Annotated in this window: 46 protein-coding genes and 1 tRNA gene (1 of these 47 cut by a window edge); 40 read left to right on the top strand and 7 right to left on the bottom strand. The window is 46.1% G+C overall.

What is annotated here, in order from left to right:
• Together HMPREF2909_RS05280 and HMPREF2909_RS05275 are read left to right on the top strand one after the other, a co-directional pair.
• On the top strand, positions 1 to 125 hold the end of the coding sequence (locus HMPREF2909_RS05280) for a metal-sulfur cluster assembly factor (RefSeq protein WP_021618319.1). The gene continues 439 nt to the left of window position 1, outside the view; 125 of the gene's 564 nt are visible here — the last part of the coding sequence; the start codon falls outside the window, past its left edge; the stop codon is at positions 123 to 125.
• 125 nt (positions 126 to 250) lie between these two features.
• Positions 251 to 1576, top strand: a complete 1326-nt coding sequence (locus tag HMPREF2909_RS05275; protein ID WP_071415481.1) for a uracil-xanthine permease family protein — start codon at positions 251 to 253, stop codon at positions 1574 to 1576.
• A 42-nt stretch (positions 1577 to 1618) separates the two neighbouring features.
• On the opposite strand, the gene HMPREF2909_RS05270 is transcribed toward HMPREF2909_RS05275, so the two are convergent.
• Both HMPREF2909_RS05270 and HMPREF2909_RS05265 read right to left on the bottom strand, forming a co-directional pair.
• The gene (locus HMPREF2909_RS05270) at positions 1619 to 2479 is read right to left on the bottom strand and encodes a TrmH family RNA methyltransferase (RefSeq protein WP_022856245.1); all 861 of its coding nucleotides are present in this window, start codon (positions 2477 to 2479) and stop codon (positions 1619 to 1621) included.
• A gap of 636 nt (positions 2480 to 3115) precedes the next feature.
• Positions 3116 to 3203: transfer RNA gene (locus HMPREF2909_RS05265), tRNA-Leu, on the bottom strand.
• Between the two features lie 233 nt (positions 3204 to 3436).
• Between HMPREF2909_RS05265 and HMPREF2909_RS05260 the strand changes: the two genes are divergently transcribed.
• The 8 genes from HMPREF2909_RS05260 to HMPREF2909_RS05225 all read left to right on the top strand — a co-directional run bounded on the left by HMPREF2909_RS05260 (position 3437) and on the right by HMPREF2909_RS05225 (position 10868).
• Complete coding sequence (locus HMPREF2909_RS05260) at positions 3437 to 4363, top strand: DMT family transporter (protein WP_071415480.1); 927 nt, start codon at positions 3437 to 3439, stop codon at positions 4361 to 4363.
• 1 nt (position 4364) lies between these two features.
• Positions 4365 to 5144: a 16S rRNA (uracil(1498)-N(3))-methyltransferase gene (locus tag HMPREF2909_RS05255; RefSeq protein WP_022857366.1), complete on the top strand. Its 780-nt coding sequence runs from the start codon at positions 4365 to 4367 to the stop codon at positions 5142 to 5144.
• 59 nt (positions 5145 to 5203) lie between these two features.
• Positions 5204 to 5545 (top strand): histidine triad nucleotide-binding protein, encoded by a 342-nt coding sequence (locus HMPREF2909_RS05250; protein WP_071415479.1) that lies wholly within the window; start codon positions 5204 to 5206, stop codon positions 5543 to 5545.
• Between the two features lie 3 nt (positions 5546 to 5548).
• Entirely contained in the window at positions 5549 to 6676 is a 1128-nt protein-coding gene (locus HMPREF2909_RS05245) for a PhoH family protein (RefSeq protein ID WP_022857365.1), read from the top strand.
• A gap of 19 nt (positions 6677 to 6695) precedes the next feature.
• Positions 6696 to 7199, top strand: coding sequence for an rRNA maturation RNase YbeY (ybeY, locus tag HMPREF2909_RS05240; protein WP_071415478.1), 504 nt, complete (start codon positions 6696 to 6698; stop codon positions 7197 to 7199).
• Positions 7199 to 8593 (top strand): hemolysin family protein, encoded by a 1395-nt coding sequence (locus HMPREF2909_RS05235; RefSeq protein WP_071415477.1) that lies wholly within the window; start codon positions 7199 to 7201, stop codon positions 8591 to 8593. Before ybeY ends, HMPREF2909_RS05235 begins: the two co-directional genes overlap by 1 nt.
• A 221-nt stretch (positions 8594 to 8814) precedes the next feature.
• Positions 8815 to 9768, top strand: a complete 954-nt coding sequence (gene era / locus HMPREF2909_RS05230; RefSeq protein ID WP_071415476.1) for a GTPase Era — start codon at positions 8815 to 8817, stop codon at positions 9766 to 9768.
• Positions 9769 to 9860: 92 nt separating this feature from the next.
• On the top strand, positions 9861 to 10868 hold the full coding sequence (locus HMPREF2909_RS05225; RefSeq protein WP_071415475.1) for a Gfo/Idh/MocA family protein: 1008 nt from the start codon (positions 9861 to 9863) through the stop codon (positions 10866 to 10868).
• Between the two features lie 933 nt (positions 10869 to 11801).
• Here the strand turns inward: HMPREF2909_RS05225 and HMPREF2909_RS05220 are convergent.
• Positions 11802 to 13832 carry an AMP-dependent synthetase/ligase gene (locus HMPREF2909_RS05220; protein ID WP_071415474.1) on the bottom strand — a complete coding sequence of 677 codons (2031 nt, stop codon included), beginning with the start codon at positions 13830 to 13832 and terminating at the stop codon, positions 11802 to 11804.
• Positions 13833 to 14406: 574 nt separating this feature from the next.
• Here HMPREF2909_RS05220 and HMPREF2909_RS05215 point away from each other — a divergent pair.
• From HMPREF2909_RS05215 to HMPREF2909_RS05195, 5 genes are all read left to right on the top strand, one after another.
• Positions 14407 to 15552 (top strand): NAD(P) transhydrogenase subunit alpha, encoded by a 1146-nt coding sequence (locus HMPREF2909_RS05215; protein WP_071415473.1) that lies wholly within the window; start codon positions 14407 to 14409, stop codon positions 15550 to 15552.
• The gene (locus HMPREF2909_RS05210; RefSeq protein WP_071415472.1) at positions 15553 to 15870 is read left to right on the top strand and encodes an NAD(P) transhydrogenase subunit alpha part 2; all 318 of its coding nucleotides are present in this window, start codon (positions 15553 to 15555) and stop codon (positions 15868 to 15870) included. It begins immediately after the preceding gene.
• 3 nt (positions 15871 to 15873) lie between these two features.
• Entirely contained in the window at positions 15874 to 17295 is a 1422-nt protein-coding gene (locus tag HMPREF2909_RS05205) for an NAD(P)(+) transhydrogenase (Re/Si-specific) subunit beta (protein ID WP_071415471.1), read from the top strand.
• A gap of 169 nt (positions 17296 to 17464) precedes the next feature.
• Positions 17465 to 18076, top strand: a complete 612-nt coding sequence (locus HMPREF2909_RS05200; RefSeq protein ID WP_210387909.1) for a 50S ribosomal protein L25/general stress protein Ctc — start codon at positions 17465 to 17467, stop codon at positions 18074 to 18076.
• Positions 18077 to 18246: 170 nt separating this feature from the next.
• Positions 18247 to 19374, top strand: coding sequence for a branched-chain amino acid aminotransferase (locus HMPREF2909_RS05195; RefSeq protein ID WP_071415469.1), 1128 nt, complete (start codon positions 18247 to 18249; stop codon positions 19372 to 19374).
• A gap of 529 nt (positions 19375 to 19903) precedes the next feature.
• On the opposite strand, the gene rpsT is transcribed toward HMPREF2909_RS05195, so the two are convergent.
• On the bottom strand, positions 19904 to 20164 hold the full coding sequence (rpsT, locus tag HMPREF2909_RS05190; RefSeq protein ID WP_021618345.1) for a 30S ribosomal protein S20: 261 nt from the start codon (positions 20162 to 20164) through the stop codon (positions 19904 to 19906).
• Between the two features lie 115 nt (positions 20165 to 20279).
• Here rpsT and lepA point away from each other — a divergent pair, with 115 nt between their 5' ends.
• From lepA to HMPREF2909_RS05140, 10 genes are all read left to right on the top strand, one after another.
• Complete coding sequence (gene lepA, locus HMPREF2909_RS05185) at positions 20280 to 22151, top strand: translation elongation factor 4 (protein WP_034298031.1); 1872 nt, start codon at positions 20280 to 20282, stop codon at positions 22149 to 22151.
• 1 nt (position 22152) lies between these two features.
• Positions 22153 to 23331, top strand: coding sequence for a radical SAM family heme chaperone HemW (gene hemW / locus HMPREF2909_RS05180; protein ID WP_071415468.1), 1179 nt, complete (start codon positions 22153 to 22155; stop codon positions 23329 to 23331).
• 122 nt (positions 23332 to 23453) lie between these two features.
• Positions 23454 to 24284, top strand: a complete 831-nt coding sequence (locus tag HMPREF2909_RS05175; RefSeq protein ID WP_148130801.1) for a hypothetical protein — start codon at positions 23454 to 23456, stop codon at positions 24282 to 24284.
• Between the two features lie 22 nt (positions 24285 to 24306).
• Positions 24307 to 25182, top strand: a complete 876-nt coding sequence (locus HMPREF2909_RS05170) for an ABC transporter ATP-binding protein (RefSeq protein ID WP_071415466.1) — start codon at positions 24307 to 24309, stop codon at positions 25180 to 25182.
• 113 nt (positions 25183 to 25295) lie between these two features.
• Positions 25296 to 25907, top strand: coding sequence for a MarR family winged helix-turn-helix transcriptional regulator (locus HMPREF2909_RS05165; protein WP_071415465.1), 612 nt, complete (start codon positions 25296 to 25298; stop codon positions 25905 to 25907).
• Positions 25908 to 25932: 25 nt separating this feature from the next.
• Positions 25933 to 27690, top strand: a complete 1758-nt coding sequence (locus HMPREF2909_RS05160; protein WP_071415464.1) for an ABC transporter ATP-binding protein — start codon at positions 25933 to 25935, stop codon at positions 27688 to 27690.
• 1 nt (position 27691) lies between these two features.
• Complete coding sequence (locus tag HMPREF2909_RS05155) at positions 27692 to 29644, top strand: ABC transporter ATP-binding protein (RefSeq protein WP_071415463.1); 1953 nt, start codon at positions 27692 to 27694, stop codon at positions 29642 to 29644.
• 91 nt (positions 29645 to 29735) lie between these two features.
• Positions 29736 to 30770, top strand: coding sequence for a tRNA (adenine-N1)-methyltransferase (locus HMPREF2909_RS05150; protein WP_071415462.1), 1035 nt, complete (start codon positions 29736 to 29738; stop codon positions 30768 to 30770).
• Positions 30771 to 30789: 19 nt separating this feature from the next.
• Entirely contained in the window at positions 30790 to 31347 is a 558-nt protein-coding gene (locus HMPREF2909_RS05145; protein WP_071415461.1) for a SixA phosphatase family protein, read from the top strand.
• Position 31348: 1 nt separating this feature from the next.
• Complete coding sequence (locus HMPREF2909_RS05140) at positions 31349 to 34402, top strand: bifunctional [glutamine synthetase] adenylyltransferase/[glutamine synthetase]-adenylyl-L-tyrosine phosphorylase (protein ID WP_071415460.1); 3054 nt, start codon at positions 31349 to 31351, stop codon at positions 34400 to 34402.
• Positions 34403 to 34604: 202 nt separating this feature from the next.
• On the opposite strand, the gene HMPREF2909_RS05135 is transcribed toward HMPREF2909_RS05140, so the two are convergent.
• Positions 34605 to 36665: a cation:proton antiporter gene (locus HMPREF2909_RS05135; protein WP_071415459.1), complete on the bottom strand. Its 2061-nt coding sequence runs from the start codon at positions 36663 to 36665 to the stop codon at positions 34605 to 34607.
• Between the two features lie 451 nt (positions 36666 to 37116).
• Between HMPREF2909_RS05135 and pyrB the strand changes: the two genes are divergently transcribed.
• Genes pyrB through pyrE form a run of 7 tightly spaced genes read left to right on the top strand, consistent with a single transcriptional unit; the run spans position 37117 to position 43447 of the window.
• A complete protein-coding gene (pyrB, locus tag HMPREF2909_RS05130) occupies positions 37117 to 38106 on the top strand; it encodes an aspartate carbamoyltransferase (RefSeq protein ID WP_034297892.1) in 990 nt (329 codons plus the stop codon).
• Entirely contained in the window at positions 38106 to 38537 is a 432-nt protein-coding gene (locus tag HMPREF2909_RS05125) for an aspartate carbamoyltransferase regulatory subunit (protein ID WP_049187245.1), read from the top strand. The genes pyrB and HMPREF2909_RS05125 overlap by 1 nt, the downstream gene beginning before the upstream one ends.
• Positions 38538 to 38580: 43 nt before the next feature.
• Positions 38581 to 39981 (top strand): dihydroorotase, encoded by a 1401-nt coding sequence (locus HMPREF2909_RS05120; RefSeq protein ID WP_071415458.1) that lies wholly within the window; start codon positions 38581 to 38583, stop codon positions 39979 to 39981.
• Entirely contained in the window at positions 39978 to 40913 is a 936-nt protein-coding gene (gene pyrF, locus HMPREF2909_RS05115; RefSeq protein WP_049187240.1) for an orotidine-5'-phosphate decarboxylase, read from the top strand. The genes HMPREF2909_RS05120 and pyrF overlap by 4 nt, the downstream gene beginning before the upstream one ends.
• A gap of 16 nt (positions 40914 to 40929) precedes the next feature.
• The gene (locus HMPREF2909_RS05110; RefSeq protein ID WP_071415457.1) at positions 40930 to 41754 is read left to right on the top strand and encodes a dihydroorotate dehydrogenase electron transfer subunit; all 825 of its coding nucleotides are present in this window, start codon (positions 40930 to 40932) and stop codon (positions 41752 to 41754) included.
• A 51-nt stretch (positions 41755 to 41805) separates the two neighbouring features.
• Positions 41806 to 42777, top strand: a complete 972-nt coding sequence (locus HMPREF2909_RS05105; RefSeq protein WP_084797267.1) for a dihydroorotate dehydrogenase — start codon at positions 41806 to 41808, stop codon at positions 42775 to 42777.
• Positions 42761 to 43447 (top strand): orotate phosphoribosyltransferase, encoded by a 687-nt coding sequence (gene pyrE / locus HMPREF2909_RS05100; RefSeq protein ID WP_071415455.1) that lies wholly within the window; start codon positions 42761 to 42763, stop codon positions 43445 to 43447. The genes HMPREF2909_RS05105 and pyrE overlap by 17 nt, the downstream gene beginning before the upstream one ends.
• A 524-nt stretch (positions 43448 to 43971) precedes the next feature.
• Here the strand turns inward: pyrE and HMPREF2909_RS05095 are convergent.
• Entirely contained in the window at positions 43972 to 44898 is a 927-nt protein-coding gene (locus HMPREF2909_RS05095; protein ID WP_021618366.1) for a LysR family transcriptional regulator, read from the bottom strand.
• Between the two features lie 32 nt (positions 44899 to 44930).
• Positions 44931 to 46532 (bottom strand): ABC-F family ATP-binding cassette domain-containing protein, encoded by a 1602-nt coding sequence (locus tag HMPREF2909_RS05090; protein ID WP_071415454.1) that lies wholly within the window; start codon positions 46530 to 46532, stop codon positions 44931 to 44933.
• A gap of 319 nt (positions 46533 to 46851) precedes the next feature.
• On the opposite strand from HMPREF2909_RS05090, the gene uvrA reads away from it, so the two are divergent.
• From uvrA to secG, 8 genes are all read left to right on the top strand, one after another.
• On the top strand, positions 46852 to 49752 hold the full coding sequence (gene uvrA / locus HMPREF2909_RS05085; protein ID WP_306722536.1) for an excinuclease ABC subunit UvrA: 2901 nt from the start codon (positions 46852 to 46854) through the stop codon (positions 49750 to 49752).
• A gap of 9 nt (positions 49753 to 49761) precedes the next feature.
• Positions 49762 to 52050: an excinuclease ABC subunit UvrC gene (gene uvrC, locus HMPREF2909_RS05080; protein WP_084797266.1), complete on the top strand. Its 2289-nt coding sequence runs from the start codon at positions 49762 to 49764 to the stop codon at positions 52048 to 52050.
• Positions 52051 to 52088: 38 nt separating this feature from the next.
• The gene (locus tag HMPREF2909_RS05075) at positions 52089 to 53012 is read left to right on the top strand and encodes a shikimate dehydrogenase family protein (protein ID WP_071415452.1); all 924 of its coding nucleotides are present in this window, start codon (positions 52089 to 52091) and stop codon (positions 53010 to 53012) included.
• A 26-nt stretch (positions 53013 to 53038) separates the two neighbouring features.
• A complete protein-coding gene (rapZ, locus tag HMPREF2909_RS05070) occupies positions 53039 to 53971 on the top strand; it encodes an RNase adapter RapZ (RefSeq protein ID WP_084797265.1) in 933 nt (310 codons plus the stop codon).
• Between the two features lie 96 nt (positions 53972 to 54067).
• Positions 54068 to 55027, top strand: coding sequence for a DNA-binding protein WhiA (gene whiA, locus HMPREF2909_RS05065; RefSeq protein ID WP_071415451.1), 960 nt, complete (start codon positions 54068 to 54070; stop codon positions 55025 to 55027).
• A 33-nt stretch (positions 55028 to 55060) separates the two neighbouring features.
• Positions 55061 to 56260, top strand: coding sequence for a phosphoglycerate kinase (locus tag HMPREF2909_RS05060; protein ID WP_021618373.1), 1200 nt, complete (start codon positions 55061 to 55063; stop codon positions 56258 to 56260).
• A 124-nt stretch (positions 56261 to 56384) separates the two neighbouring features.
• Positions 56385 to 57191, top strand: a complete 807-nt coding sequence (gene tpiA, locus HMPREF2909_RS05055) for a triose-phosphate isomerase (protein WP_071415990.1) — start codon at positions 56385 to 56387, stop codon at positions 57189 to 57191.
• A 55-nt stretch (positions 57192 to 57246) separates the two neighbouring features.
• Entirely contained in the window at positions 57247 to 57507 is a 261-nt protein-coding gene (gene secG / locus HMPREF2909_RS05050; protein ID WP_071415450.1) for a preprotein translocase subunit SecG, read from the top strand.
• The last annotated feature ends 164 nt before the right edge of the window (positions 57508 to 57671 follow it).

Here is a 57671-nt window from a genome sequence, read left to right as displayed (position 1 = left end):
AGGAATTCCGTGTTGATTGGACGTGGACACCTGCATGGAATGTGGACATGATTACAGAAGAAGGTGCAGCGCAACTCGCCGCTCTGGGCTTTAATCTCAATAATTTACCGCGTGCATACGCATAAATTCTCATGCTCGCGCTACAATAAAATCTCAACGATGTAGTAAAGACGCTCCTAGTGAGCTTAGGCTAATAACATAATGCTTGAGCTGATTGGGAGCGCTTTTTTGAGAGAAAGATTGAGAGATTATGTCGTTGAATTTCACATGGCAACTCCATGGAGATGGAAAACATATTGCTCCAGGCGAAGTAATTGAGCCTGAAGAACGTTTAACTATTATTCGTACAATGAGCGTAGGCGCTCAGCATGTGATTGCAATGTTTGGTGCAACATTCCTCGTTCCAATTTTGACGGGTTTTGATCCATCGACAACATTGTTCTTCACCGCATTGTCGACTGCACTATTTCTTCTTATTAATAACAACAAGCTACCTAGTTATTTAGGTAGCTCGTTTGGTTTTATAGCACCTATTGCTGCGGTAACTACTGCTCATAAAGGTTTGGGCGTAGCTAGCTTTGGTATTTTATGCACAGGTTTAGCTTTAGCCCTTGTTGGTGCTATCGTGCACTTCGCAGGCTCTGCATGGATTGATAAAGTCATGCCTCCTGTGGTCAATGGTGCTATTGTAGCGATTATTGGCTTTAATTTAGCTCCTTCAGCATGGAATAACTTTAAGAGCGCTCCAGATACTGCTCTCGTAACTCTGCTTGCTGTTATGCTGTGCGCAGTTTTGTTTAAGGGTATGCTTGGTCGCTTGAATATTTTGCTCGGCGTTTTGATTGGTTATATTTATGCTGTTGTACGTCAGCAAGTTGACTTCCAACCGGTAAAAGAAGCAGCGTGGATTGGTCTACCTAAATTCCATACTCCTGAAGTTGATTTCTCCATTTTGCTTATGTTCCTGCCAGTAGTACTAGTGCTTATTGCTGAGAATATTGGTCACGTAAAGTCTGTGTCTTTGATGACTGGTCGAGACTATGATCCACAGATTGGTCGCTCATTGTTTGCTGATGGTTTGGGTACTGTGCTCGCCGGTTTGGGTGGCGGTTCCGGTACCACAACATACGCAGAAAATATTGGTGTTATGGCAGCAACGAAGGTATATTCCACATTGGCATACTGGTTTGCTGCAGGATTCGCTCTTATCTTGAGCTTGTGCCCTAAGTTTGGCGCTATTATTAACACAATTCCAACCGGCGTTCTTGGCGGCGTAACCACATTGCTTTACGGCATGATTGGTATGCTCGGTGTGCGCATTTGGGTAGAAAACAAGGTTGACTTTGGTAAGACCGTAAACATGATGGTGGCAGCAGTAGTCATGATTGTGGGTATTGCAAACTTTACCTTCACAGTTCAAGGCGTGAGCTTCAATGGTATCGCTATCGGCTCTTTTGCAGCTTTGATTGTTTACCACGGTTTGAAGAATCTCGGTAAGCTCACCGGAGCTGTTGTGGACCAAGATGATTATATTGGAGAAAATCCAGATACTCCTTACTCCGTCCACGAAAACTAAAGACATGAATAAAGCCGAGGCACAGGTCTCGGCTTTATTTTTTTACATGGTTGCGTAAAATGCTACCGCACTTGAAGCTGCTACATTCAAACTATCTACACCGTGACTCATAGGAATTTTTACTGTAAGATCTGTGGCAGCTAAAGTATATCGGCTCAATCCGTCACCTTCAGTACCAAAAATCAAAGCAACTTTTTCAATATGTTGCGGATCTTCAGGCGCGCTATGTATACGTGCAGATAATTCTTGCATGCTTATAGAATCATCGGTCAAAGCCATAGCAACAGTAGTAAAATCTAAATCTTTAAGCTCCTCAATAGAGGGATTTGGCCAATTCTTACGATTATCTCCGCCAATGCGCGTCCAAGGAACTTGAAAAACAGTTCCCATAGATACCCGGATAGCACGCCTATATAACGGATCTAAACATGATGGGGTAGCGAGCACAGCATCAACACCTAAAGCAGCTGCTGAACGCATGAGAGCACCAACATTTGTAAAGTCAACAATATTTTCCATAACAGCTACTCGCCGAGCATGCGCACAAATATCAGAAACACTTGGCAACTCCCAGCGACGCATCGCACACATAGCGCCACGGTGTAAACGGTAGCCAGTCAATTGTTTAAGTAAAGCTTCAGAAGCCACAAAAACGGGAATATTCATGCCCCAGCGAGCATCGACTAGCTCAAAAGTTGAACGCATGCCTTCGAGCCATGCCTCCTCGACAAGGAAGGAAAGCGGCTCGCGGTCGGCTGCTAAAGCTCGATCAATAACTTTAGGACTTTCTGCAATAAAAATACCCTCATCTGGCTCTAAACGATTACGCAGCTGAACTTCGGTTAAATTGATGTAGGCGTGTAAACGCTTATCTTCTAGGCTGTCAACATGGATTATCTGCATGGTTTTGATGGTAGCGTGAGGAGGGGAGGATGCTGGAAAAGGTACAACCCGTGATACTCATCAAAGATTAATTTCTTTTTGAACGAATATTTTTGATACGCTTTTGCATGTGATGAAGTCGGACATTGTTCGATTCACAAAGGGCTACACATTATGTTGTAGCCCTTTGTGAATAAGGGGAGATGATGCGTCAGTTGCATAAACTGTTCATGTCAATTCCTGAGCAAATAAATATTCTTAGAAGACGTGGTTTAATCTGTCTTTTGGGGTTTTCGTGGGGTTTTGGTTTGGCTTATTTGGTTATTATTGCGGTGTGTAGGAGTCTTTGGGTGGTTCATGAAGCGTGACTTGGTAGAGCGTTCCATGAACCACGAGTATTCTAATCATGCTAACAGGGGTAAAACGTAGCGTGAAACATGACTTGCTCTAGAGCAGTCCATGATTCACGCATAGCACGAAGACCGAAAACACTCTCAACGATGACCGCGAGCATTGTTAGTGTTGTGCGCTCACAACTTCCACGCACCTGCAACCTACACAACCCCCGCTAAAAACTGAAGAACCAAATCAGGCTTATCAACCAGACTAACTAGGGAAAAAAGAAAAGGACACACCGTGAATGTATCCTTGAAATTGTGTCCGGAGCGGGACTTGAACCCGCACGCCCGTATAAAATGGGCACTAGCACCTCAAGCTAGCGCGTCTACCATTCCGCCACCCGGACAGTACTTTACGCAAGTGCATTAAGCAACAGTTAGAAAGAATACCACAGAGTTTCAGACTATGCATATTGGCGTGTCGAATATACATTCTGAGAGTCTACCAGCAGGGCAAATGCATTGAAAAATCAGGCGAAACGCCGCATTTAAGAAATAGCTCGAACATATAGATACACCCTCATATACTTGAGGCTGGTTCGCGAAGGATGAGCGAAAATACAAAAATCGGAGGATACCAATGTTGCCAAAAATCGTCGGTAGCGCAATGGTTCTTACAGCTAGCATCGCGTGGGGCATTTCTGGAGTCAGTGGTCAATATTTACTACAACGCGGTATTTCAGTAAACGCGGTAACCTCCCTGCGCCTCGTTATTGCAGGCGCAGTACTTGTTGCTATCGTTGCTTTGTGTAACCCGAAAAGTATTGTTCAAGCAATGCGAACACCTGCATTCCTCAAAGACATGCTGCTGTTCGCGATTTTCGGTATCGTTGCCAATCAATTCGCCTATTTGCAGGCCATCCACTACACGAACGCTGGAACAGCAACAGTTCTGCAGTATCTCACACCCGTTACCGTTTTGGCATACACCTGCTTTAAAAACCGCATTCCGCCAGCACTCCTCGAAATCTTGGCTGTAATTCTGGCTATGAGTGGCACGTATTTACTCGCCACGCACGGTGAGCTTAACTCTTTGGCTATTAACCCAAAGGGTTTGTTCTGGGGAATTTTCTCCTCTTTCACCTACACAGCTTATATTATTCTTCCCGTCAAAATTGTGCAGCAGTGGGGTAGTCTTCTCAGCATTGGCATGTCTATGCTTGTAGGTGGTGGTCTATTTTCCCTTGGCTCACACGTGTGGACAGAAAAGTTTATCTGGGATGGTCCAATTATTCTTGGTTATCTGGGCATCATCGGCATTGGTACTATTATTGCGTACACGCTTTTCCTCACAGGCGCTGCCTACACAGGGCCTGTGCAAAGTAGTTTGCTTGCTTCATTAGAGCCAGTAGCTTCTGTTGTTTTTACGGTAGCAATGTTTCATGCTAGCTTCTATCCAGCCGATTTTGTTGGCATGATTACTATTGTTATAGCAGCTCTTATGATCTCGCTGAAACACTATATTGCCCGCTTGTTCACACATCCGCTACGCCACAGAAAGGCTTAACATGACTTTACCAATGTTCGTTGTGCGTCAAGATACCGATAAGCCTGCTGATTTTCCCACTCACAGTGGCGAGCAGTACATCTTACCGTCCGCGATTTCCATGCACGCATTAAAATCGATGCGCTTGGGTGAAGGCGAGCAGTTATGCTTAACCGATGGCTTAGGTCGTGTAGCTACAGCAAGGGTATCTGACACAGCTGCAGGAACTGTGATGATTGAGGCAATAGACCAGATAGAAGTTCCGTGCGTAAAGCTCGGACTTATTCAGGCTTTAGCGAAGTCAGGACGCGACGAACAAGCTATTGAAATGGCTACAGAAATCGGTGTTGATTCTGTTATGCCATGGCAATCTCAGCGCTCTATTGTGCAATGGAAGGGAAATAAGGCTGAGAAAGCATTGCGTAAATGGAAAGATGTTCTCGTCTCCGCCACAGAACAGTCACGACGAGCTCTCTTGCCGCAGCTTGAATCAATGAAAACAACAAAACAGCTGGTCGAGTGGACTAAACAAGCAACTGAAGCGGACGATATAGTGGTTGTTTTGCATCAAGATGCCACAGATACGTGGTCTCGCATCGAGGAACATGTCAAATCTCTGAATACCGAATGCACTATCTGGGTTGCAGTAGGACCAGAAGGCGGCATCAGCGACAACGAGGTAGCACAGCTAACTGCAGCAGGCGCTCATGTCTGCGTAATCGGTAGTAATATTTTACGCGCTTCAAGTGCAGGAAGCGTAGCTCTCACCTTGCTCAGCCGTGTGTTGGAACGATACGCATAATATGGTGCGATATTGCTAGAATAAACACCAGTACATTGTGGGTAAAGTAAGGAGCAATAATGACACTCGACAGCAACTGCATTTTCTGCAAGATTATTCAGGGAGAAATTCCTAGCACAAAAATTATGGAAACCGAACGTACATACGCTTTCGCAGACCTGAATCCACAGGCAGAAGTTCATGCTCTAGTTGTTCCTAAAAATCATTTTGCTCGTGTGAGCGAGGTGGCTCAGGCAGACCCAAGCTTGCTGGCTGAAATCGTATCTACAGCTCAAAGCATTGCTAACGAAAAATACAACGGTCAGTTCCGTTTGATCTTTAATTCTGGGGAAGATGCTGGTCAAACAGTGTTCCACTGCCATGCTCATGTGCTGACTGGTCAAAAATTAGAAGGAGAATAAAGTTTGGCACAATCAGGTACTACTACTCGCACAGTTACTATTCCTGCTGAACTTAATCCTGTAAGCGTATGTGGTCCAGAAGATCAGATATTACGGCTTATCGAAAAAGCATATTCGGATCTTACTTTCGTAGTGCGTGGCAATACTATTGCTATCGTATCTAGTTCTGCGCGTACTGAGGCAGACGCTTTAGCTGCTCAAGATTTTCTCAATAATATTATTGATACCGCTTATACGAACCCGCTGAGTGTGGACGATGTTGAGCGTTTACTTTCGAATAAACTCAGTCAGAAAGCTGACCGTAAAGAGCGCAAAATAAAGCAATCTGCTCCGCGTTTCCCAGATGAACGTCCACACTTTATCGGTCGTCCGCACACAGAAAATAACGTAAAAAGCTCTGTATCTGGCCAGCGCACAACAATAGGCGGTCAACATATTCCTCGCGTTATTACGATGGCTCACGGAGTCCCTATCCGCCCGAAAACAGCTGGACAGGTTGACTATATTAATGCTATTGAATCGCATACCATTACTTTCGGTATTGGCCCTGCCGGTACGGGTAAAACCTATCTGGCTGTAGCTAAAGCAGTCCGCGCGTTTGAAGACGGCGCTATACGACGTATTATTTTGACCCGTCCAGCCGTAGAAGCAGGCGAAAATCTCGGTTTCTTACCTGGCACGCTTAATGAGAAAGTCGATCCGTATTTACGTCCGCTTTATGACGCTTTGTCCGATATGCTCGGAAACGAGCGTATGCAACGCTATATTGCTGATAATACGATTGAAGTAGCTCCTTTAGCGTATATGCGCGGTCGAACGCTTAACGATGCGTACGTTATTTTAGATGAGGCACAAAATACCACACCTGAGCAGATGAAAATGTTCCTAACACGTTTGGGATTCAATACGCGCATGGTTATTACTGGGGATGTTACACAGGTTGATTTTTCTGTGTATCGTTCAGGATTATTACAGATTGAAAAAGTGCTGGGAGACGTTGACGATATTGCTTTCGTGCATCTCGGCTCTGACGATGTTGTGCGTCATAACCTCGTAGGACGTATTGTGAGTGCATACGATGCCTTTACTGCTGCACAGCAAAAACACAAGACACAGAATAAGACAGAATAAGTAGGACAAGAAGTACAAAATGAGCGTAGATGTTCTTAATGAAAGTCGTTGGAATATTGATCCAGAAGTGTTCTCACAACTTGGTTTATGGGTGATGGATCAGTTGCATGTGAGCACACATAGCGATTTAACGATTATTTTTAACGAACCAGATGCCATGGAAGAGCTTCACCTCAAATGGATGAATCTTGAGGGACCTACGGATGTGATGAGTTTCCCTATGGATGAACTGCGTCCAGGAAACGGCACGGAACTCGTGGAAGGAATGCTGGGCGATATTGTGTTGTGTCCGGCAGTAGCGGCGGTTCAAGCGCAAAGTGCAGGACATTCCACTATTGAGGAGCTGCTCTTACTGACCATTCACGGTTGTTTGCATTTAACAGGATTTGATCATTCTACTTCTGAGGAAGAGCGAGAGATGTTTGGTCTGCAACGTCAACTGTTATTGACCTTCTTGGCTGCTCGTCCAGGAACTCTTACAGAAGTTTTGCCTTATGAACTTTCTGAGCAGGAGGACGAGTAATGAGCGTAACTTCCATTATTCTTGCAGTCAGTTTATGTGTTATTTCGTTGGGATTGCTATGGTTTTCTCTGATTATGGCGTCAAGCGAATCTGCTATTTCACGAGTGACGCGCTCTAATTTAAATAATTTGATTTTGGAAGTGCGCACTAATGAAGAATCTGATTTTGTGCGCAAGAAAACTTTAGCGCGCATCCGCCACGCCCAAAACATCATCATCCATCGCCACCGTGCGGCGGTCACCTGCACCTTTTGGCGCGTCGTCTCTAATGTGCTCATCGGCGCGCTCATCGCCACCGCCGCGGGCGTCTTCGGCGTGCGTATTTGGCTGCAAATCACTATTGGACTAATCTTCGCCCTTATCAGCGCTGGGATTGCGGCACTCATCTCTCCGCGCTCATCTAATCAGCAATCAGTCACAATCTTGCTTAACTATGCACCATTTATTGCACGGGCTATGCATCTAATGCCGCGCGTAGCTGCAGAACGTAGCGAGCGCAATCAGTCACGTCCAACTCTCTCAGATGACGAAGAGCTCGAACAAATCCATCACGAGCAAGCGCGTTCTACAATCGACCGTCTGATTGAAGCACATATGTTCGACCCGGAAATTTCTGAAATGCTGCGCAACGTGCTTATTCTTACCGACACATTAACGCGCGAAATTATGGTGCCACGAACAGATATGTTTTCTCTCGAAAAATCAACAACTCTCACCGATATGCTCAAAGATTGCTCAAGATCGGGCTTTTCTCGCGTGCCAGTCACAGGTGAAACTATTGATGATTTGAGGGGAATTGCCTACTTAAAAGATGCTGTGCGAGCAACAGCATTTAATCCCGCGGCTGGAGAGCGTACAATCGACACGATTATGCGCGAACCAATGCTTGTTCCGGAGTCCAAGCCAGTGGATGATCTTTTCCACGACATGCAAACAAAGCGTCAGCACGTGGCTATTGTTGTGGACGAATATGGTGGTATTGCGGGTATGGTCACCATCGAAGATGCTCTCGAGCAGATTGTGGGAGAGATGGAAGATGAGCACGATAAAGTGCAGCGTCACGAACCAGAACGCATGGAGAATGGTGGGTGGCGGGTGCCCGCGCGTACGTCTATTACCGATATTGAGGAGCTGTTCGAGATTGACCTCGACGAAAATGACGTAGATACAGCCTATGGTTTACTCACTAAAGCATTAGGAAGAGTCCCAATCGTCGGTTCAAGTGCACAAACACGCGGCTTGGAGTTGAAAGCTGTCGATTCAGCTGGGCGAAGAAAGAAGGTGTCAACCATCGAAATTCAACGTATCGCGGATACCATGGCTGATACAATCGAAAAGAACGAGACAAGCTCGGACGATAATGCGTCGCAGGAGCGCGTTACAAAAGAAGCGTAACAAACCAACCGTAAAATATAAGCAAAAGTAACATAACAAACACAAGAAAATAACAGGCGCAGAGTAAAGTGTTTACATAAACGCTTAAAGTACGTGCGATTTTAATATAGTAAAACTGTAGTAAAACCGCAGCAGGAATTAGAACCGCAGTAAAACTGTAGTAAGAGTGCACGAAGCGCTTCACGGCGCAAACTAGGCGCAAACTATGTGAAGGATAAGAGATGAGTGAATCTGAGTACCGTTCCGGTTTCATTGCTGTTGTAGGTCGTCCAAATGTGGGCAAATCTACGCTGATTAATGCTCTTATGGGAACTCAGATTGCTATTACCTCATCGCGTCCTGAAACGACACGTAAAGTTATTCGCGCAATCCTCACCACAGATGAGTATCAGATTGTGCTGGTGGATACGCCGGGTATTCACCGTCCGCGCACTTTGTTGGGACAGCGTTTGAACGATATGGTTGATGAGTCGCTCTCAGATGCTGATGCAATTGCTTTCTTGCTTCCTGCAGATCAGGAGATTGGTTCGGGAGATAAGCGCATTCTATCGCGTCTGCGCTCAGTATTCTCGCGCAAAGATGAGAACGGTCAGTGGCAATGGACGAAGCCAGTCATTGGCGTGCTGACTAAGATTGACGGCTTGAACCGTTCCGAATTAGTGGAAAAGCTTATTGAAATGGATCAGTTCGGAAACTTCACCGAGATCGTGCCTGTGTCTGCTCGCGAATATGACAATGTGGATGAGGTTCGTGCTGTTTTTGCTCAGCAGATGCCGGAAGGTCCGCAAATGTATCCAACTGAGCAGAAGAGTGAGGAAACTGCACAGGATACTATTGCTGAGCTTATCCGTGGCGTTTTCCTTGAACAGTTAGACGATGAGCTTCCTCATTCTTTGGCTGTAACTGTGGACGATATTGTGTATCCTGCTGATAACGATGATTCTGATGGAGACGGTCGTGCTCAGGTATATTCTTCGATTTATATTGAACGCAGCAGCCAGAAACCGATTATTTTGGGCAAGGGCGCGGAAAACCTTGTGCGTGTGAAGAAAAAACTGCGCACGCCGATTAACCGTATTGTGGGTATGAAGTCCACGTTAACTTTGCATGTGAAGATTGCGAAAGACTGGCAGAGCGATCCGAAGAAGTTGGAGCGTTTGGGCTTTAACGGTTAGTTTGCATTTTAGATTTTAGGTTTTTTGAGGGGACGCCTTGAGGAGACGTTTAGCGCCGTAAGAAAGTACAGTACTACCGAGAGGATAGGACAGTGACGTTCACAACGAATATCGCTATTTTAGGTGCGGGTAAGATCGCTACAAAAATGGCTACAACTGTAAAGATGATGGAAAAAGATGAGCGATGGTTCGGCCGCGTAAAACTGTATGCAGTGGCTACGCGCGACTCACTCGAACGTGCGCAGGCTTTTGCAGATGAATACGGCGTCGAAGTTGCCTACGGTTCGTACAGTGAGATGCTTGCCGATGCAGACGTAGACGTAGTTTATATCGCCACACCTCACCGTTTCCATGCTGAGCAAGCTATTACATGTATGGACGCTGGTAAGCATGTGCTGATTGAGAAGCCTTTTACTGTGAATGCTCGTGAAGCACGTGAAGTGATTGCTAAGTCACAAGAGACAGGGCTGACCTGTGCTGAGGCTATTTGGACTCGTTATGTGCCTTCGCGTGGTATTATTCAGAATATTCTTGATTCTGGTGTTATTGGTGATATTACCTCGATGAGTGCAAATCTTTCGTATCCGATGATGACGAAAGAACGCATGACGAATCCTGAGTTGGCTGGCGGTGCTTTGCTCGACGTTGGTATTTATCCGTTGAACTTCATTAGCATGTTTATGCCTGCTCAGGTAGAGAAATTGGTTACTTCGGCACGTTTATCGGATCAAGGTATGGATGAGGTCTCACAGACTACTTTATGGTTTGATAATAAGGCGATGGCCGATATGACTTCTTCTTACTGGGAGGTAGGAGACCGCTGCGGTTTTATTCGTGGAACGAGGGGAATTATTCGCGTGGAGAACGTGAATAATCCTTCAGATATTGTGGTGATGAACAAGGCTTATGAGGTGCTTGATCATCCTGAAATTCCGGAGCAACTCACTGGTTTTGAGTATGAGGTTGACGCTATGATTGAGGCTATTGGTCGCGCAGAGATTGAACCGGAAGCGATGCCACATGCTGAGAGTTTGCGCATGGTGAATATCATGGATCAGATTCGGGGCGAGTGGGGAATGACTTATCCATTCGAAAAGTAAGCAACTGAGTTACTATACCAATAAAGTTGTGGTGGTTCATTCTTAAGAGTGAACCACCACAATTAAATTAATACATTAATATGCACACAATACATATGATTATTGCAGCTAGACCAGCTAATATGTAGGTAATTATTTTATTAAAACCATGACTCATTCCAAGACCAAGAAGAGTACCAAAGGTTCCTACTGTGAGAAGGAAACCAGCTAATAAATATGACCATGGTAAATGGGAAGAGCTTATGACGAGATAAACCTGTAGACATGCTCCTACAATCAGCTGACCTAGCATAACGTATTCTAGACCTTGCCAATTTTTTCTTTTCATTTTTTTCCCCCCCCTGGAGACCCAGCGCCTGTTCCTGTCTGGAATATACGCATACCTCGTAGCGTACTCGCTTTTTGTGAATATGAACAAAATAACATACAACAGGGCAGTTCGTTGTGGAACAGCGTATCGTGTTCTTGGATTGTATCCGAGTTTTTGTTTGTTTACTTATTCTTGACGCAGATGGGAGCTTGAGCGGTTCGTGAAACGTGACTTGGTGTATCGTTTCACCATGTGCGTGAATCATGTCTTACTCTAGCACTTCACGATTCACACACAAATGAGGACTTCAACCACCCTTAAAAGTGAACGCGAACGTTGTTAGAGCTTGACGCTAACAACTTCTACGTACTCATGAGCGAGAATTGAGAACGTTTTTCGAGCGTACACATTGTCAGCGAGTCACGCTCACAACTTCCACGCACCTGCTACCTACAAAATCGAGCTACAATCTATTGAATCCATTGTCTTCAACTTGTCTTGGGAACTATCGATATGTTTACAATTGTGTTTCTTCCACACACATCCAGTACATATAAATCTCCCGTTCCTCGAACAATTTATATTGAACAAGAAACGGGAGTTATCAATTTTATAGCTGGCAGTTACTTCTTGCGAGGCTTATACATCTGCGTATCAAGAAGATTTTGATAATGAGCCAAAACCTTCGGACGAATCACTTTCATTGAAGCAGTAAGCAAACCATTATCCTGTGTAAAGTCTTCTGGCAAAACAATAAACTTACGTACAGATTCAGCGCGCGAAACGCCTTCATTTGCCTCGTTCACATATTTTTGAATTTCACCGCGCACAGCCGCATTATTGGCAATCTCTTCCATCGTCAAAGAAGTATCAAGCCCTTCCTGAGCCATCCATACACGTGTTGCTTCTTCATCTAAAGTAATCAGTGCAGAAATAAACGGACGTTTATCTCCCAAGACCAAAGCCTGCGAAACAATGCCGCAACGCTTAATAGAGGCTTCAATAGGTGTAGGATAAACGTTCTTACCACCTGCAGTAATAATCAAATCTTTCTTACGTCCGGTAATGTACAGCAAACCATCAGGAGTTAAAGCGCCTAAATCGCCTGACGCAATCCATCCATCCTCAGTAAAGGAAGAAGCAGTAGCTTCCTCGTTCTTATGGTAAGCCTTAAAGCAGCCAGCACCCTTCACTTGAATCTCACCGTCTTCAGCTAAACGAAGAGTGAAGCCTGGGAAAGCAATACCCACAGAACCAGCGTGGAACGGAACGCTTAACGGAGTGAAAGCGCATGGAGCAGTAGTTTCAGTCATGCCGTAGCCTTCATAAACTGGAAGACCAGCACCACGGAAGAAGGAGAGTAATTGCGGATCCAAAGGCGCACCGCCGCACACCAGCCACTTAGCGCGGCCGCCCAAAGCCTGACGCAGGGAAGAGTAGACAATTGGGTCGAAGCTGGCACGACGAGCGGTAGCCAAAGCACTAGCATGACCAGATTCAGAAATCTGATTCATGTAGTCACGCGCAGCGTTAGCTGCGGCGTTAAATACGTGTCCCTTAACGCCGCGACCTGCCTTCTGAGAGGCAGCGTTGTAGACCTTTTCGAAAACACGAGGAACAGCAATCATAACTGTTGGACGAGCTACAGCTAAATCTTGCAACAAGGTCTTAATGCCGGTGGCAATATAAATGCGAATGCGTGAATTTACCACACCGTAGTTAATAGCACGAGCGAAACTATGCGCCTGTGGCAGGAAGAGAAGCACAGTATGAGTATCGTTCTCTAACAAATCTGGAATGAAAGCACGCAGATTCAGAGCAAAAGCAAGATAATTGGCGTGCGTCATTTCCACGCCCTTAGGAGCGGACGTAGAGCCAGAGGTATAAACGATGGAGCACAAATCGTCTTTATGAATAGAGGCGATGCGTTCGTCCAGCTCCTCATCGGAAATGGAATGACCATATGCCTGCAGCTCTTCGAGAGCACCGTTTTCGATGCAGCCAATGTACTTGAGGGTAGGGCAGTCGTTCATTGCGCCCTCAGCCTTCTTGTACATATCCTTTGTCTGGGTCATGAGCAGCACAGCGTCTGAATTATTGACGATAGTGCGGATTTGTTCAGCCGAATCAGTGTCATAAATCGTAGCGAGCACACCGCCCACAGCTAAAACAGCGGTATCAAAAATATCCCACTCATAGCTGGTCTGACACATAAAGGCAACAGCATCGCCCTTCTTCAAACCACGCTTGAGCAAACCTTTAGCAGCATTACGAATATCTGCTAAAACTTGGTTAGCAGTACGGTCAACCCATTCACCGTTGACCTTAAAGGTGTACATAACCTCGTTACCCATATCGTGTGCACGCTGTTCATACAAGTGGTACACAGACATATTCTCTGGAGTTTCGCGCACACCTTCTGTAGAAGTGGTCAGCAAGCCAGATTCAGGGTCGATATAGGTTGTTGTAGGAAATTCTGGAGACGACCAGTTCATAATGCGTGGATCGCCAAAAGCAGACTTATCGAAAGCAGTTGGTGCACCGAAAGTCACGAATTGGTCGGAGTCCGATGGAGAAGCAACGGATTTCACAGTGGATTTTACGCTTTCCACTGTTCGATTAAATGCTGCGGATACTGTGTTCAGAACGCTCATGAGCTACCTCTCTGCAATCGCCTCTGTAAGTGTGGGCATGTATTCGCTTTATTGAATACGCCATATACAATTCCCATATTTTACGGCGTGGAGTGGATAGGTGTGCGTGGAGTGAAAAGAGAAGGGCATAGAGGGGGATAGGGAGGCGACAGGGAAGATATAGAGAAGTGCCAGAGAGGAACGGGCATGAATAGATAGCGGGGTAGAAAGCGTGCACAGGCAGGAAGACTGAGTAGGAACGGATAGGGATAGAAGCAAGCACTAGACAGGCATGAACGGATAGTGCGGGTGCTGCTGTGTAACCCGACGTGCGAGAACGCGACCAGCTAGACAGCATTGAAGAAAAGACCGTTGCTCACAACGCGAGAGAAAGACCACGAGAAAACCGCACATTTTCGCACAAACTGTTCAATGCGTGGACTTTGAGTTGCATACGTCACATTTAGTAACACTGAACCGATAGACTAACACATGTAAGACAGAAGCTTGGCGCTCGCACCGCACGTACTGCATACACCGCATGTACCGCAAGCAAGCATGCCAAGCATGAGGAAACATGAGTTGAGGAGGACTCGTGACAGACAAAGACATTGTGATTACCTATGGTGTGCTTTCGGAGCGCACTGAGGTGGAGAAGCGAACAGGTTTAACGCCTGATATCGTTACTCGTCTCAAGCGCAGCGGTGTTGCTTGCGTAGTAGAACAAGGTGCAGGCTTAGATGCACACTTTACAGATGCTGATTTTGAAAAAGCTGGAGCACGTGTAGCTTCTAGAGGTGATGTCATTGCATCCAGCGATGTTCTTGGCTTCGTTGGTCGTCCAAGTGAAGAAACGCTCAACGCCATCAGGCCTGGCACATGGGTTATTGGCGCTTTGCAGTCGTTTACTGACGAAGCATATGTAGACTCGCTCAAGCAACGCGGACTCACCGCTGTAGCTATGGAGCGTTTGCCTCGCCAGCTTTCGTCCGCACAGTCCATGGACGAGATGACCTCGCAGAATTCCGTAACAGGTTACAAGGCAGTGCTCAAGGCTGCCGATGCCTATGGATCGTTCTTCCCTATGATGACCACTGCTGCGGGCACTATTCGCCCAGCTAAGGTTCTTGTTTTGGGTGCTGGTATTGCCGGTTTGCAAGCGATTGGTACTGCTAAGCGTTTGGGTGCAGTTGTTACTGCATACGATGTGCGTCCAGCAGCAAAGAGCGAAGTTGAGTCTTTGGGCGCTAAGTTCCTTGACCTCGAGGTTGATTTAACCAAGGGGCAGGGCGATGGCGGTTATGCTCGTGAGCTGACTGCCGAAGAGCGTGCAGCTCAGCAGGCTGCAGTCGATAAGAAGGCTGCAGAATTCGACGTTATTATTACCACGGCTCAGGTTCCTGGCCGCAAGCCTCCAATGCTGCTCACCGCTGCTGGCGTTAACGGCCTCAAGCGCGGTGCTGTTATCGTCGACTGTGCTGCCAGCGAGTTCGGTGGCAATGTTGAGGGCTCTATCGCTCGCCAGCGCGTGGTTACCGAGTCGGGCGTCACTATTATTGGTGATCCTGATTTGGCTAGCGGTGTTCCAGTTACTGCTTCTCAGCAGATTGCGCGCAACTTGGCAGATATGCTGGTTCACTTCGTGCGTGAAGCACAAGCCGAAGGTGCTCCAGCTGCTTTGACGGTTGATATGAATGATGAGATTGATGCAGCCATGGTTGTTGCAGGAGGGGATGAGTAAATGCCAAGTTTGGTTATTGCTATTACGCTTTTTGTTCTGGCCTTGCTTATTGGCGTGGAAGTTATTGGTAAAGTGCCAGCAACTTTGCACACTCCTTTAATGTCTGGCGCTAATTCTATTCACGGCATCATTATTGTAGGTGTTGTTATTGTGGCAGCTCACGCACACACACCGTTAGCTTATGTGCTCATCTTCCTTGCAGCAGTGTTGGGCACTATGAATGTTGTGGGCGGTTATGTGGTTACCGATCGCATGCTCGAAATGTTTAAGTCCTCGAAGAAGGATGAGAACAAGGACGACAAGAAGGACGGTGAATAAAGCATGACAGCTTCCACTTTGGATATTATTACCTGGTTCGTGTATGTGTTCTCCGCCGTCTTGTTCGTTATGGGCTTGCACTACATGAACTCTCCAAAAACCGCGCGCAAGGGTAACTTCGTGTCTGCAGCCGGTATGGTTGTGGCTGTTGTTATGGCTTTCGTGCACATGTTTGCTACCGAAATTGCAGACATGACCGCTGTTTACGTTCTTATCGCAGGTATTGTGTTGGGTACGATTGCAGGCGTGTGGTCTGCTGTTAAGGTGCAAATGACCGATATGCCTCAGCTTGTGTCTGTGTTTAACACTGTGGGCGGTGGTGCTGCAGCCCTCGTTGCGCTCAACGATATTTTGACTGCAAACATGAGCGAGCTCACCCTCGTTCTGCTCATTACCGCCGGCCTCGGCGTTATTATTGGCGCCGTTACCTTTACCGGCTCGCTGATTGCTGCTGGCAAGCTGCAGGGAGTTATTCCTGGTAAGCCAATCGCTTTGCCAGGCCAGAACCTCATTAACGTTGTGCTGATTATCGGTACGCTCGCTTCCTTCGTTATGCTGTGCATTCAGCCACAGCAGCGCGTGCTGTGGAGCATTGTAACCGTTGTTGTTGCCTGCGTCTATGGTGTGCTGTTTGTTCTGCCTATTGGCGGCGCAGATATGCCGGTTGTTATTTCCGTTCTCAACGCATGCACTGGTACAGCTGTAGCTATGAGCGGTTTGGCAATCGATAACGTCGCTCTGATTGTTGCTGGTGCTTTGGTTGGTTCTGCAGGCGTAACGCTGTCTATTTTGATGGCTAAGGCGATGAACCGTCCGTTGTCCTCTGTTCTGCTCGGCGGTTTCGGCGATACAGGCGCAGCAGGTGCTGCAGGTGATGGTCCAGAAGGTACCATGCGCGAAACAACTGCTGATGATGTTGCGGTTCAGCTTGTATACGCCGATAAGGTCGTATTCGTTCCTGGCTTCGGTCTGGCTCAAGCTCAGGCTCAGCGCGAACTGGCAGATCTCGGTCAGCTCCTCGAGGAGCGCGGTATCGAAGTATCTTATGCTATCCATCCGGTAGCAGGTCGTATGCCTGGCCATATGAACGTGCTCTTGGCAGAAGCGAACGTGCCGTACGAGCAGCTTATTGATCTGGACGATATTAATCCGCAGTTCCCGTCAACCTCGGTTTCTCTCGTGGTTGGCGCGAACGATGTGACTAATCCTGCCGCGCGCAAACCTGGTACAGCAGTATCCGGTATGCCTATCTTGGACGTGGATAAGTCGCAAAGCACCGTCGTTATTAAGCGCGGTCGCGGTCGCGGTTATGCGGGCATCGAAAACGAACTGTATTTCGATCCGCACACACAGATGCTGTTTGGCGACGCAAAAGCTCAGCTGCAATCCATTATTGCGGCAGTAAAAGAGCTAATCGCTGACTAGGCAAAACGGGGCAGTGGACTTTAAGTTTTCTGCCCCATATGCTATCTTAGAAAAGCTGCTTTGGCGAGGGGAGTAGTCCCGTAATCGACTTGGCCCATCAGAGAAATTCTTTATGCTTTTCTCCTGCTGGTTTTCGAGTGTCCCAAAGCCAGATATTACAAGGAGAAATATTATGGCAGATATCACTTTAACTGGTGACGTACGTACTGAATTCGGTAAGGGTGCAGCTCGCCGTATGCGCGTAGCTAACCTCATTCCTGCAACCGTATACGCAGGTGGCGAGGAACCATCCTTCTTGCAGCTTCCTGCCAAGGAAACAACCTTGGCATTGCGTCACACCAACGCTTTGTTCGAGCTTAAGTTCGGCAACGAAACTAAGACTGCAGTTGTTAAGGATGTTCAGCGCAACCCAGTAAAGCGCACTGTTGAGCACGTTGACTTCTACGAAGTAAAGGCTGGCGAAAAGATCGTTGTTAACGTTCCAGTATTCGCAGAAGGTACTCCAAAGGGTGCTGCAGTTGCATTCGTCGATATTCAGGAAATGGCTATTAAGGCAGACGTTGCAAACCTGCCAGAGCGCATTGTTGTTTCTGTTGAAGGTTTGATGGATGGCGACAAGGTTCTCGTAAAGGACGTTGTTCTTCCAGAGGGCACCGAGCTCGCTATGGACGATTTGGACGAGCCAGTTGTTACCGTTTCTGTTCCAGAAGGTGACGACGAAGCTGAAGCTCCAGCTGCTGATGACGCTGCTGCAGCCGCAGAAGCTCCAGCTGCTGAGTAAAGTAGCTTTTATATAAAGAGATTGCCTCGTAACCTGTTTTGTACGGGTTACGAGGTTTTCTTTTATCAATATTTGGAAAAAGATAGCATTTGGCGACGGTGTGTGTAAAGTATGTAGCAGGCGTCACAAGCGCAAAACTGAATATACACAATCAATGATCGAGAAGAAGAATGACGAATACACATCACGATCCTGAATATATTAATACTCTGGCAGATAAGTTCACCGTACTGCCACACAATAACCGCATAGCAGATGCAAAGCGTGAGCAACTTATTGATAAGCCTGCATTTGGTCAGATTTTCTCTGACTCCATGGTGCACATGACTTGGACTGAGGGCGAAGGCTGGTCCGACCGTCGCGTAGAGCCATACGGCCCATTGAAGATGGATCCAGGCGCTTCGGTTCTGCATTACGCTCAAGAAGTTTTTGAAGGTTTAAAAACCTATCGTCATTCTGATGGTTCTTTGTGGCTGTTCCGTCCAGATGCGAATGCAGAACGTTTCCAGAACTCTGCTCAGCGTTTGGCTTTGCCGAGCTTGTCTGTAGAAGACTTCATTGGTTCTGTAGCTGCTCTGGTCAAGGCTGATAAGCAGTGGGTTCCAACACGCCACGACTACACGCTTTACATGCGTCCATTTATGTTTGCGTCTGAATCTTTCTTGGGTGTGCGTAAGGCTAAGGAAGTTGAATACTGTGTTATTGCTTCTCCTTCTGGACCATACTTCCCACAGGGTGTAAAGCCAGTAAACATTTGGGTAGAAGATACTTACTTCCGCACAGGTCCTGGTGGCACCGGCTTCGCTAAGTGTGGTGGAAATTATTCTGCATCTCTCGTTGGCGAATACCGCGGTATTGCACAGGGTTGTGAGCAGGTTTGCTTCGTTGATGCTGCTACCAAGACGTATTTGGAAGAACTGGGAGGCATGAATATGTTTGCTGTTCATAAGGACGGCCACTTAGAGACTCCTAGCTTGAACGGCAATATTCTTCCTGGTGTAACTCGTCGTTCTATTATTCAGATTGCTCAAGATGAGGGTCGCGATGTTGTTGAAAAGATGATTAAGCTGGACGATTTGCTCGACGATATTCGTTCTGGTGAAGTCACTGAAGTCTTTGCGTGCGGTACTGCAGCAATTGTAACTCCAATTGGACGCTTCAAGTCCGAGAAGTTCGATGTAGCTGTTAATGGTGAAGCAGTAGGCGAGTACACTGCTCACTTGCGTGAACACCTTATGGGTATTCAGTGGGGCGAAGTCGAAGACAAGTACAACTGGATGTGGAAGGTTTCCGACTAATTCCATTTCTGGTGGTAATGCTTTTAAAGCGCCTGCTCGGTTTAGCTGTTCAGCTAGTAAATGCCGGGCGAGCGCTTTTTTGTTGTAGCGTAGCGTGGTGTCAGTGTATGAGTTGGTTTTTCCGTGGGATAAACTCCGTCGCAACGCAGTTTATGCCACGGAAACTGGAGTAGATGCCGTAGCTTCCAATCGCCACGCAAGGTTTGAGAAGAACAGTCGAAATCAGTCTCTCAGAGCGATCCATTTTATCTGTATCGCTCAATCCTTAAGAACGATATGAGTGTTGCAGTTGTTTCACACGCGGTGTGAACGTTCCCAACAGCAGTAACACTCAAATCGTCAGCAGCGTTTGGAAGAAACAGTCACAGAACCCCTTAAAATCAAGCCTCTCACAGCAGTAACATCCAAACGCTACGAACCGATTGAGAGATACAGCCGCTTAAATCAAAAGACCGCGCCATCCCCAGCAATCCTGAGGAAAGACGCGGTCTTGTAAGTAGTACGAAAACTACTTAAAGCCTATTAAAGCTTAGAGTGCGTTGATAGCAAGAGCCAAAGCAGACTTACGATTTGCTGCCTGGTTCTTGTGAATAACACCGCGACCTGCAGCCTTATCGAGCTTCTGAGAAGCAACAGCGAATGCTGCCTGAGCAGCTTCCTTGTCGCCAGCTGCAATAGCTTCGCGAGTAGCGCGAATGGTGTTCTTCAACTGGCTCTTTACAGCCACGTTACGCTTATGAGCCTTCTCATTAGTGAGAATGCGCTTCTTCTGCGACTTAATATTTGCCACTTTTATTTCTCCAAACGTTTGTTACACGGCATACAAGCCATAATCATACCATGAGTCATGTAGAATTGAATGCAGTTTAGCAGCATAGACCAAGGAAGAATTCATAATGCCTCAGATGACGGCTCATAATCAGCCAGGTTCTACAGATCAAAAGTTGGTGCGTAACTTCTGTATTATCGCACATATCGATCATGGAAAGTCCACGGTAGCCGACCGAATTTTGCAGCTCAGCGGTATCGTTGAGCAACGTGAAATGCGTGACCGCTTCCTTGACCGCATGGATATTGAGCAGGAACGCGGTATTACCATTAAATCGCAGGCTGTGCGCGTTCCATGGACTGTTGATGGCGTTGAATACACGCTCGGCATGATTGATACTCCAGGACATGTCGATTTTTCGTATGAAGTTTCGCGCTCACTGGCTGCTTGTGAAGGAGCAGTTCTACTGGTAGATGCAACACAAGGTATTGAAGCACAAACATTGTCGAACCTATATATGGCCATCGATAATGATTTAGCGATTATTCCTGTTCTTAACAAAATTGATTTGCCATCTGCAGACCCAGATAAACATGCAGACGAGATTGCAGGTCTGCTCGGTATTGATTCCAGCGAAGTCTTGCGCGTCTCAGGTAAAACAGGCGATGGGGTAGATGAGCTTCTTAACCGTATTGTAAGCGATATCCCAGCTCCAACCGGCGAAGCAGATGCAGAACCACGCGCTTTGATTTTTGATTCTGTCTACGACTCTTATCGTGGAATTGTGACTTATATTCGTATGGTTGATGGCGAACTTAAGAGCCGTCAAAAGATTCGTATGATGGGCTTAGGAACAGTACATGATCCGATTGAGTTAGGCGTTATTTCTCCTGAAATGCAGCCAACAAAGGCTCTAGGTGCTGGTGAAGTTGGTTATATTATTACCGGCGTAAAAGATGTGAGCCAATCTAAGGTGGGCGATACCATTACAGCTCAAGATAATATGGCTCAAGAAGCTCTGCCAGGTTATCGCGATCCACAGCCTATGGTGTATGCCGGTTTATTCCCGATTGATAATGCTCAGTTCCCAGATTTGCGAGACGCTCTCGATAAGCTCAAGCTCAATGATGCAGCACTCGTGTACGAGCCAGAAACTTCGGTTGCTTTAGGCTTCGGTTTCCGCTGCGGATTCCTTGGCTTGTTGCATATGGAGATTGTGTCGGAACGTTTACGCCGCGAATTTGGTCTTGATCTTATTTCTACTGCACCATCGGTAACCTACGATGTGGTAATGGATGATCGCAGCGAACATCATGTGACCAATCCAAGTGAATTCCCAGAAGGGAAAGTACGCTCTGTTACCGAACCTATTGTGTCTGCAGATATTATTCTTCCTAAAGAATTTATTGGCGCTGTTATGGAACTGTGCCAAGACCATCGCGGACAAATGGGCACTATGGAATATATTTCGCCTGAGCGTGTTGAAATGCATTACACCATTCCATTAGCGGAAATCGTATTCGACTTCTTCGATCAACTCAAAAGTCGCACGAAAGGTTATGCAAGTTTGGATTACCATGAGTCCGGTGAGCAGACCGCAGATTTGGTGAAAGTCGATATTCTTATTCAAGGTGAAACGGTTGATGCTTTTAGTGCTATTGTTCACCGTGATAAAGCCTATTCGTACGGTGTTATGATGACGAAGAAACTGCGTGAGCTTATTCCTCGTCAACAGTTTGAAATTCCTATTCAGGCGGCAATCGGTTCTCGCATTATTGCGCGTGAAACTATTCGTGCTTTGCGTAAAGACGTGCTGGCTAAATGCTACGGTGGCGATATTACACGTAAACGTAAGCTGCTTGAAAAGCAGAAAGCTGGTAAGAAGCGCATGAAGATGCTGGGGCATGTTGAAGTGCCTCAAGAGGCATTCATTGCTGCACTGTCTACTGACGAGCCAACAGATCGCGATACTAAAGATAAGATTCGCGCGGCTCAGAAAGCTAACTAAGGTGGTAGAACACACTCCGTTTGAAGTTTATGTGCATGTGCCATTTTGCTTACGCCGGTGCGGTTACTGTGATTTCAACACATATACGGCCGTCAATTTAGGCGGTGGTGTGAGCCGTTCCTCATACGCAGATATGGTCATGCGCGAGATGGAGATTATTTATCGATGGCAGGAAGAGCAAAATTGTGTGGAGCTTGCTGCTCATACCATTTTCTTCGGGGGAGGAACGCCAACGATTTTGCCGGCATCAGATTTGGTGCGCATTGTTGAGCGAATCCGATCCCTGTGGGGTATTGAAGATTATGCGGAAATAACAACCGAGGCTAATCCAGATACCGTTAACGCGCAGTATTTAGAAACATTAAAAGAGGGCGGTTTTAACCGCGTATCTTTTGGTATGCAATCTGCTGTTCCTCATGTTTTAGCTACCCTTGGTCGCACGCATAATCAAGATAATGTGGTGAGTAATGTGGCAGCAGCGAAAGAACTGGACTTACGCTCAAGCGTTGATCTTATTTATGGCACTCCAGGAGAGAGCATTGAAGACTGGCGTATATCTGTTGAAGCTGCATTAGAACTCAATGTGAATCATATTTCTGCGTATGCCTTGGCATTAGAACCAACCACAAAAATGGGGCGTATGATAGCTGCTGGAAAGCTGGAGCAGCCTGACGATGACGATGAAGCAACGAAGTATGAAATAGCAGACGATATGTTCGAACAGGCAGGATTGCAGTGGTATGAAGTATCCAACTGGTGCCGGCCTGGCAATGAGTCTGAACATAATCTGGGATATTGGCGCAATGTTGATTGGGCGGGTATCGGTCCGGGAGCTCATTCTCATTACAATGCTGCACATATACGATCATGGGATATTCATCATCCAAAACTGTGGGGTAATGCTATTCATGAAAATCGCGTACCATGGGCGGGAAGCGAAAGCATTGATGAGCAGATGAATATTGAAGAGATGGCACTGCTTGGTTTACGTATGCGCGATGGCTTAGATATTGCCAATTTTGAAAGCGCTGCAGCTATGACTATTCCTGAAGTCACCTTGGCTGAGTTTGAGCGGGAAGGGCTTGTCACCATTGAGAATGGTCATCTCATTGCCACACGCCGTGGTCGTCTACTCAATGATTCTATGATTGCGCAAATTTTAGCGGCTGTTGGGCGCTAACAAAATACATGGGCATATGATTGAGTACAATATGCACTCAGGTCGTGAATATCCTGCCTGCACCGTTATACTAGGTGCAGACTAGAGATTGCTCGGTGAGAAATCATGCATATAAAGGAGTAATGATGCCGAATAGAGCAGAACGTCGTGCACAAGATAAGCGTCAGCGTCGAGGTCAAGCTGAGCCAGAACAGAATCAGCGTTCCCGTGCTGGTTTGTTAGATGAACAAACATTGCAAGACCGTTCTGTTCGTTTGAAAAACAAGCGTAACGGCGCATGGGTTCCAACCAGTTCCACTATTGAGGCAGAAGAATCCGATGATGTTATTCCTTCTGCAGATCCAAAACTACGCGGTTCAAGTGCGCAGGCTAAGGCTGCTAAAAAAGAACGCAGACTGCGTGAACGCGCTCTTAAAGAATTGCAGCGCCAAGAGGCAGAACGTGAAAAAGAAGCACAGCGCAATGCGAAGCATCTGCTGTTTGCTCGTTCACCTCGCTGGTGGACGGCTCTGGTCGCTTGGGTTGTAGCTGGTTTGTCAGTCGTAGCAGCCATTGTTCTTATGGTTCTTCACACGCCAACATGGAGCTACGGCATTCCTGTTATTCCGTTTGTTATCGCCTTTATTGTTTTGGCTGTATTAGCACGTTTAGAGCCAGAAAATCAGTATGAAGAGTTGGCTCGTCTCGATCGACTCGAAGATATTCGTGATGCTCAGCGTCAAGGTCAGCACACACCTACAGCTCATCCGTTGAAGTGGTGGGTTCGCGTGCTCAACTGGATGCTCATTATTATTGCAGCAGGAGCTTTGCTGTCGTTGCTCTTCTGGACTCCTAATATTTGGGTGATTATGGGCATTGTTATTGCTCTTGCCCTCGGTGTGCTCAACTTGTTTATTGTGGCTGATTCTGCAGAAAATAATCCACACTTGGATCAATATGGCACAGCAATCTAAATAATTGGTTACAATCGATTCCATGACAGCTGCTGCGGAATTGAAGAATGTAATGTTTCGACGTCAGCGCAGAACTATTCTCGCTGACGTCAATTTATGTGTGCAACCAGGTGAAAAGTGGATTATTTTTGGACCTAACGGCATAGGTAAATCCACCTTAATTTCCATGATGGCAACACGTCTTTTCCCCAGCGAGGGCACTGTAGACATTCTGGGAAATCGTTTGGGCAAAGTCAACGTTTTTTCTTACCGTCATCGTATTGGTTTAGCATCTGGTGCCTTGAATCAGGCATTCGATCCGCTTGATGATCCTCTCGATGCTATTGTATCGGCTTTAGACTCAAAAATCGGTCGTCGTGGAGAACACTATTCCACTGAGCAATATGCTGCCGTGCGTGAGCTGATGCGTCACTACGGTATTGAATACTTAGCAGGAAAGAAAATGTTTAAGCTTTCTGAAGGCGAGCGCACACGTGTGGGCATTTGCCGTGCTCTTATGACTAATCCTGACCTGCTTATTCTTGACGAACCGACCGCAGGTTTAGATTTGGGTGGGAGAGAACTTGTAGTGAATGCTTTAGCCAATCTTGCTACAGAAGAATCTGAGCGTAGTGCTCTGCTTGTTACGCATCGTCTAGAAGAAATTCCTGAAGGGTTTAATAAAATAGCTATTCTAGGGCATGTATCTCAAAGCAGGGCTGATGATATTGCTGCGCATGTACTCGAATCGGAAGAAGCTCCAGCAGATGGTTCTGCGATTATTAATCTGCGTCCAGGAAGTATTCTTTTTACAGGATCTCTTGAAGAAGGCTTAACGAGCGAGCGCCTCAGTAATCTTTTTGAGTTGCCGGTTAGAGTAGTGCATGAGCAAGGTCGTTGGTCAGCTTTTGCGCGCTAGCGGAAACTTCGACACGCCAGTATTATTTATTTAGCTTAAAATTTGACAAACTAAATATCTCGTCTTAATGTTTAGTTTGTTCAAATGGAAATAAACTAAATAAGGTGATGGCTATGTCGGATTATGCAATTTTCCACAATTTAGCTCGTTTGCACCAGTATCCTTATGTTTTGTTCGTAGCGCATTTCTATAACTGGTCAGATAATAGTATTAATACGCTGCGTATGTTGAACACTCAAGGCAGCCTTACAGCAGGACAGATTTCTGAACAGCTGGATATTAAACCATCGAGTGTTACGCAAATTATTAACAAACTGGAGCAGGTGCACGCCATCAAACGTGAGAAATCGTCAGAAGATTCACGTGTCACTATTGTGAGTATTACTGATGATGGTCTCAGTATTTTGCATGATTTGGAAGATGTTGCTACCTCGATAGGGGATGAACTTCTTGAAGGTTTCAGCTCAGAAGATGTTAAGACGCTCAATACTTTACTAGGACGTTTAATAGAGAATGCATCACAAGAATCGATGCGAGATCATGTACGTTCCATCTTGGCTGATAATGAGCATTGGAATGTGATGGATAGTCTGGTACCAAACTTTAAACGTTCACGTTCGATAGTTTTGGCACATACAGATCCGGAGATCTTTAATAAGAATTTAACTCCTGAGCAAGTTCGCATGCATATTCATAAGAAACATCAGCAACTCTTCCGCTCATAAGTTTTATCGTACAGAAAGGTTTCCCATGCTTAAGTTATGGAGGAGATTCCTCTCCAGGCATTGGTTGCAAGTATCTATCTTGGTACTTGTGCAGGTGGGGCAGACCGTGCTCAACCTGTATTTGCCTAATCTTCAGGCAGATATTATTAATGACGGTGTAACAGCAGGCGATGCGGATAAGGTATGGAGCATCGGCTGGACAATGATTTGGGTAGCACTTATTCAAATTATTACCAATATTATTGCCGTCTATTATTCTACGCATTTAGCTATGCGAGTTGGCTATGAGGTGCGTAAGGATTATTTCGCGTCGGTAGAGAAGTTGTCGTTACACGATATTGAGACTTTCTCTGCGTCTTCGCTTATTACACGTGCAACCAACGATGTGCAGCAGGTTCAGATGGCAACTATGCAATCCATGCTGATTATTTTGCAGGCACCAATTATGTTTATTGGTGGCGTGATTATGGCCGCACGTGAAGATGGTCCATTAACGTGGTCTATCGCCATTATTATTCCTATTGTGCTTCTTGTTGCTTTTATTATTATGAGCCAGATGATGGGCTTGTTTAAGAAGTTCCAGAAGAAGCTCGATGAAGTCAACAAGTTGGTTCGCGAACAGATTAGCGGTGTGCGCGTTATCCGTGCTTTTACGCGCGAAAATACGGAACGTAAGCGTTTTGATGACAGTAACGATGCTCTTGTGCATCTTCTGCTCAATATTGGCCGATGGATGGGTCTCATGATTCCAACCATGTTCTTCATTATTAATGTATCGAATGTGGCTATTATGTGGTTCGGCGGTCATCGTATTGAATCGGGCGAGATGGGAATTGGCTCCTTGCAGGCCTTCATTCAATATCTCATGATTATTATGATTGGCTTAATGATGTCTGCCATGATGTCCGTGATGTTACCTCGTGCATCTGTTTCAGCTAAGCGCATTATGGAGGTAGTAGATACTCGCAGCACTATTACAGCCCCAGCACAGCCGGTGCACAACGATAATCCACAGGGTGTTATTGAGTTTAAGAACGTCAGCTTCACCTATCCAGGTGCGGAAGAAAAAGTACTGAATAATATTTCCTTTGCTGCTCGTCCAGGGCAAACCGTGGCATTTATTGGTGCAACTGGTTCAGGTAAATCAACTATTATTCGTTTGGCATCTCGCATGTTCGATGTAACTGATGGTGAAGTGCTGCTTGACGGTCATAATGTTAAAGAGTACGACCCAAGCGATCTAGCTGCACTTTTCGGCCCTGTTCCTCAAAAGTCAGTGCTCTTCTCAGGTACTATCCGTTCAAACCTGCTCTACGGTAATCCTGACGCTACTGATGAGCAGCTGTGGGAGGCTCTGCGTATTGCTCAGGCTGAGGATTTCGTGCGTGAACTACCAGATGGTTTAGAAGCTCATGTAGCTCAAGGCGGTACGAACTTCTCAGGTGGACAGAAGCAGCGTCTATGCATTGCACGTGCTGTAGTTCGTCGCCCATATATTTACTCTTTCGATGATTCCTTCTCTGCATTAGATATGGCAACCGATAAGAAGGTGCGCGATGCTTTGGCTCCAATCACTCGCCAAGCAACTCAGCTTTTGGTAGCACAGCGTGCGTCTTCTATTCGCCATGCAGACATCATTATTGTTATGGATAACGGACGTATTGTAGGTCAGGGTTCACACGCCGAGCTGATGGCTACTAACGAAACATATCGAGAAATTGTGGAATCTCAGGGCGGTCAAGGTCCAGATATTGAATCCTTGAGCTTGGGAAAGGAGGACTAACATGGCAAGAAACGACACATCTCCTGTAGTGAAAAAAGGAGAGAATTTACGTGTTATTAGTCGTCTTGTGCGCTATTTAGCTGCCGACCGTGTGCGCATGACCATAATGATTCTCAGTGGTCTTATTGGCGTTACTCTCATTGTGGCCGGACCAAAGATTATGGCGCAGGGCACAGATATTCTCTTCACCGGTATTTTGGGCGTTATGCTCAAGAATACGATGCATATTCCTGAGGGAACATCTATCAATGCGGTTATTGATATGCTCAAGCAGAACGGTCAAGACAAGATTGCTTCTATGCTCTCGAGCTATAACGTTGCAGTGGGTAAGAGCGTTGATTGGTCTGCTTTCGCCAAGATTATGCTCATTACCATTGGTATCTACGTTATTGCAATGACTTTGCGTGCCGTACAATCCTTTATGATGGCTCGCATGACCAGTAACTTGGTTTACCGTTTACGTAACGAGATTATTGAGAAGATTAACCGTCTGCCATTAAGCTATTTTGATCGTATTCCACGCGGCGAAATCATGAGTCGTACAACAAATGACGTGGATAATGTGCAACAGTCGTTGCAGCAGATTTTGGCTGAGTTCTTCTTCTCTACCTTCCAGTTCGTTGCCACCATTATTATGATGTTGACGATTTCGCCAACTCTTACTGTGGTTGCCGTTATTGTTATTCCTGTTCTGCTTGTGGTTATTGCAGGTATTTTAAAACTGGTTCAACCTGAATTTATTAAGCAGTGGGAACACACCGGTAAGGTGAACTCGCATGTGGAAGAAATGTTCTCAGGTCATTTGGTTGTGCGCGCTTACGGTCAGGAACATAATGCTGAGCAGACTTTTGAAGAATATAACCAGGGTTTGTATAAGTCCAGCTTTATTGCAAACTTCTTCTCAAGCCTGATGAATCCGTTGACTTCTTTCGCTGGTAATGTTTCATTCGTTATTGTTGCTATTTTCGGTGGTTTGCGTGTGATTAACGGTCATCTCACTTTGGGTGATTTACAGGCCTTTACTCAGTATTCACGTCAAGCAACGCAGCCTTTGGGTCAGCTTGCTTCTATGGGTTCTATGCTGCAGTCTGCTGTTGCGAGCGCTCAGCGTATTTTCGAATTCTTGGATGCTGATGAGGAAGAACGAGATAATCAGGATGCTCCTCGTTTGGCTGAGCTTACTGCTGCAAACGGCGGTGTGAAGGGTCATGTTGAGTTCGACCATGTACAGTTCGCTTATACTGCAGATAAGCCGCTTATTCGTGATTTGTCTTTGGAAGCTCAGCCTGGTCAAACTATAGCTATTGTTGGCCAAACGGGTGCTGGTAAAACCACTTTGGTGAACTTGCTCATGCGCTTCTACGAGATTAATGGCGGACACATTCGTTTGGACGGCGTAGATACGAAGCAGCTGACACGTCAGGATTTGCGTAGCCATTTCGGTATGGTTTTGCAAGATACCTGGCTGTTTGAAGGAACGATCCGTGAGAACTTGTTCTACGGTGTGCATGATGCGTCTGCCCGCACAGAAGAGCGTCTACTTGAGGCTACTCGCGCTACACATGTTGATGAGTTTATCCGCCGCTTACCTCAGGGTTACGATACTGTTTTGAGTGATGATTCCACAGAACTGTCTCAGGGTGAAAAACAGCTGTTGACTATTGCACGTGCATACTTATCTGATCCAGATATTTTGATTTTGGATGAAGCTACGAGCTCGGTTGATACCCGAACAGAGGTGAAGGTTCAGGAAGCAATGAATACATTGAGAACTGGTCGCACAGCCTTTGTGATTGCTCACCGATTGTCTACGATTCGCGATGCTGATATTATTCTGGTCGTCAATCATGGCGATATTGTGGAGCAGGGCAGCCACGACGAATTGTTAGCGTTGAATGGTGCGTACGCGAATATGTATAACTCTCAATTTGCTGGCAAAAGTGACGATAATTAAAAGTTGAGAGCACGGGGCGCGCTTGTTCTAGTGAGCAGGCGCGCCTTTGCGTATACAATAGTTGTTCGATGACGTTTGGAAAGGTGAGATGATGACGTATACACGAGGAGTTTTACGTGCCGGCCAAAAGGTGCAGTTAACCGACCGTAAGAGCAATATGCTTACCTTCCAATTGGTTGCAGATGGCGTAACCGATACAGCGCATGGCCAGATTGCGCATAACGATATTATTGGTGAGGCTGAGGGTCGAGTTATTGAAACTCATGCTGGCAATGCTGCTGCCAATACGAATATGTCGCAGACGCCACAAGGCAAACCGTGGAAGGAATCTCGGCGTATTGGTGGATGGCAATATACGGTTATGCGTCCACGTTTAGCAGACTATGTGCTTTCTATGCCTCGCGGTGCGCAAATTATGTATCCGAAGGATATTGCAACCGTTATTGAACTTGGTGATATTCGCCCTGGTATGCGCGTACTTGAATCCGGTGGTGGTTCTGGTGCTATGAGCTTGCATCTGTTAGAAGCTATCGGTGAGCAAGGTGAGCTGACAACAATTGAGATGCGCCCAGATTTCGCGAAAATCTGTGAAGCAAATGCTACGTTATTTTATGGTTATGCTCCTTCATGGTGGCATATGATAGTGGGCGATTTTGATACGCAGATTACACACTGTGAATCACATTATTTTGATCGTATTGTGCTCGATCAGCTCGACCCATGGAACCGTCTTGAACAAGCTCATCGAGTTATTGCCCCAGGCGGCGTATTGACGTGTTACGTCACCACAACAACTCAGTTAAGCCGTTTGGTTGACAAGCTTCAAGAATCGGGCCAATGGACTGCGCCGCATATTCAAGAGAGTTCGGAAAGGTCCTGGAAAGTGGATGGACTGGCTGTTCGTCCTGAGCATTCCATGATTGGTCATACCGGTTTCCTTGTTTTTGCTCGTGCTATGGCTGACGGTTTTACTGCATTGAAAAAACGTGAACGCCCGAATAAAGATACAACAACAGATATTGATGAGAACGGCGTAGACTTGGCAAGTCTGGAGCTGCGCGATATGTCTGATAGAAAATTACGTAAGGTATTGCGTGATTTAGATGCTCAACTATCTCAACTGTAATGTTTGGTAGGATAAGACTATGGCTGTAAACCTAACAAAAATTGGTAAATGTGCACGCGATTATGAGTATGTTCTTATTCTTATGCGTCACGCTAAAACCGAGAAAAATGCATCAACAGATGCAGAGCGTGAATTAACTGATAAGGGACGCAAACAAGCCAAGCATGTGGCTAAAGCATTAGATGGAATCAATTTAGTTCCTGATGTTCTTGCGGTCTCGGGTGCTAAGCGAGCGCGTCAAACCGCAGATAAAATGCTCAAAGTTTTTGGCGATAAACCGGACGTTTCTTATCATAAAAAACTGTATACAGACGGATTATCAGAAATCTCTGAAATCATATACGGTCAAAAGAAAAAGCATCATCTGCTCATGGTAATCGGTCACGAGCCAACAATGAGTGAAGCTGCCCAATGGTGGGCACGCTCAGCAGATAAACACGACAGCACGTATGATTTATTGCAGTTAGGCTTATCCCCAGCTGCCTGCGCTATCTTAGGCTCGAACAAGCCTTTCCATGAGTGGGATGTGCATGAAGCAGACGTTATCGCTGTTATTTCTGCGAAGGATTGTAACTAATATGGATGATTTCTCGCTATCGTCAACGCAACTCATTCGCACAGGATTTCAACAGATTAATTATGCGCTCAGTGATGCGCAACGTTTGCATCGCTGTCTCGATGCAGTAGCATCGCGCTATACGTGTGCATGGTCTGTGGTCGATATTTTAGGTTATGCCTCGAACGCGGATAATCCTGATACAGCAATGCGTTATGTTGCCGATATTGCTGAGAAATTAGCAGAGCAGAAGAGCGATATCAGCACAATGTTTTTTACCGCCCGTAGCAGTGAAATGTCACGGCTTGTAGCTTTGTGTGGTGCCTCCGATGGACTAGGGCATTTTCTTAGCTCTCAACCTTCTTTGGTGACGGAAGTTTTTCAGGCAGCTGAACCTCAACAGTCTTTTTATGTTGATGAGAGCGCCAGCTATATTGAGCAAGTGCAGGCTTTGCGCATAACCTATTGGAAAAACTTACTGCATATTGCCGCTGACGATGTAGCAAGCGATTATCCTTTGGACGTGCAGCCTGTTATTTCTCAACGTTTAAGCGCGTTGATTGATGATACTTTACGTGCAGCTTTGAAGATTGCGCAGTATAAAGTTCCTCAGGCAGCAGAATGTCGTTTTGCTGTTTTTGGTATGGGTAAGCTGGGCGCTCAAGAAATTAATTACGTTTCCGACGTTGATTTGGTCTATCTTGTAGACAAAACAGATGATTTTCATGGCGATCTTACTGTTGTGGGTACCCAGATTGGCTCGGTTTTACAAGCTGTCTGTTCTGCTGTTATTCCTGGAGTCAGCGTTCCCGCTCTGTGGGAGATTGACACTGCTTTGCGTCCCGAAGGTAAGGCTGGAGCTTTGGTGCGCACTGTGCAATCAGCGCGTATATATTATGAAAAGTGGGCGGAAAACTGGGAGTTTCAAGCTCTGCTTAAGGCGCGTTTTATTGCGGGAGATATGCAAGTTGGCGCTGATTTTCTCGATATGATTACACCACTTGTGTGGTCTGCTTCTGCTCGTAAAAACTTTGTATATGACTGCCGCGCTATGCGCACGCGCGTTGAAGAACATATTCCGTTGGATCATAAAGACCGTGAGATTAAGCTGGGTAAGGGTGGTTTGCGCGATGTGGAGTTTACTGTGCAAATGCTACAGCTTGTGCATGGTCGCACCGATGAAACTTTGCGAACGAAAGACACATTGACATCGCTGAAGCATTTGGCTCAGGGCGGTTATATTAACCGTCAGCAGGCTGAAAATTTATCGCAAGATTACAGGTTCTTGCGCGTATTAGAGCATCGTCAGCAGTTATGGAAAATGAAACGCACTCATTTATTCCCACAGATTTCGAGTGCTCATGAAGATATTTTTACGCGAACTCGCCATATGAGTGAACGCGATATTGCTGAAAATCCCGATATTGTGCGTTTATCGCGAGCTGTGGGATTAACAGCTGTTCAATTGGTGGAGCGTTTTGATGCTGTGCGTTTGCAAGTGCGTTGCTTGCATATGGATATTTATTATCGTCCTATGTTGCCGCACTTGTCGACTCTGTCTGAGGATGATATTCGTTTATCTGATGAGGCTATGCGTCAGCGTTTTGAATCTGTGGGCTTTGCCGATCCAGATGCTGCTATGGTGCATGTTCATGCGTTAACTTCAGGCATTTCGCGCGCTAGCCGTATTAATCATATTTTATTGCCTCAGATTTTATTGTGGGTGGGCATTGGTCAAAACCCTGATATGGGGTTGATGATGTGGCGACGTTGGGTGGAAACTATTGGAAGTTCCGGTCCTTATCTTGGTTTTGTGCGTGATTCGCCTACGGCTTTAGAACGTTTATGTCATATTTTTGCTAATTCTCGGTATTTGAGTGAAGCCTTAATGAAGTCGTCTGAATCTACCACATGGTTGGGCGATGACAAAAGTTTGCAGCCACGGTCACACGATAGTCTCGCCACTCGTACGTCGGTGATGTTAAGCCGTTTTGCTGATTCTCAAGTGGAGTTTTCAACCTTGTTGCGTGCGATGAGACGCCGCGAGATTGAGCGCGTGGGCTTATCGTGGATGAGTGGCGTTATTAATTCTCAAGAAGCTTTACGCGCTATGACGCGCGTCTATGATGCTTTACTGGATGCTAGCTTACAGTGGGCAACCACTCATTTAATGAAGCAAGGCGACTATGACGAAGCTCCAGCACGGATGGCTGTTATTGCGATGGGACGATTCGGTGGGGAAGAAGTCAATTTTTCTTCTGATGCCGATGTGATGCTTGTTTACGAAGCCGCAGACGGTGTGAGCGATAATATTGCACGGTCTTTCGCTAGTTCTCAAGCCGATGTGATTCGCTCTATTTTGACTGATTTAGCGGGAACTGAACAGAAGCTTGATGTAGATATGGATTTGCGACCTGAGGGGAAGAACGGTCCACTTGTGCGTTCTTTCGACTCTTGCCGCGAGTATTATGCTTCCTGGTCGCAGACGTGGGAGAGGCAGGCTTTGCTGCGTGCTCGTGTGGCTGCCGGTTGCCAGGAGCTGGGCGCGCGTTTTATTGCGCAGATAGTTGATCCGCTCAGGTATAGTGCGGATGGTGTGACTGCTGAAGAAGCGCATAGTATTCACCAATTGAAGGCGCGTATGGAGGCTGAGCGCTTGCCGCGCGGAGTACGCAATGATCGGCATATTAAGCTGGGGCGTGGCGGATTGTCCGACGTGGAATGGACTGTGCAATTACTGCAATTGCGTTATTCCGCTCAATGGGAAGACGTTCGCACCACGCATACTATTGATGCTTTAGACGCTTTAGAAAAACATGGTGTTATTCGTGCTGATGATGCCCAGATTTTGCGTCATTCATGGCAGTTGTGCACTGATTTACGTAATGCCTCTTTCTTATGGTCAGGGCGTGCCCAGCAGGCAGATATTATTCCTGACGATTACTTCGATATGGGCGGTTTAGCCGTATGCTTAGGTCACGAAGCACACCGCGGTTTGCAGTTTATGGATGATGTGATTGGTGTTATGCGCAAATGCCGTGATGTGGTCAATCGTCTGTTTTATGGGCGTGAATAACCCTCTTCATGCGTGAAGTCGATACGCGCAACCGATATGCCAGTTTTGAAGCCATTTTTGTGCATCAAAACTGGCATAACAGGTGTGTTAATCGGTTAAGCAGAATGCGTGAGGGCAAGAGATTATCGAGTGTAACGCAGTTTGAAGCCTGATTGTGAGGAACAGCTGCTAAAATCCTTCTCTCGTGCGTGAATCGCTCTAGTTAAGCCACAGAATCTGACTGCATAAGGAATACATTGTGACGCATGGTACGAGCTTGTTCGCGAGTAATCTCTTTCTTATCCGCCATCGTACGAATAGTTTCTAGCTCAATGGCATAGGCCTGAGAAAGCACTTCGTTAAACTGATGAGGGAAAGATTCAAAAGTGGTAGCGCTCGGCTTAGCCATCGAAGGCATCTGCAAGCTCTTAATCAAGGTACGCAACTCACTCACAATCGTGGAACCCACTACCGGCGGCACCTGATCATAATTAATCAAAATGAAAGCGTGGTGAATCGAGTCCTGCAATAACTGCAACTGGATGCGCGTTACTTCCGAGCGCCTATACTCCACGTCTTCTGAACGCGTGGTCACTTGCACTGTGCGCGTCCACAAGAATCGAATAGCTGCCCGCATAGCACGAATCCATACCACAGTTTTCAAACGCAAAAAGTATATGCGAGTTCGCACATGTTTGAACAATCCAGCCTCGTCATGCGTCAAGGAGTATTCAATAGGCGCCAACAGACGTTGGCATGCATCGGTATATTGCGGGTTGCGGCGTGCATAATTTTCCAACCACGTACTTTGCCAATGACGCATTTCAATACGAGCAGAATGCAAAGTGGCTAATTCTTCAGGAGTCAGCACTTTGCCACGCTGACGCGCAATACGCGCATTGTACGAACGCATCACAGCTTCAATCGTTATATGCTGATCTGGATTATCAATACGCGAAATAGCCACCAGCGTACGGTTAAGCATCTCCAAGTTAGCCAAAGCGAATTTATGACCATCCTCATCTTTTTCTGCAGGCGCCAAAATAGGAACAATAATATTGGCAATCAACAAAGAAAGAATAATATAAACAGCAGCAATAAACAGAAAAGCCGTACGAACAGGGAAGTCCGTCATAGTATCAAGCTGTGAAGGCAAGCTAAACGCCAAAATCAGCGAAATAGTTCCCTTAGCTCCACTAAAAGTCATAACAGCAGCAGAATGCCAACGTTCTTTAGTCATTTTGCGGCGCAAACCTGTTTCATGAGACTTTGTAGTACGTAAGGTTGCCGCTATCCAGAAGAAACGCACCAGATAAAGCACCATGCACAAGACCATAGCAGTGAGCACCATGCCCACAGTATTGACCTTATCGTTCACAATCGTTTGACGCATAGCCAAAGGCAGCTCAATACCCAGAAGAACGAAAACAGATCCATTGAGCACGAAAGCAACCACATCCCACACTGCACCCGAGACGCGGTTGACCTCAGCTAAATCTTCACCCACACCCACGCGATGGTAGCGTGCCACCAAACCGGCGGCAACGACTGCAATAACGCCCGAAGCTTCAAAAATATCGTCAGCAACCCAAAAAACAAGCAGGGGGAACATCAGTTCAATCAAAATACGGTTCGTCGTGGTTTCCAACCGCATACGACGCAACCAAACAATCAAATGATTAAGCATAATGCCCAGCACAGCGCCTACTGCAGCGCCGCCAATAAAACTGTAAAGCACGTTCAGCGAAAACTTCAGAGGCGAAAACGTTCCAGTAATCAAAGTAACTAAAGCAAACTGGAAGCTCACAATACCGGAAGCATCATTGAACAAACTTTCTGTAGCTAAAACAGTTTCTTGACGCTCGGTCAGCTGAGCATCAGCGCCAATTTGTGCCACCGCCACAGCATCTGTCGGACTTAAAGCAGCACCTAAGGCAAAAGCGGCAGCCAAAGGAATAGCAGCCATCGAAAATGTAAGCGTATAACCAGCAATAACAATAGATAAAAGCACTAATCCCACAGCCAAAGACAGCGTAATGCCCAAGTTTTTACGCAAACCCGAACGGGAAATATGCATTGCCTCAAAATACAGCAGCGGCGCAATAAAAACGAGTAAGAAGAACTCCGAATCCAAGTTAATAAGCGGCAAACCAGGAATAAAGAACCACAGGATACCCAAAAAAATCTGTACCAGCGGCATAGACACACGAGGAATATAGGGGCTTAGCAGGGATGAAATAACTACGGCTATACCGATTTGAATAATGAGTAAAAACGATCCCATAACAAGCAGGCTACTTTCCCGATCATGAACGTTGCGCTAGAACGCTCATCATTCGCGCTCGCAACGAACGTCTGAATGATTGTGAACGTCACTTTCTATGATAAAGGAAAGAGCGCCAAAACAGGGGAACACAAGACACAAAAGTTGCACGAAAGTTGTACGAAATATTGTACGAAAGTTGCACAACCTACGAGACAAACTCAGGGGCAAAGTACGACATAAAATGAGTGCCGGACTGACAGCTCGAAAATAGCTTGACTGCTTAAGATGGACGTTTCGGAGATAGTTAGCCACACACCCCCTCACAAACACGCACCTGTTATCTTGTCTTATTTTTGCACTACCCTTAATGAGGTCACAGCGCATGCAGTGCCCCTCGGTTCTTGTATGGAATTTTGGTTTCGTATGAAATCTCGATTTTGTATGAGGTTTCCACAGAAAGGCGTGCCCGATGTCTGCACAGTTAAGCTCTTCCTTAGCTGGAATGAGTGTTGTTACATTGGATGATTTATCCGTTCCTCAAATTAATGACTTATTATTAAAAGCTCGATATATTGATTCGCATCGAAAAGAAGTGGCTCATACATGTGACGGACGTGTATTAGCCACTTTATTTTATGAGCCATCAACACGTACTCGTCTGAGTTTTGAAACAGCTATGCTGCGTTTAGGCGGTCAGGTTATTGGTTTTGCGGGAGCAAGCCAATCATCTGCTTCTAAAGGTGAAACGATTGCAGACACGTTAAAAACTGTGTCGAACTACGTAGATGTAGTGGCAATGCGTCATCCGAAGGAAGGTGCTGCTTTAGTTGCTGCACAGGCAGTGGATACACCAGTTATTAATGCGGGCGATGGCGGTCATATGCATCCTACTCAAACATTGGCTGATTTATCAACGATATACAATCATTTCGGTCGCTTAAATAAGCTGACTGTTGGTTTGTGCGGCGATTTAACTTTCGGACGCACCGTGCATTCGCTTATTGAAACTTTGTGTCGTTATGGCGATGTGAACTTTGTGCTTATTTCTCCTCAGGAGTTGCGCACGCCTCAATACGTGATTGATCGTATTAACGAAACGCCGTCATGCTCTTATATTGAAGTACGCGATATGGTCGATGTTATTGGCGATTTGGACGTTCTGTATATGACGCGCGTGCAGCAGGAGCGTTTCTTTAACGAAGACGATTATCTGCGTTTGCGCGATACCTATATTTTAGATGCTGAAAAACTGTCTCACGGTCGTTCGAATTTAGCGGTTCTTCATCCTTTGCCTCGAGTTAATGAGATTGCTGTAGATGTTGATGATGATCCGCGCGCTTTGTATTTTGAACAGGTTAAGAACGGTATGCTTATGCGTATGGCTTTGGAAAGTTCGGTTGTGGGCGATGAACTGCCAGGATATAACGCTGAAGAGATGGAAAAGCAGGTGCGTATCTAATGAAAGTTACAAGCATTCACGATGGTATTATTATTGACCACGTTCCAGCAGGTCATGCTTTAAAAGTACTTGATTTTTTGGGCATTGATCCTCGTAAAACACGTTTAGCTCTTATTATGAATGCCGATAGTCAAACGCTGGGCACAAAAGACATTATTAAAATTGAAAGCGATATTGTTATTGACGTTAATATTTTGGCTCTGATTGCGCCAACTGCTACGGTCAATATTGTGCACGACGGTTCTATTATGTCCAAAGAAAAGCCTGTGCTGCCTTTGCACGTTACTAATATTATTACCTGCGTTAATCCTCGTTGCGTAACTTCTACTGAACGTGGTATTAAGCAGCAGTTCCATTTGGTGCGTGGTCATGAAGATGCTTTGGGCATGCAGTATCGTTGCGATTACTGTGACGAAGAGGCTAAACTGTAAAGCCTTATCGGTACAATTTTAGGGAACGAAAGAAGGGGTAGTTATGACTGTCATTTTGCATAATATTCGCGTATGGGATACCGGTGAAAATATTACCGTGCGTATTCCAGATGGGCAGGATGCTACCCGTTCTTTTAATGCCAGTGAGTGGATGATTGCTCCTGGTTTTGCTGATCCTCACGTTCATTTCCGCGACCCTGGTCAAACAGATAAAGAAACTATGCAGTCGGGTGCTGCTGCAGCGGCTCATGGTGGATACACGAATGTGTTGATTATGCCTAATACTGAGCCTGCTGCAGATGGTTGCACATATAACGGTGTGAATGCTTTAGAAGATTTGGAGCATCGAGGCAATCTTCCTGTGCGTTACTCCTTATGCGTGTCTGCGTCAAAGGGGCGCAGCGGAGATGAGGCATCTAATCCTGCTGATTGGAAAGATATGCGCGTTGGGGGAGAACGGCATTTTAATCACCCAGTTGTAGCCATGTCGGACGATGGTTCTGCAGTAACGGCTCGCACTCTCGGTGACGTAGTGCGCAACTGTGTGGATTATAAGCTCCCATTTATTGACCATTGCGAGCATCATAAAACCGGCGTAATGAATGAGGGCGACACTTCACGTCGTCTTGGATTACCAGGTATTCCTGCTGATACTGAGCTTGCTATTGTTGAACGCGATATTCATATTGCACGTGTAACAGGCGTGCATTTGCATTTACAGCATGTGTCTACGGCAGCAGCTTTTGAAGCTATCCGTCAGGCAAAAGATGATGGTATACATATTACCTGCGAAACAGCGCCACATTATTTAGCCTTAGATGATTCCGACGTAGAAAAATACGGAACGTACGCAAAAATGAATCCGCCTTTGCGTTCTGCTCATGATCGTTTAGCAACTTTGGAAGCAGTATGCGACGGTACTGTCGATATGATTGCAACTGATCATGCGCCACATACTGCTCAGGAGAAAGGTTTCGGCGCTCTTGACGCTATGCTCACCGCTCCTAACGGAATTATTGGTTTGGAAACAGCATACCCAGTTTTGCGTAAAGTGCTTGTAGAAGCTGGCTATATTGATGATTCTCGTCTTATTGAGCTGATGTCTGTGGAACCAAATCGACTGTTGGGTGTAGAAAGCTTTGATATTGCAGGTTACGCTCAGGCTCATAACGCTCAGATTGATTTTACAAGCGAAGAAATTCGCGCATATACTACGCACGATTTATCTCAAACAGATATTCCAGGACAACATCCTGATGTTGTTATTCTTGCTCCTGATGAGCAGTGGACTATTCGTGCCGATAATTTTGCATCTGCAGCACGCAATACCCCTTTTAACGCGTGGTCTGTGCGAGGACGTGTGCTTGCTACTGTATGCAATGCTGTTATGACCTATTCACGTTTGGGTGAGTATGCCTTCAACGAAGGAGAAGAATTGGCATGAGAGCCTTAATTGATGCGATTATTGCTAAAGATAATCCCAGTGTTGTCGGTTTAGATCCTAAGCCTGCACTAATTCCTCCAATACTATTGAACAGTACTCGTACTGTGCGTGACGTGGCGGAAGCCTACTTTGCTTTTAATATTGCCATTATTGATGCTGTATACGATATTGTTCCCGCTGTAAAACCTCAAATTGCTATGTATGAAGCGCTCGGACCTGCAGGACTAGACGTGTATGTGCGCACCAATGAATATGCACAGACTCGCGGACTCTACGTGCTAGGCGATATTAAGCGCGGAGATATTGGCAGCACAGCAGCAGCATATGCAGCACATATAGAAGGCACACCAAGTATTAATGGTGTTGGCTCAACAGATGTGTGGCATGAAGATGCAGTTACTGTAAATCCTTATTTAGGTTCCGACGGTATTCTTCCCTTCGTACAGGCTGCTAATAACAGTAATAAAGATATTTTCGTTCTTGTGAAAACGAGCAACCCAAGCTCGAACGAACTGCAAGATTTGCGGGTAGACGGATCCGCGCATACTGTTGCTACTCAAGTGGCCGAACTGGTCGAGCAGTGGGGCGAAAACTCGCGCGACAACAAGTACGGATATTCACGTGTTGGCGCAGTCGTTGGCGCTACACATCCTGTTCTGGGTGCGCAGCTGCGCACCCTCATGCCGCATACTTTCTTCCTTGTTCCCGGTTACGGCGCACAAGGAGGAACAGCTGATGACCTCGCAGGGCTGTTTGACGAAAACGGTTTAGGCGCACTTATTAACTCCTCTCGCGGTATTATTGGAGCATGGAAGCACACAGATGAAGCGGAAACAATCAGAACTAAACTACAAGCACTTAATCTAGTTGCTACCAGTGCTCGCCAAGCCGCGCTCGCTATGAAAAATGATATCGCTCGCGTTCGCGCCTAACTAATGTAAGGAAACTATGACTGCCCAAACCTTCCTTAAGACTAATCCTGAAGGCAAAGAATACCTGCCATCACGCCGTACCGTTGAGGTTGTAGGGCATGAGCTACTTACTGATAGTATTGTGCGTTTAACTGTACGCGATGAATATATTGCTCAGCATGGTCAGGCTGCACAGTTTGCAAACTTATATTCGAAGAATAATCAGCAGATTTCTCCACGACCTTTTGGCATCGCTGAGATTAATGGTGATGAGGTGAGCTTTATTTTTGCTGTGGTCGGTCGCGGTACTGCTGAGTTTGCACAGCTTCACGTCGGCGATTCCATCGATATTCTCGGACCATTAGGAAAGCCTTTCGATTTAAGCGCGCCGGGACGATATTTAACCATTGGCGGTGGTTTGGGCGTGCCACCGGTTCTGCATGCGGCTGAAAAATTGGCTGGCCGTTCGGATGCAACATGCACAGCTATGTATGGGTATCGCGATGTGCATTTTGCTGATGATTTTGCTGCACGTTATTGCGATGATGTGCGCAGTATTGACAATGCTCAGGGCAATGTGATTGATTTGCTCAATAGCTGGTTAGAAGAGCAGCAAGCCCAGCAAGACGGTCGTCCTGATCTATCGGACGTGCATATTTTAACCTGTGGTCCACATCCCATGATGAAAGCAGTGGCTTCATGGGCGCGTGAACATGGGGTAGAAGCTCAGTTGAGTTTGGAAGAGCACATGGGCTGCGGATACGGAACGTGCGTGGTGTGTATTACGCCAACAGTTGATGGCAACAAGAAAGTATGCATCGATGGTCCAGTCTTTACGCGCGAAGAGTTGGGATGGAACTAATCGCGATAGAATTAAGCGCAATAGAATTAAGCGGGGATGGAACTAATGGAGATGTTTGACGCAACCAAACCATACACGTTTACGCATGACACTGTGGTGGCTGGTGTTGAATGGAAAAGCCCAATCGGTACAGCTGCTGGCACGTATAATCTCGATGCTTGCTCGGTGTATTACAATCCAGCTGTTATCGGTGCTGTATCTACAAAAGGTGTGTCTCCTGTGCCGTGGGAGGGTAATCCTGCGCCACGAACTGCGGAAACCCCAGCCGGTACGGTCAATTCTGTGGGTTTGCAAAACCCAGGTGTAGATCATTATCTTGAGGATGATTTGCCGCGTTTGAAGGCAATGGGCGCCACTGTTGTGTCTAATGTGGCAGGGCATAGCGATGACGATTTTGCTGAAGTAGTCGCTAAACTCGCCGATTCTGACGCGGATATGTTGGAGATTAACGTCAGTTGCCCAAATGTGAAGTCTGGTACGTCGGTGGGGAAGGATCCGGTGGCGTTGGCTAAGTTGCTTAAGCGTTTGCGTCCGCTGACCGATAAACCGATGATTATTAAGCTCACGCCGAATGTGGATGATGTGGTGCCGATTGCGCGTGCCGCAGTAGACAATGGTGCCGATGCTGTTTCTCTGATTAATACTTTCGTGGGCATGCGTATTGATACGCGCACAGGGCGACCGATTCTGGCTAATATTACCGGCGGCGTATCGGGGCCAGCGGTGCATCCGATGGCTGTGGCGATGGTGTATAAAATTCGTCAGACTTTCCATGATTTTCCGATTATTGCGATGGGCGGCACCTTTACCGGTGAGGATGCTTTAGAATTCCTCTATGCTGGAGCAAATGCTGTGGAAGTTGGTTCGGCGGCTTTAGTAGATCCTGCTGCACCTGTTCGTATTGCCTGCGAGTTGGAGGAGCTTTTAGACGAGCGACCTGAGTTAGCTGCTGCCTTAGCTGAAGGCAATAACTGGATTAATATTCACGATAATAAGGGAGAGTACCGTGAGTGCATCAACTGATTTTACGAAGTTTCTGCTTGACAGTCAGGCGTTAAAGTTCGGTTCTTTTACTTTGAAGTCCGGACGTCAGTCCCCATATTTTATTAATGCTAGTTCTTTTAATGACGGTGACCGTATTGCTCGTTTGGGTCAGTTTTACGCTTCTGCTATTGAAGCAGCACAGTCCAGCGGCAAATTAGAACAGTTTGATACTGTTTTTGGTCCTGCTTATAAGGGCATTCCGCTGGCAGTTACCACGTCTATGGCGTTAAGCTCGGCGCGCGGCTGTGCTGTGGGATACACTTTTGACCGTAAAGAAGCCAAGGATCACGGTGATGGCGGCATGTTTGTGGGCACACCGCTTCGTGACGGCATGAAGGTTCTTCTTGTAGATGACGTGATGACCGCTGGAACTGCTGTACGTGAGGTTTTGCCTAAACTGAAGGCAGCTGCAGATGTTGATGTTGTTGGTTTAGTTTTGTCTGTTGACCGCATGGAAAAAACCAAGGATTCCGATGTTTCTGCTGTTCAAGCTGTAGAAGATGAGTTCGGTTTCCCTGTTTTTGCTATCGCAACTATTCACGATATTATTAGCGCTGCGCGTGAATTACGTCATGCTGATGGTTCAGCAGTTATTACTGACGACATCTCGCAACAGATTGACGAGTATTTTACGCAATACGGCGCATAAAATAAATTTTTTGAATCTCGCAGGGAGTATTTTCACAATACTCCCTGCGTTTTTTCATCAAAAAAACTAGAATAATGGCACATAATATTCATTCACAGTGATGTGATATATCGTGTGAGGCACAATACTAGAGTGCTTCCATTCGGAAGATTCATATCATGTATAAGTTCGATACAGGAATTCGTTTTGTATTTATGCAGGTTGTGCTCTTGCTGCGTATGGAGAAGTGCGCGATGGTTTCGCCCAATCCTTGCCTGTAATTTTCTGGAGTATACATGCTGCAATCGTCATTTTAATGATTTATGTATTGTGCAAGCAGAAGATAAAAACAGGGCTATTTCTTAGGCATATAGGTGTGCTTGTATGTCTTTATGCTATAGCTTTATGGGGAACGCCATGGGGATGGGCATTTATTGTAGGAGTACCTATTGTTATATGATGTTTCGAGAGTTACCGACTGTGGCACATTTGAGATTAAAAAGGATGGTCGGTGGCGCATGCCACCGACCATGTATACATATGAATTAATCTTCAATCGTTTCGTATCCGTGACGATGAATAACTTCTTTGAGTTTTTCTACATAATTATTCGCTGCATGTGAAAGGCGAGCGCGTTCGTTAGTAATCCAACCAACCAGCATACGGTCATCGCAGTCAAGTGGAATGGTCACGATTTTTTCTGTATTTAAATCTTCGTTATCAATACCAGAGGAAATGGTATAGCCGTTCAACCCCACAATAAAGTTCAAAATGGTTGCGCGATCGGTTACGTTAATTTGTTTGGACGCATATTCTGGCCAGCGTGCTTCTTCAGCGAAATAGAAGCTTCCTTCTTCGCCTTGCTCAAACTGAATAAATGGGTATGGCTTCAAGTCGTCCATGGTCAGTTTTTTGCGCGATGCGAGAGGATTTTCACGTGAAATAAATACATGCAAACCTGCTGTAAAAAGCGGATGGAATTCCAAGTGCTTTTCGCGCAGCAGCTTATTAATAACGTTACGGTTAAAATCAGAGGTATATAAAATGCCAATTTCTGAACGCATATTGGCAACTGATTCAATAATTTCGCGAGTACGTGACTCTCGAATAGAGAATTCGTATTCTTCGGAATCAGAAGCGTTAATCATATCGACAAAAGCTTCTACAGCAAACATGTAATGCTGGGTCGATACCTGGCATAACTGTTTACGAGGTTTCGTGTTCTTATAGCGTTCCTTCATCAGCTCAGTCTGATCAAGAATCTGACGCGCGTACTGCAAGAACTCAACGCCGTCAACGGTTAAAGCAATACCTTGAGAAGAGCGGGTGAAAATCTCAATACCCATCTCTTTCTCAAGTTCTTTAACTGCAGAGCTCAGCGCTGGCTGAGAAATATATAAAGCGTGTGAGGCTTCGTTCATGGAACCGCATTCCACGATTTTCACAATATATTGAAGCTGAAGAAGAGTCATAATGCTAAGACTATCAATCAGTATTTACTAAATTACTCTAAAGCAACCAAATCATAGTAGGAATCATTCCATAAGTCTTCATCGCCATCTGGCAGAAGAAGAACGCGGTCAGGGTTAAGCGCCTGAACAGCCCCCTCATCATGAGTAACAAGCACTATAGCGCCCTCATATTTGGAAATAGCACTTAAAATCTCATCACGAGAAGCAGGATCCAAATTATTTGTCGGCTCATCAAGCAAAAGAACATTCGCCTTAGACGTTACCAAAGTAGCAAGCGCTAAACGAGTTTTCTCGCCACCCGAAAGCACTCCTGCAGGTTTCATCACATCATCACCGGAAAACAGGAAGCTACCCAAAATAGTGCGCGCCTGCGTATCATCCAACTCAGGAGCAACAGATTGCAAGTTCTCCAAAACAGTTGCCGAGGTATTCAACGTATCATGTTCCTGAGCAAAATAGCCAATCTTAGCGCCATGTCCCAGTTTCACCTCACCAGTATCTGGCTCATCTACACCAGCTAAAATACGCAAAGTTGTGGTTTTACCCGCACCGTTATAACCCAAAATAACAACGCGTGAGCCTTTATCTACTGCTAAATTAATACCAGCAAACACAATATTCGAACCAAAAGCCTTCGAAATATCCCCAGCCATGATAGGAGTGCGTCCACATGGTGCAGGAGTAGGGAAACGCAAATCCGCCACCTTCTCCTTCTTACGCATCGGTTCAGTCTCTTCCAACAACTTCTCAGCACGACGCATCATATTCTGAGCCGCCACAGCCTTCGTAGCCTTCGCATGCAAACGAATACCTTGCTGCATCAAACGCTCAGCCTTCTTCTGAGCCACTTCGCGCTCGCGGCGGCGACGTTCTTCATCCACTGCACGTTGCTTCAAATATGCTGCCCATCCAAGCGAATACATATCAATCTGAGCGCGCTGAGCATCTAAATGCCACACCTTATTCACTGTTTCTCCCAGTAATTCAGTGGAGTGAGAGATAACAAGAAAACCGCCGGCATAGCTCTTCAAATACTTTTTCAACCATTCAATAGAATCAGCATCCAAGTGGTTTGTCGGCTCATCCAAGATCAGGGTGTCGGCATCGGAGAACAAGATTCGCGCTAACTCAATTCGACGACGCTGACCACCCGACAGTGTTCCAAGCTGGCGGGGCAGAACATCTTGACTAATACCCAAACTTTCAGCCATAACAGTGGCATCGGACTGTGCAGAATAGCCGTTAGCATTCTCAAAATCCTGCATCGCCTTGTCGTAACGATGCATGGCTTTGCTCATAATATCGGGATCTGGATTAGTCATATCGCGCTCGGCTTTACGAATACGCGAAACGATAATAGCAATATCACGGGCGGACATAATACGGTCTAGAGCTGTTTGTCCAGGATCATCTGCATGAGTATCCTGAGGCAAATATCCCAGCTTGCCTGAATAGGTTACTTTGCCGGCAGCTGGTAGCATGTCTCCCGTAATAACGCGCGTTAACGTAGTTTTACCTGCACCGTTTCGGCCTACTAAACCAATGCGATCGCCTGCAGATACGTGAAAATCTGTGGGCGCCAACAATTGTCGAGCGCCAATACGAATTTCCAAACCCTGAGCAGAAATAGCCATTCTTTACCTCAAAAACCTCATATCACTCGAGAACACTGTTCGAAGACGTCGCTCTGAGTAATTACTTAACGTCAATCACCCAACGTAATTACCTGCAAGTAGAAACGCCTATATAAATGTGCTCACAAACTGAGTTCGATAGTAGTAGAAACACGCGAAAAGAGCGAGAACACTACATACCGAGGGGTACATACTACCAACACTCACTTGAGGTCGAGCATATTCATAACGCCAAGAGAAGGAAAGTATCATAGATATTTTTCGAAAATTTGTTCGAATACTTTGTTAAAATGTAATCCGATATATTGAGGAGATGATAGTGACACAGGATATTATTATCGAAAACTTAAACGATGTGCCTTTAGACCGCAAAATCGTGATTCAAGGCGCACGAGAACATAATTTGAAAAACGTTAATCTGGAAATTCCACGCAATAAAATGGTAGTCTTTACCGGATTATCTGGTTCTGGAAAATCGTCGCTTGCTTTCGACACTCTCTTTGCCGAAGGTCAACGTCGGTATGTGGAATCTCTATCTGCATATGCGCGCCAATTCTTAGGCCAAATGGATAAACCAGATGTAGACATGATCAATGGTTTAAGCCCTGCTGTTGCTATTGACCAGAAAACAACGAACCGTAATCCTCGTTCTACTGTGGGAACTATTACAGAGGTTTACGATTACTTACGTTTGCTTTTTGCGCGCACAGGTATTCCTCACTGCCCAGTATGCGGTGAACTGATTACTGCACAAACTCCTCAAGCTATTGTTGATTCTTTGCTCAAACATGATGAGCGCACACGTTTCCAAATCCTTGCTCCTGTTGTGCGCGGACGCAAGGGTGAGTTTGTTGAGCTGATAGATAGCTTGCGTGCCGATGGTTACGCTCGCGCTTTGATTGACGGCAAGCTCGTACAATTAAATTCCGAGATTAAACTCAAAAAGCAGAATAAGCATACTATTGAAGTGGTGATTGATCGTTTAGCTCTCAAAGAGGGGATACGTCAGCGTTTAACTGATTCGGTGGAAACCGCTTTACGTTTATCACACGGTTTAGTTATTGCTGATTTCGTAGATCTCGATGAGAAAGATCCTGCTCGACGTCAACCATTCTCTGAAAACCGTAGCTGTCCTAACGGTCATGATTTAGAGTTAGATGAAATCGAACCACGCACTTTCTCTTTTAACGCACCATATGGTGCTTGTCCACAATGCACTGGTATTGGTTCAAAACTCGAAATTGATCCAGAACTCGTTGTGCCGGATGTTACCAAATCTCTAGAAGAAGGCGCTATTGAGCCATGGAATACCTCTAAAACCCAGTCAGAGTATTACATGCATCTACTCGAAGGCTTAGCCGATGATTTAGGCTTCAGCCTGAAAACCCCATGGAATAAGCTCGATGAGGATGTTCGCGATGCTATTATGCACGGTCACGATTTCAAAGTGAATGTGCGCTACAAAAACCGTTGGGGACGCATACGAGAATACTCCACAGGTTTTGAAGGCGTTGTGCGCTCCATGATGCGTCGCCATGACGAAACAGACTCCGACAATATGCGTCAATACTATGAAGCATATATGCGTGAAGTTCCATGCCAAGTATGCAAAGGTAAAAGACTTAAGCCAGAAGTTTTAGCCGTAACCGTAGGCGAGAAAAACATTATTGATGTATGCGATATGCCTATTGTTCGAGCCTTCGAATGGATTAATAATCTCCACCTCGACGGCGCAGCAGCACTCATCTCCACAGAAATCGTTAAAGAAATCCGTGCACGTCTTGGATTCCTTAACAACGTAGGTCTCACATACCTCACTCTCTCGCGTGCAGCCGCCACACTCTCCGGCGGAGAGGCACAACGCATCCGTTTAGCAACCCAAATCGGCTCAGGTCTCGTAGGCGTTATGTATGTGCTCGATGAACCATCTATTGGCCTACATCAACGCGATAATGAACGACTCATTCACACCTTGCATGAACTGCGCGACTTAGGCAATACCCTCGTCGTCGTAGAACACGATGAAGACACTATTACCACTGCAGACTGGTTAGTCGATATTGGTCCAGGAGCCGGCGAACATGGTGGAGAAATTATTTATTCCGGTCACGCTCAGGGCATTACTCAAGCAGGTCGCTCCATTACAGGTGCGTATATTGCTGGTCGCAAGAAAATTGCCGTACCTAAGAAACGTCGCCGCGTCTACAAAACAAAAAACCTGAAAGTAGTGGGAGCGCGCGAAAATAATCTAAAGAACTTAGATGTTGCTTTCCCATTAGGCGTGCTCACAGTTGTCAGTGGCGTATCCGGTTCCGGTAAATCAACACTGGTTAACTCGATTTTGTATCCGGTCTTGGCAGATAAGCTCAATGGCGCTCGCATTGTTCCAGGTAAACATATCCGTATTGAAGGCGTTGACCAGGTCAATAAGGTTATTCATGTTGATCAAAATCCTATTGGACGCACCCCTCGATCCAATCCAGCAACCTACACCGGTGTGTGGGATAAAATCCGTAACCTCTTGGCTAAAACACCTGAAGCACAGGTACGCGGTTATGGTCCGGGTCGTTTCTCCTTTAATGTGAAAGGTGGTCGTTGCGAAGCCTGCCACGGAGACGGAACAATCAAAATCGAAATGAACTTCCTACCAGATGTTTATGTCGATTGCGAGGTTTGCCACGGCAAACGCTATAACCGTGAAACTTTAGAAGTGAAATATAATGGAAAATCTGTAGCCGATATTCTTGATATGCCTATTGAAGAAGCTGCACGTTTCTTCAAATCATATCCTGCTATTGCGCGTTACCTCGACACCCTCGTAGATGTTGGTTTGGGATACATCCGTTTAGGGCAGCCTGCACCAACGCTGTCGGGTGGAGAAAGTCAGCGTGTGAAACTAGCTACTGAGCTTCAGAAACGTTCTAACGGCGATACAGTTTATATTCTTGACGAGCCAACCACTGGTTTGCATTTTGAAGACGTGAACAAGCTGATGATTGTTCTACAAGGTTTGGTCGATAAAGGAAATACAGTTATTGTTATTGAACATAACCTTGATGTTATTAAAAGCGCTGACTGGATTATTGATATGGGTCCAGAAGGTGGTGACGGTGGCGGCACAGTTGTAGCTGAAGGTACTCCTGAGCATATCGCAGATGTGCCAGATAGTTGGACAGGTAAGTTCCTTAAACCGCTGTTAACTAAACATAAAAAGCAATAGAGGAAGTACATGAGCTCTCTCATTGAAAAACATTCTCCAGGAGTATGGCGCAAAACGGCTCAGCAGATGATTAAAGATTCTGCTGAGCAGGCGGCTCGTGCTTCCTCTGAGCATGCTTCTGAACAATCAACAGGAGTTAATGCTAACGGAGCGCCTCTCTTAGGAGATACCCGCGATCTTTTCCGACCGAGAACTTCCGATATTCCTGCTAATCCTGGTGTGTATAAGTGGCGAGATGAAGATGGTCGCGTTATTTATGTAGGTAAAGCAAAAAACCTACGTAACCGTCTCTCTAATTATTTTCAGCCACTGAACCGACTGCATCCTCGCACTCAAAATATGGTACTCACAGCTCGCAGTCTCGAATGGACTGTGGTGGGCACAGAATTAGAATCTTTAACCCTCGAATATACGTGGATTAAAGAATTCGATCCGCGTTTTAATGTTGTTTTTCGTGATGATAAAACATACCCGTACGTAGCCATCTCTATTAAAGAAGAATATCCGCGCGTGTGGGTTACTCGTAATAAAAATAATCGTAAAGCACGCTATTTTGGACCTTATGCCAAAGTATGGAATATGCGCCAAACCCTAGATTCCATGCTTCATGCATACCCTGTGCGCACATGTTCTCCCGCTATTTTTAATAAAGCACAAAAAACTGGCAGACCATGCTTACTCGGTCATATAGGTAAATGTTCCGCACCATGTGTGGGGCGAATTTCTGCGCAAGAACATCGAGAGATGAGCGAACAATTAGTAGCCATTCTCACTGGCCGCTTGGGGTCGTCTTTCCGCAAAACTCTAGAAGCCCAAATGAAGGAAGCCAGTGTTGAACTCGAGTTTGAGAAAGCAGCAAAACTGCGCGACCAAATAACTGCTTTAGATTCGGTTCTTGAACAAAATGCTGTTGTTTTTTCCTCCGATGTAGACGCAGATATTATTGGTATCGATACTGATGAACTTGAAGCCAGCGTGCATACTTTCTTCGTACGCGCTGGCACTATTCGCGGTGAACGCGGATGGTCTGTTGAACGTGTGGAAGATGTATCCAACGCTCAATTACTCAGTGATCTCATCACTCAGGTCTATTCAGCTGCTGTGGAGGAACAGGCAGATGATCGAACGAGCGAGCAAGGTCTTGCGGCTATTAAAGTTTCAGAAAACCGCAGCGCTCTAGCTCCAACCCAGCAAGCAACTGCCACAGACAGTATGAGCCGCGCTCAGGCAACAAAACAACGCCGCGAGCGTGAAGAAATGACGGGGCGTAACGATTTACTCTCACCCATTTCTCCTATTCCGCGTGAGATTATTGTGCCTTTTATTCCCGACCGTGTGGATGATTTAGAACAATGGCTGAGTACTCTTCGCGGTTCTTCGGTTACTATTCGAGTAGCTGAAAGAGGGGAGAAAAAGACACTTCTTGACCGCGCTACAGCAAATGCTCAGCAAAGTCTCAAAAGAGCTAAATCTAGTCGAGTTACTGATTTAGCTGCTCGTTCGGAAGCATTGAACGATATTGCAGATGCTCTTATGTTAGACAAAGCACCGCTACGTATTGAATGTTTTGATATTTCCAACGCTTCTGGTGGTTCTTTTCAAGTGGCGTCGATGGTTGTTTTCGAAGATGGCATAGCTAAGAAAAATTACTATCGTCACTTCGCTATTGGTGGTTCAGATGGACAAGGAGCTGTGGACGATACTGCTGCTATCTATGAAACTCTGACGCGACGTTTTAAGCATGGTAATATTTTGGGCGATACAGGGGAGAGCTTAGAAGATGAGAAACGCGCTGAAAAAACGCAGCTGAATGATGTTGTCCAGCAGGATACAAACCGTCGTCGTTTCGCATACAAGCCAAATCTCATTGTGGTTGATGGCGGTCAGCCTCAAGTCAAAGCAGCTCAAAAAGCACTACAGGACTGCAATGTTCATGATGTAGCAGTATGCGGTTTGGCCAAAAAACTCGAAGAAGTATGGCTACCGGACGATGATTATCCAGTTATTTTGAAGCGCCAATCCGAAGGAATGTATTTACTGCAACGAGTACGCGATGAGTCTCATCGTTTCGCTATAACCTATCATCGTAAAACACGGCGAAAAGGAGCTTTACGCTCGGCTTTGGATGATATTCCTGGTATTGGTCCAGCTTTCCAAAAGAAACTGCTCAATCACTTTGGTTCTGTTCGTGCCATGCGTGAAGCCAGCGTAGAAGACTTCCTGCAGGTTCAAGGTGTTGGCCAATCCAAAGCAGAAGTGCTTTATAAAGCTCTGCATGTGGAACAATCCGAAGAATAAAAAACCGTTTCGTCCAGACGACTCAAGAGTATGGAATTATGAACGCAGATAACACATCTTCCAGCACAGGTAACCAAGCAGCTGTTCTCGGTTCACCCATTGCGCATTCGCTTTCACCAGTACTGCACAACGCGGCGTATGAAGCCTTGCAGTTAACGGATTGGCAGTATGGTCGCCACGATATTACTGCCGAAACACTCGAAGATTTCTTCTTAAGCATCAATGATTCATGGGCGGGCGTGAGCATGACCATGCCACTGAAACAGAAAGCTCTGGAATTTGGTGAAGTCAGCGATGAGCGCGTAGCTTTCTTAGGAGTGAGTAATACAGCTGTTTTTGACTGGCAACGTAGCAATCCTCAGCATGAGAATATGCCACATATTAGTTTGTATAACACTGATGTTGATGGTGTAAAGCTCACTTTTGCTGACGAATTCAATATTGGCAGCGCAAGCGATGCTCGCGTATGCATTATTGGTTCAGGATCAACAGCAATGTCTGCTATGGCAGCACTGATTGAAATAGGAGCTCGAGACTTTGTCATCTGTGCAGCGGATGCTGAGCAAGCATCGGTTATGCGCACAAGAATGAGTTCTTATCAGAAGTCACAGGCTCGCATTGATGTGCAGCCGTGGGGTAGTGCTGTTAAGCACATACAGCAGTCAGACATTATTATTTCTACAGTTCCAGCTCATGCTACCGATGGTCTTGCTCAAGAAATCAATAATCTTGCTGCAAATATTTCGCTTACTAATAAGCATCTGCTCGATGTTATTTATGATCCTCGCCCTACTCAGTTGATGCAATCACTGAGCGCACGTGAGGCGATTGTGCGTGGGGGAGAGCATATGCTGTTGCGTCAGGCTCTGGCACAGGTCGCTTATATGACGCATCTGCCAGTACGTCATGTTATTGATACTGCGTTCGCTCATATGAAAACTGCATTATTTGAACAGCTCTAGCGCTAAACTAGGAAGCTATGGAGAAGATGGTCTCACACACGAATAGCACAGAGTATATCTCGTCCACCGATACCGAGCAGAACAGCACCAATGATTTTGAGGTTCTGCTTATTACAGGCATGTCTGGTGCAGGACGTTCACGCGCTGCAGACAGTGTAGAAGATATCGGTTGGTATGTAGTCGATAATCTTCCTCCAATGCTGCTCATTCCGTTAGTTGATATGATGACCTCATCTGGTTCGAAAGTGCATAAACTTGCTGCAGTTATTGATGTACGTTCACGCAGCTATTTCGATGATCTCAGCCAAGTTCTTGCACATTTAGAGGATTTAGACGTAAAAACGCGCATTCTCTTCCTCGATGCTAGTGATGACGTTCTCGTTAAACGCTACGAATCTGTGCGACGTCCTCATCCCCTCCAAAATGGGAATCGCCTTATTGATGGTATTAATGAGGAACGCGAACTTCTCGGTGCACTCAAAGAGCGAGTAGATATTATTTTAGATACATCCCGCACAAGTATTCATCAGCTCTCAACTCAGCTGTATGAATCTCTTGTAGGAACCGGCGCCAAAACCGTCAATGTGCATATTTTCAGTTTCGGTTTTAAGCACGGTGTTCCATCCGATGCGGATTTTGTTTTTGATGTTCGATTCCTTCCTAACCCTTTCTGGGTGCCAGATTTACGTGCTCTCAACGGTATGGATGAAGCAGTATCGGACTATGTTTTACACAGTCAAGGTGCTACGGAGTTCTTAGACGCTATAGAAAAATCGTTAAACATCGCTTTAGATGGTTATGCGCGTGAAGATAAGCATTTCGTTACGATAGCAATTGGTTGCACAGGCGGGCAGCATCGCTCTGTAGCCATGAGCTACGAGCTAGCAAAACGTCTCAAAGCGAACGGCTTAACAGTAACCGTATCTGGACGAGAGCTAGAAAGAATGCGTCACAACTAACGACTTTTGTCAAGAAATAATCAAGAAAATAATCTATCCACGGTTATGGTTACACTAAACTTCGGATAATTTGCTTTCAAAACCCAAGGAGGCGCCGTGTCACTGCTCGACGAGGTCAAAAACGAACTCGCAGCAATCACTGATGACTCGTCATTAGCCAAGCAAGCTCAAGTCTCAGCTATGTTGCGCTTTGGTGGCGGTATTCAGGTCGTTAGAAATATTCCTATTGTTGTCAGTCAGTTCACCAGCGCAACCGCAGCGCGTTGGCTTCAAAGCTCTATTCGTGAGATTTGGGGATACGATGCGGAGTTGCGTAAGGGAACATCAACCTTACCTTCTGGCGAAACAGTAGAATATTATCTTGTTGCTATTACGCGTGATGGTAAGCGTCTCGCTCTTCAATCCGGCCTTCTCGATCAGCGTTCTATGGAAGTTCATGGCATAGCTCCTGCCCATATTCAAGGTAATATTGCTCAGGTCAAAGCCGCTTGGCGTGGTGCATTCCTCGCCAAAGGACGTTTGAGTGATCCAGAAAAATCAAGCCTTCTGGAAATCGTATGTCCAAGCGTTGAGGCAGTAAACGATTTAATTATTGCTGCTCGTCGTCTCGGTATTACTACAAAACCTCATCGCGTCCATTCATCTGTACGTGTGCGTTTAAGCGATCCTGATGTTATTGAACGCATGCTTATTTTGATGGGTGCAAATACAACTGCCCGCGAATGGAGCGGCAAGCGCGTAGAAGGAGAGAGCCGAGGCAAGGCAAACCGTCTGGCAAATTTCGATGACGCTAATATGCGTCGTAGCGCTAAGGCTGCTGTAGAAGCTAGTCAAAAAGTGCGTAAAGCTTTCGAAATTCTGGGCGATGATATTCCTGAGAACTTGCGCGCAGCCGGTCAGCTTCGCCTCGATTATGGCGATGCTAGTTTGGAAGAACTTGGCCGTTTGGCAGATCCTCCTATTACGAAGGATGCCATTGCAGGTCGAATCCGTCGTCTGCTACAGCTGGCAACAAAGGTTGAGAAACAGCGTGCAGCAGCAGCGGAAAAGAACTAAACTTCATAAAGAGCGACAATAGAAAGGAAGCTTATGAAGACTCTCAAAGATTTGGGTGATTTGTCTGGCAAGCGTGTGCTTGTTCGTGCTGATTTTAACGTACCACTCGATGGTACGACTATCACTGATGATGGTCGTATTCGCGCTGCACTGCCAACAATTAACGCGCTGCGTGAACAGGGTGCGAAGGTTATTGTTATGGCACACTTGGGCCGTCCAAAGGGACAAGTTGTTCCAGAGCTCAGCTTGGCTCCAGTAGCAGCTCGCTTGGGTGAATTATTAGACGCTCCTGTGGCTTTGGCAGCTGACACCTATGGTGAAGATGCTCAGGCTAAGGTAGCAGCTATGAACAATGGTGATGTTGTTCTGCTCGAAAACGTGCGCTTCAATAAGGAAGAAACCTCCAAGGATACTGATGAGCGCGCTGCTTATGCAAAGAAGATTGCTGCTTTGGGCGATGCCTTCGTTTCTGATGGCTTCGGTGTTGTTCACCGTGCTCAGGGTTCTAACTACGATGTAGCAACCGATTTGCCATCTGCAGCAGGTTTACTTGTTGAAAAGGAAGTTACTGCTCTGTCTAAGGCAACCGACAACCCAGAGCGTCCATTAACTGTTGTTTTGGGTGGTTCTAAGGTATCTGACAAGCTCGGCGTTATTTCCAACCTCTTGAACAAGGCTGACCGTTTGGTTATCGGTGGTGGTATGGTCTTCACCTTCCTCAAGGCTTTGGGCTATGAAGTAGGAAAGTCTTTGCTGGAAGAAGATCAGGTTGAAACCGTTAAGGGCTACTTAGCAACTGCTAAGGAAAACGGTGTAGAAATCGTTCTTCCAACCGATATTTTGGCTGCTGATGCCTTCGCTGCAGACACCGCTTATGAAGCTGTTGCTGCGGATGCTATTCCTGCAGACAAGATTGGTTTGGATATTGGTCCAGAATCTCAGAAGCTCTTCCACGACAAGATTGTTGATTCCAAGACTGTTGTATGGAATGGTCCTATGGGCGTATTTGAGTTCGAAAACTTCGCAGGTGGTACCCGCGCTGTGGCTCAGGGCTTGATTGACGCTACAGCAGATAACGGCGCATTCTCCATTGTTGGCGGTGGCGATTCTGCTTCTGCAGTGCGTAACCTCGGTTTCGATGAGAGCAAGTTCTCTCATATTTCCACCGGCGGCGGAGCTTCCCTCGAATTCCTCGAAGGTAAGACTTTGCCAGGTTTGAGCGTTCTCGACTAAGAGCGGCGATAACATTAAAGGCGACGTTATGATGGCAGCTGTGCGTAGTTTTCTACAGCGTATAGCTGCCATCTTTTATACACGTACTCTTTTTTATACACGTACACAGAAAAGTGAGCACAATATGAGCAGCACACGACGTCCCCTCATTGTGGGCAATTGGAAGATGAACCTTGATCATCGCGAAGCGACCTATTTTGTGCAAAAACTCGCATGGTTGCTGCGCGACGCTCACTTTGATTACGAAGACTGTGATATCGCTTTACTTCCACCTTTTACTTCGATTCGCAGCGTACAAGTTCTCGTTGAAGCCGACCGTTTGCACGTTGATTACGGCGCTCAGACTGTATCTGTTACCGCTCAAGGAGCTTTTACCGGCGACGTATCTGCCGATATGCTCTCGGCTTTAGGATGCCGTTACGTTCTTGTTGGACATTCCGAACGCCGCCGCTACCACTCAGATGACGATGCTAACCTCGTCGATCAGGTTCGTGCTGTTTTAGCTGACGGCATGCAACCAATTTTATGCGTAGGCGAGGGGTATGAAGAACGTCGCGAAGGTATTGAACTTGATTATGCAGTGGGTCAGGTAGACGATATTACCCGCGATTTGTCCGAAGAAGATGCGCGCAAAATGATTATCGCGTACGAACCAGTATGGGCGATTGGCACCGGTTTAGTAGCCACTCCGCAGTCCGCCCAAGATGCGGCTGCAGCTATTCGCACGCACTTGACTCGTACGTATTCTCCTGAGACCGCGCAAACTGTGCGCATTTTGTACGGCGGCTCCGTAACAGCGCAGAACGCGACGTTAATTATGAACGAGGCACGCGATATGGATGGATTCCTGATTGGGGGAGCGAGCCTGAACCCCGAAGAATTTGCTTCGATTATCCGCTTAACACATAAGGCCGCAAAAAAGCGCGTATAGTTTTGTATTTTCGAGACCCTACGGTATTCTTAAAGGAGTTTTTATTGGAGGTGCAATGAACTGGTTGTTCGTTCTTAGGGTAACACTCGAAGTTATCGTCGTTTTGTTGAGTATTATGCTTACTGCGCTCATTCTCATGCACAAGGGTAAAGGTGGCGGTTTGTCCGATATGTTCGGCGGAGGTATTTCTGCGAATGCTGGAACATCGGGCGTAGCAGAACGCAATTTGAACCGTATTACTGTAACCATTGCATTAATTTGGATTGCCTTGATTATTGTTCTTGACTTTATGGTCAAGTACGGTTGGGGAGCTTAAGCTCTTTAATTGCAAATTTTTATGGCTTACTTCTTGAGAAGTAAGCCATTTTTTGTTCTATACCCGCTCGTCTGCTTTGGGTATATCAGTATGCCGATGACATACCATCTGGCTGCTTGATGTGGATTGATTTTTGTTTCTGGTGGATTCTCGTTTTTTAAGGG

Source organism: Alloscardovia sp. HMSC034E08 (assembly GCF_001813415.1).
Taxonomy (GTDB): Bacteria; Actinomycetota; Actinomycetes; order Actinomycetales; family Bifidobacteriaceae; genus Alloscardovia; species Alloscardovia omnicolens.
Note: the sequence above shows the minus strand (reverse complement) of the source record. Positions and strands in the feature narration are given on the sequence as shown.

Excerpts from the sequence above, each read along its gene's own strand:
- HMPREF2909_RS05275 (WP_071415481.1), top strand. The coding sequence starts at position 251 with ATGTCGTTGAATTTCACATGGCAACTCCATGGAGATGGAAAACATATT.
- HMPREF2909_RS05270 (WP_022856245.1), bottom strand. The coding sequence starts at position 2,479 with ATGCAGATAATCCATGTTGACAGCCTAGAAGATAAGCGTTTACACGCC.
- HMPREF2909_RS05260 (WP_071415480.1), top strand. The coding sequence starts at position 3,437 with ATGTTGCCAAAAATCGTCGGTAGCGCAATGGTTCTTACAGCTAGCATC.
- HMPREF2909_RS05255 (WP_022857366.1), top strand. The coding sequence starts at position 4,365 with ATGACTTTACCAATGTTCGTTGTGCGTCAAGATACCGATAAGCCTGCT.
- HMPREF2909_RS05250 (WP_071415479.1), top strand. The coding sequence starts at position 5,204 with ATGACACTCGACAGCAACTGCATTTTCTGCAAGATTATTCAGGGAGAA.
- ybeY (WP_071415478.1), top strand. The coding sequence starts at position 6,696 with ATGAGCGTAGATGTTCTTAATGAAAGTCGTTGGAATATTGATCCAGAA.
- HMPREF2909_RS05235 (WP_071415477.1), top strand. The coding sequence starts at position 7,199 with ATGAGCGTAACTTCCATTATTCTTGCAGTCAGTTTATGTGTTATTTCG.
- era (WP_071415476.1), top strand. The coding sequence starts at position 8,815 with ATGAGTGAATCTGAGTACCGTTCCGGTTTCATTGCTGTTGTAGGTCGT.
- HMPREF2909_RS05220 (WP_071415474.1), bottom strand. The coding sequence starts at position 13,832 with ATGAGCGTTCTGAACACAGTATCCGCAGCATTTAATCGAACAGTGGAA.
- HMPREF2909_RS05210 (WP_071415472.1), top strand. The coding sequence starts at position 15,553 with ATGCCAAGTTTGGTTATTGCTATTACGCTTTTTGTTCTGGCCTTGCTT.
- HMPREF2909_RS05205 (WP_071415471.1), top strand. The coding sequence starts at position 15,874 with ATGACAGCTTCCACTTTGGATATTATTACCTGGTTCGTGTATGTGTTC.
- HMPREF2909_RS05195 (WP_071415469.1), top strand. The coding sequence starts at position 18,247 with ATGACGAATACACATCACGATCCTGAATATATTAATACTCTGGCAGAT.
- lepA (WP_034298031.1), top strand. The coding sequence starts at position 20,280 with ATGACGGCTCATAATCAGCCAGGTTCTACAGATCAAAAGTTGGTGCGT.
- HMPREF2909_RS05175 (WP_148130801.1), top strand. The coding sequence starts at position 23,454 with ATGATGCCGAATAGAGCAGAACGTCGTGCACAAGATAAGCGTCAGCGT.
- HMPREF2909_RS05170 (WP_071415466.1), top strand. The coding sequence starts at position 24,307 with ATGACAGCTGCTGCGGAATTGAAGAATGTAATGTTTCGACGTCAGCGC.
- HMPREF2909_RS05165 (WP_071415465.1), top strand. The coding sequence starts at position 25,296 with ATGTCGGATTATGCAATTTTCCACAATTTAGCTCGTTTGCACCAGTAT.
- HMPREF2909_RS05160 (WP_071415464.1), top strand. The coding sequence starts at position 25,933 with ATGCTTAAGTTATGGAGGAGATTCCTCTCCAGGCATTGGTTGCAAGTA.
- HMPREF2909_RS05155 (WP_071415463.1), top strand. The coding sequence starts at position 27,692 with ATGGCAAGAAACGACACATCTCCTGTAGTGAAAAAAGGAGAGAATTTA.
- HMPREF2909_RS05150 (WP_071415462.1), top strand. The coding sequence starts at position 29,736 with ATGACGTATACACGAGGAGTTTTACGTGCCGGCCAAAAGGTGCAGTTA.
- HMPREF2909_RS05145 (WP_071415461.1), top strand. The coding sequence starts at position 30,790 with ATGGCTGTAAACCTAACAAAAATTGGTAAATGTGCACGCGATTATGAG.
- HMPREF2909_RS05140 (WP_071415460.1), top strand. The coding sequence starts at position 31,349 with ATGGATGATTTCTCGCTATCGTCAACGCAACTCATTCGCACAGGATTT.
- HMPREF2909_RS05135 (WP_071415459.1), bottom strand. The coding sequence starts at position 36,665 with ATGGGATCGTTTTTACTCATTATTCAAATCGGTATAGCCGTAGTTATT.
- pyrB (WP_034297892.1), top strand. The coding sequence starts at position 37,117 with ATGTCTGCACAGTTAAGCTCTTCCTTAGCTGGAATGAGTGTTGTTACA.
- HMPREF2909_RS05125 (WP_049187245.1), top strand. The coding sequence starts at position 38,106 with ATGAAAGTTACAAGCATTCACGATGGTATTATTATTGACCACGTTCCA.
- HMPREF2909_RS05120 (WP_071415458.1), top strand. The coding sequence starts at position 38,581 with ATGACTGTCATTTTGCATAATATTCGCGTATGGGATACCGGTGAAAAT.
- pyrF (WP_049187240.1), top strand. The coding sequence starts at position 39,978 with ATGAGAGCCTTAATTGATGCGATTATTGCTAAAGATAATCCCAGTGTT.
- HMPREF2909_RS05110 (WP_071415457.1), top strand. The coding sequence starts at position 40,930 with ATGACTGCCCAAACCTTCCTTAAGACTAATCCTGAAGGCAAAGAATAC.
- HMPREF2909_RS05105 (WP_084797267.1), top strand. The coding sequence starts at position 41,806 with ATGTTTGACGCAACCAAACCATACACGTTTACGCATGACACTGTGGTG.
- HMPREF2909_RS05095 (WP_021618366.1), bottom strand. The coding sequence starts at position 44,898 with ATGACTCTTCTTCAGCTTCAATATATTGTGAAAATCGTGGAATGCGGT.
- HMPREF2909_RS05090 (WP_071415454.1), bottom strand. The coding sequence starts at position 46,532 with ATGGCTATTTCTGCTCAGGGTTTGGAAATTCGTATTGGCGCTCGACAA.
- uvrC (WP_084797266.1), top strand. The coding sequence starts at position 49,762 with ATGAGCTCTCTCATTGAAAAACATTCTCCAGGAGTATGGCGCAAAACG.
- HMPREF2909_RS05075 (WP_071415452.1), top strand. The coding sequence starts at position 52,089 with ATGAACGCAGATAACACATCTTCCAGCACAGGTAACCAAGCAGCTGTT.
- rapZ (WP_084797265.1), top strand. The coding sequence starts at position 53,039 with ATGGTCTCACACACGAATAGCACAGAGTATATCTCGTCCACCGATACC.
- HMPREF2909_RS05060 (WP_021618373.1), top strand. The coding sequence starts at position 55,061 with ATGAAGACTCTCAAAGATTTGGGTGATTTGTCTGGCAAGCGTGTGCTT.
- tpiA (WP_071415990.1), top strand. The coding sequence starts at position 56,385 with ATGAGCAGCACACGACGTCCCCTCATTGTGGGCAATTGGAAGATGAAC.
- secG (WP_071415450.1), top strand. The coding sequence starts at position 57,247 with ATGAACTGGTTGTTCGTTCTTAGGGTAACACTCGAAGTTATCGTCGTT.